This is a genomic window from Paenibacillus agri (assembly GCF_013359945.1).
Lineage (GTDB): Bacteria > Bacillota > Bacilli > Paenibacillales > Paenibacillaceae > Paenibacillus_AQ > Paenibacillus_AQ agri.
Map to the genome: position 1 here is coordinate 1 of NZ_JABWCS010000190.1, position 57,671 is coordinate 57,671.

Consider the following 57,671-nt stretch of genomic DNA (forward strand, 5'->3'; position numbering starts at 1 on the left):
AGGGGCTAGGCGCGGGGGATACTCTGGGGTAACTAGTTGTGCTATAAAGGGGCTAGACGCGGGGATACTCTGGGGTAACTAGTTGTGCTAAAAAGGGGCTAGACGCGGCGATACTCTGGGGTAACTAGTTGTGCTAAAAAAGGGCTAGACGCGGGGGATGCTCTGGGGTAACTAGTTGTGCTAAAAAGGGGCTAGGCGCGGGGGATACTCTGGGGTAACTAGTTGTGCTATAAAGGGGCTAGACGTTGGGGATACTCTTGGGTAACTAGTTGTGCTATAAAGGGGCCTGACGCGGCGATACTCTGGGGTAACTAGTTGTGCTATAAAGGGGCCTGTCGTTGAGGGCTACACCGCCAAAAAAGGGCCGGAAGCTTACGTCACACTGACCACACCGGGTGTGCCAAAAAAGAATCAGACACTAGTGCTACTCTGACCGCACCGGTGTGCCAAAAAAGCCTCGCCAATACTCTCTGGTTGACCTAATATGGGTTACCTCAAAAATGAACGGTCACCTTCAAGTAGGCAGTAGAATAAACTCTCATTACAGCAGCATTGATCCTAAACGGAGACGCTCCCCTTTCGGTAGACAAATATAATCATACACCTGCTAAGCCAGGATGAGCTTTATCATCTTACATAAGCCGAACAAATGAAGTAAACAAGAGCAAAGATGAGCGAACGGGGAAGTTTGGAACTTTAGGTGTAAAGCGCTCTGCTGAAAGATTTCCATAGGAAAGCTAGCACGGGACATAGACTGTCACAGATTTCAACCAATAGAAGCGGTATGCTCCCCTTCACCAGACATCTTAACAGTAAAAAAGAGGGACCACCTCCCAACTAACGGCATTTTTGTACCTTATTTTTCTTCATTATAAGCAAATGAGGGAAATAAGGGCATTTTTGTATCTTATTTTCCGAAATAGTACGCAGTATGGGGTATTCTGGAAGATTTAAGGTACAATATTGCACTTAATCTCCTCTAACCCTCAGCTGCAGAGAATTTAAGGTACAAAAATGCCGTTAATTACACTTCGGTAATCCAAAAGGTTGATGCAGTAGAGCAGGCTCCATCTCAAACGCAGGATCTGAAGCTCAGGAATTAGTATCTTAGAAATTAACGGGAGTGGTTCCCGTTATTATTTGGAAACCCTCCATTTTCGAAAATTAACAGGAGTATTTCCAGTTGTTTAAAGACTGGTGACATCCACTTCTACTTTACCAGATTCGCATGCACGTTGAAGGCAAGTGGCTTTGGGCCTGCTTATCTCTTGAACGTCTCTTACCTATCTCTCGCCTGCACCTTGCCTGTCTTTCGCCGATCTCTTGCCTGTCTTTTGCCTGCACCTTGCCGGTCTCTTGCCCGTCTCTTGCCCGTCTCTTGCCTATCTCTTGCCTGTCTCTTGTCTGTCTCTTGCCCGTGTCCTCCCTATCCCTTGCTCCAAAAAGGAGGGCCGTCCATCACAAATAAAAACATGGCGGGTTCAGGAATCCTCCTGAGCGCCGCCATGTTCTATTTTTCGCATTATTTTTAAGCAGATGGGCTTACTTCTCGTCAAGGAATATAACTATTTTGGGACAGTCTCTTAGTATTCTTATCCTCCCAAGTGGCTTACGCCTGCCAAACATCCATCAGCAGTTCGCGCAACTCCAGCATATCCGCTGGCCATGGGTCGCTGATCGCAAGCTCTTCCCCGGTCCAGGGGTGCCGGAAGGCCAGTAGCTCCCCGTGCAGCGCCTGACGGCCTGCTAATGAGCTGCTCCCCGGCGCCGCGCTGTCCCGCTTCCAGGCAGGCCCGCCATACAGGGCATCCCCAAACAGCGGATGCCCGGCATGGCTGAGATGGATGCGAATCTGGTGCGTCCGGCCAGTCTCCAGCTGCACACGCAGCACAGTGCCTCCGTGCAGCTGTTCTCGCCCGGTAATCAGCGTTACTGCAGGCTGACCGGTTGGCGAGACCCTTCTGCGTGCCGCATGATGCCGATCGCGCCCGATTGGGTCATCGATCACCTTAAGGCCAGGCGATACCTTGCCCTCAGCGATGGCAACATAATGCCGCGAGATCAACTTGTCGCGCATGTTGCTGTCAAGGACGAGCTGGGCAAATTCATTCTTGGCATATAATACGGGACCCGTCGTGTCTTTATCCAGCCGGTGGATATGACGAACAGCAACCCCGCCCCCGGAAGCAGCATAATGCCCTGCAACCAGATGGTCCAGCGTAACCTCATTGCTGCTACCGTCAGGATGCACCGCCATGCCTGCTGGTTTGTGCACAACGAGGCAAAAATCATCCTCGAAGAGGACATCAAGAGGCTGCCACGCAGCTTCAATTCCTGCCTCACGGAAGGGAAAAAGGGCCAGCCGCAGCCGGCCCCCTTTTATCAGGATACCCTTCTCATGGCGCAGCCGCATATGCAGCTTCTGAGGCATGCCCACCGTAGTCAGTAGCCAATTGTCAATGGCGGCCTCCTTATCCTCCGCGCCTGTCAGGACCCGGCCCGGCATAGCTTCCAACCACTCCCCGCGCTTAACCCAGGAACCGCCGCCGGTAATCCCCCCGTTCACCGCTGTCACAAAGCCTTCAGGGCATTGTAATGGCACTCGATGGTGTCATCAATATCCTGCTCACTGTGCGCTGCTGATACGAACATGCCCTCAAACTGCGACGGCGCCACATTAATGCCACGAGTGAGCATTTCGCCGAAATAACGACGGAACGTGTCGAGGCTGCTAGCTTTGGCCGTGTCATAATTGACAACCGGACCTTCAGTGAAGAATGGACACACCATGGAACCTACCCGGTTGATCGTTAGCGGGATGCCGGCTTCTTCGGCATTGCGTTTCATTCCTGCTTCCAGCCTAGCCCCCATTTTCTCCAGATGATCATATACTTCCGGGGTCAACAGCTTCAGCGTGGTAAATCCTGCTGCCATGGCCAGTGGATTACCACTGAGCGTACCAGCTTGATAGATCGGTCCGGATGGAGCCATCTGCTCCATGATCTCTCTTTTGCCGCCATAAGCGCCAACTGGAAGACCGCCGCCAATGACTTTGCCGAAACAGGTCAGATCAGGTGTAATGCCGAAAAGACCTTGTGCACAGCTACGATTGACCCGGAAGCCAGTCATAACCTCATCAAAGATCAGCAACGCTCCATAGTTAGTCGTCACTTCACGCAGACCTTCCAGGAAGCCCGGCTGAGGCAAAACAACCCCCATATTACCCGCAATCGGCTCCACAATAATCGCAGCAATCTCTTCGCCAAACCGTTCAAAAGCCACTCTCACAGATTCCAGATCATTATAAGGAACGGTAATCGTATTCGCTGCCACTCCTTCCGGGACCCCAGGGCTATCTGGCAGTCCGAGTGTCGCTACACCGGAACCCGCTTTGATTAACAGACTGTCGGCGTGACCGTGGTACGAGCCTTCGAACTTCAAAATTTTACTGCGTCCGGTATAACCGCGGGCCAAACGAATGGCACTCATCGTCGCTTCTGTACCAGAGTTGACCATACGCACAATGTCTACAGACGGCACACGTTCAACTACGGTTTTAGCCATTTCTGTCTCCAATAAAGTAGGCGCACCGAAGCTGGTTCCTTTAGCCGCCGTCTCTTGCAGAGCCTGTACCACTTCAGGATGGGCATGACCCATAATCAGCGGTCCCCACGAACAGACATAGTCAATAAATGTGTTGCCGTCGATATCATAAATACGCGAACCTGCTGCACGATCAACATAGACCGGCGTCAGTCCTACCGATTTAAAAGCCCGCACAGGGCTGTTCACCCCACCGGGGATATACTGCTTCGCTTCATCAAAAGCCTTCCGGGAAGCCTCTTCCCGGCGCGCCAGTGGCACATTACCCATTCTATCTTCACTCCTGTTCATGAATATGTTTACACCCGGCAGACGCCAGATGTTCTTAGCACTTCGTTGCTTAGCATTTCATTGCTCACCCATACAGCTATTAACCATGCAGCCAGGGAGCCTAGACAAAAAGATGTTCATTGCTTCACTCGCTGCATCAGTATAGGCTATTAATCGCACAACTAGCGACTCTAGACAAGCAGATGTCCTTTGCTTGTTGCATCAGTACAGCCTTTTAACCGCGCAACCAGCGGGCGGCATCCTTTGCAAAATAAGTAATGATAATGTCCGCACCCGCGCGTTTCATACCAGTCAGCATTTCCAGCACTACGGCCTGCTCGTCAATCCAGCCTTGCTGGGCTGCTGCTTTGACCATCGAATATTCACCACTCACATTGTAAGCAACCAGCGGCAGATCGAACTGGTCACGAATCGTACGGATCACATCCAGATAAGCCAGCGCAGGTTTTACCATCAGCATATCCGCACCTTCCAGTACGTCCGAATCCGCCTCACGGATCGCTTCGCGCAAGTTGGCCGGGTCCATCTGGTAGGTTTTGCGATTACCGAACTGCGGTGCAGAGTCAGCAGCCTCGCGGAACGGGCCATAGAACGCCGAAGCATATTTGACCGAATAAGACATAATCGGCACATGCTCAAAACCGTTCTCGTCCAGCCCGGCGCGAATCGCCTGCACAAAGCCATCCATCATATTGGACGGAGCAATTATATCCGCACCAGCTTTCGCCTGGGATACCGCCGTACGAGTCAGCAGCTCCAGTGAGGCATCATTCAGCACGTCTCCATGCACCACACCATTAACAGTATGGGTATGGACCATACCGCAGTGTCCGTGGTCTGTGAATTCGCACAAACATGTATCAGCAACGACCAGCAGCTCAGGGTACCACTGCTTAATCAGACGAGTTGCCTCCTGTACAATACCATCCTCTGCGAACCCGGAAGAACCGATCGCATCCTTGGTTTCAGGAATCCCGAACAGCAGAACCGCCGGAATTCCCAGCGCTGCGATCTCATCAACCTCTTCCTTCAAAGTATCCAATGAAAAATGATAAACCCCTGGCATGGAGCTAATCTCATTTTTCACACCAGTCCCGTATGTCACAAAAATCGGCTGTATAAAGTCCAGCACATTCAATACCGTCTCGCGCACCATACCGCGAATCCCAGCGGTGCCACGCAGACGACGGTGCCGCATAATTGGAAAACTCATATCGATCCCTCCGAAATAGGTTAGTTGTGTTTTGTGTCGTGTGTTCTGTTGTGTTGTGTTTTGTTTTGTTTTGTTTCGTGTTTCGTGTTTCGTGTGTCGTGTGTCGTGTGTCGTGTGTTCTGTTGTGTGTTTTGTGCGTTATATGTTTTGTTGTGTGTTGTTTTGTGTTTTGCGTTAAAAGTTGTATGCAGAGCGCCTTAAAGTAGGCTTACTCGCTTAGTATGGTTATCCTCAACAGACTAATTTGCTAAATCACAGCTAACAAAACTAAATCACAGCCAGAGTAGCTGTATCTCATACAGAGTGGCTAAATCACAGCCAGAGTAGCTATATCACAGTCAGAGTAACTATATCTCATACAGAGTAACTATATCTCATACAGAGTAGCTATATCACAGCCAGAGTAGCTGTATCTCATCAGAGTAGCTGTATCTCATCAGAGTAGCTATATCACAACCAGAGTAACTATATCTCATACAGAGTAGCTAGATCTCAGCCAGAGTGGCTATATCTCATACAGAGTAACTAAACACAGCCAGGGTAGCTATATCTCATACAGAGTAGCTGTATCTCATACAAAGGTAGTCGGATGAAAATAAAGGCAAAAATGCACCTTATTTTTAGCTAAATCATGTACTTCTGGAGATTAAGAGCAAAAATGCACCTTAATTCACCATATTAGCAGTTCTCAAACGCCAATCTAAGAAATTAAGCGACATTTTTGCCGTTAAATGCTGAATAAGCCTAACTTCAATCAAATTAAGGTACAGATTTGCACTTATTTTCCCAAAGCTATATAGACTGAAGCTCTGTCCGAGTCTCTGCATTCCAGCGGCATAGCTCCTGCACCAGCGCTTCCAGCGTCGATTCTTCCGCCAGAAGCCCCGGGGTTAATCCAGCTTCAATCGCGGTTTTTTGGGTTAGCGGACCTATGCAGGCTACCTTAACATTTGCTAATAATGGTAGTGGGTCCTGCACACCCATCCGTTTCAGGATGGTCAGGAAATTACGTACTGTGGACGAACTGGTGAAGGTAACGGCATGTATGCGGCCTTCCTCCAGCAGCTTGAGCAGCTCATCATCGTCCTCGCCGGTGACCACCGTCTCGTACGTGTCGGCTTCCGTCACTTGTAGGCCCAGCTCCTTCAGCTTGTCCGGCAGCCAGTCGCGCGCCAGATCGCCGCGCGGCAGCAGCACCTTCTGGCCCGGCTGCAGCTCCGCGCCGAACTTCTCGACCAGCCCTTCCGCCTGGAACCGCTCCGGAAGGGCTTCGCTCACCAGGCCGCGCTGCGCCAGCGCCCTGGCCGTCGCCGGCCCCACCGCCGCAATCCGCGCGCGGTACAGCCGCCGGATGTCCGCCCCCAGCTCCTCCAGGTGGCGGAAAAAGAACTCCACGCCGTTCACACTCGTGAAGAAGACCCAATCATACGCCTCCAGCGCGCTCAGCGCTTCGGCGATGATGGCCTTCTTCTCATCGCCCTCCGGCATGATCGTCTCGATCACCGGGAACTCGTACGGCTCCCCGCCGAGTTCCTCGATGCGGTCCACCAGCTCGCTAGCCTGGCTGCGCGAGCGGGTGACCAGGATGCGCTTGCCGAACAACGGCAGCGCCTCCGCCCACATCAGCTCCTCGCGCTGCAGCACGACATCGCCAACAACAATCACCGCCGGCGGCTGAAAATCTGCCGCCCGCACCTTGGCCTCAATATCGGCCAGCGTGCCAACGAGCGTCTCCTGCTCGGCACGAGTGCCCCAGCGCACGAGGGCCACCGGTGTCTCCGGCGGGCGGCCATGTTTGATCAATTGATTGCTGATATATCCGATTTTGGCCACACCCATCAGGAAGACAAGTGTACCCGTTGCATTTGTTACTTTATCCCAATGAATGGAATGATCCAGCTTATCCGGGCTTTCATGGCCCGTGATGATCGACAGGGAAGAAGCATGATCCCGGTGCGTCACAGGAATGCCAGCGTAAGCCGGAACACTGATTGCCGAGGTAATGCCAGGGATGATCTCATAAGGAATGCCATGCTGACGCAGCAGTCCCGCTTCCTCACCCACCCGGCCAAAAATCGTCGGATCGCCGCCCTTGAGCCGCACCACCGTCTTTCCTTGTAACGCAAGATCTACCAGCAGCTGGTTGATTTCTTCCTGCTTCATCGTGTGGCGGTCAGGCAGCTTGCCTACATAGACCTTGTCTCCGCCCGGCTTCATCTTCTTCAGCAACCTTGGACTAGCCAGCCTGTCGTACACCAGCACGTCCGCTTTTTGGATACATTCGAGTCCTTTAACCGTGATCAGCTTCGCATCTCCGGGTCCTGCACCTACCAGATAGACCTTCCCCGTCATTTCCCCTCATCCCCTTGCTTCAGCCAGAATCTTCTCCGCTCCCTTAGCAATCAGCCGCTGCGCAACCTCTTTCCCAACCTGCACCGGGTCATCCCCTGTACAAGTCTCCTTCAGGATCGTCGAGCCGTCCGGTGTTCCCACCATTCCTGTCAACGATATCACGGGCCGGCCCTGATCCGCTGTGCGTTCAACAACATTTTGCTGCTCTTCCCCAAATTCGTTCAGAATGGCAAAAGCACCGATCGGCACCTGACAGCCGCCGTTCAGCACGCCGAGAAAAGTACGCTCCGCCGTCACCGTCACAGCGGTGTGAGGATCGTTATACAAGTCCAGAAGCTGCCGCAGCTCGGCATCATCCTCACGACACTCAATGCCCAGCGCGCCTTGCCCGACAGCGGGCAGACACACTTCCGGCGGCAAATACGCGCTGACCCGGTCCTGCCAGCCCATCCGCGCAAGTCCAGCCGCCGCCAAAAGGATCGCGTCATACTCCCCGCTCTCCAGCTTACGCAGCCGCGAGTCAATATTCCCGCGGACCGGCTCAATGACCAGATCCGGCCGCAGCCCCGCGAGCTGGCTTGCGCGCCGCAGGCTGCTCGTCCCGACGCGTGCGCCTGGCGGCAGACTCTCCAGGCCCGCGCCATCCCCGGTGATCAGGCAGTCGCGCGGGTCCTGGCGCTGCGGTACAGCGCCATTGATCAAGCCTTCCGGAAGCACGGCAGGCATGTCCTTCATGCTGTGCACAGCCATGTCGATTTCTTTTTCCAGCATAGCCTGTTCAATCTCTTTGACGAAGAGACCCTTGCCGCCCACCTTGGATAGTGTAACATCGAGAATTTGATCGCCTTTGGTGACGATTTTCTTCACTTCAAACGTAAATTCCAGTCCATGCTCCTCGCTCAGCCGCTCCAGATCGGCAATGACCTGCCCGGTTTGTGTCAGTGCCAGTGCACTTTGTCTGCTGCCCACAATAATCTTTCGCATTCTTTATTCCTCCCGGTTGTCGGCAATCCAGGTGTCTATGACCTCCGGACTCCACTCTATAAAGGTTCCCTGTCTCATCTGATCCAACACATCAAGCCCTTCCAGCCTGCGGAGAAGCTGCCTGCGAACCGACGAAGATGGCTCCCTGCGCTTAATCTCTCCTCGCATCCGGTACAGAAAATCCAGATAGGGCTCGTATTCATCACCCAGTAACTCCTCCAGCTGTTCCCTGATCTTTGTGACCGCTCCGGGACCCGCTCCCGATGCGGATACGGCAACGGTTAACCTCCCCCGCCGAAGAACAGCAGGTGTAATAAAAGTTCCGGCCTCCCCATGACTGACCACATTCACGGGAACCCCCTGCACTCTGGCCTCATGAGCCACTTCCCCATTCACCTGCTCATCATTGCTAGCCGCATATACGAGAAAGGCTCCGCGGGTATCACCGGGAGCATAGTGGCGGCTTAACCAGATCAAGCGACCTGTTTCAGCGAGTACGGTCAATGCCGCTGTCAATTCAGGACTGATCACCGTGACTACCGCACCGGCTTCCAGCAGACCAAGCACCCTGCGCTCCGCTACAGCTCCGCCGCCGATCACAACACAGTGTTGTCCTGAACAGTCGAGCATTATCGGCAAATAGAGTGGCATGTGATCTCACTCCCCGCCCCAGCGGTGGAAATTCGACCAGGAGTTCAGCAGGAAGTTGAGGATAATGAATCCATATCCTGAGATCGCCCAACGGGCCATCAACACTCCGCTATTCTGGCCAGACCGCTTTAATATAAGATAAGCTATGTAAATCCCCAGGCCGATCAATGTGGTCAGCACTTTTAAATCCTGAAACAACATCAGACGTCCTTCTACGACAATTGAAAGTCCTGCCATTACTAGCGAAAAGACCAGTAACGGGGTTCCAGTCAGAACCGAATAATAAGTGTATTTATCAAGCACCTCAAGGCTTGGCAGACGGCGAATTCTGTCACTCCACTTCTTGTTCTTCAAGCGGGAATGCAGGAACAAATACATGATCGCAAACGCCGTCCCCAATGTCAGTGCCGCAAAGCTCAAATTCGCCAAAATAATATGCACGGCCAGCCAGCCGTGTACCGCACTCCAGCTCTGTAGCGTATGATCCTCGGCCGTTAGCCAGACCCGGTTGAGCAGGAATACGCTAAATCCCGCCACGCTGAGCAAAAGAATCGTAAACTCCGATCTTCGTGTCAATGCTATCCCAAGTGAGGTCAACACAATACTGAACGAGAACCAGAACAAGAAATCATACGGGGTAAAAATCGGCAGCCCTCCCTCCTCAGAGAAGCGGATACCGAGGCCCGTAAGCTGAAGCAGGCCGACAACAACAAGAAGCCCTGTGCCCAGCCGTTTTTCACTCGGACTCCGCCGAAGGCAATCCGAGAAAACAAACAGCAGGCTCAAGGCATACACCAGCAGAGCGGCATCATATATTCCGTTCAACAGCATCTGCTCACCTGCCCAGCAGGCCAGCCGAAGCAAGCGTTGTTCCTGGCAGTACTACATTGGCAGCTGCGCCTGTTACTTGTTTACCATGGGCCGGATTGGTAGATGGGGAGCCTCCAGCCTGCGGGCCTTCATCGATATGATCCTGCAGCGCGAAGATTTTAGAGAAATAATCCAAGGCTTCACTTCCCTGCTTGCCCCCGGACATCTCCTTGATCACATTAATCGGATCATGCATCATCTGGTTCACGATGCTCTTCGTCAAACGGCGGATTACCTTGCGCTGATGATCATCCAGCTCCGGCAGCTTGTTGAACAAGCTCTCCATCGTCTCTTCATGAATCGCATTCGATTTATCCTGGAGCGCACGGATCACCGGACGAACACCCAGCGTCTTGAGCCAGAGCTGAAACTCGTCCATTTCCTCACCAATCATGACCTCGATCTTGGCAGCTTCGCTGCGGCGCATCTCCAGATTGTTCTCTACAATGCCCTCCAGATCGTCAATATCATACAGGAACACACCGGATACATTGGCCGCCTCGGGATCAATATCCCGCGGAACCGCAATATCAATCATGAACAGCGGCCGCGAAGGGCGGCGCTTCATGCCTTCCGCTACCTGCTGGGCCGTAAGCACATACCCTGCTGCCCCCGTAGAGCTGATCACAATATCCACCTCATCGAGATGCTTCAGCGCGTCCTCAATCGTGCTCGGCTTGCCAGAGAACTTCTCGGCCAGTTCTGCCGCCCGCGACAGTGTGCGGTTAGCTACAATCACCTCGGCAGCACCGCTGCTATAGAGGTGCTTCACGGTTAGTTCGCTCATTTTGCCGGCGCCAAGAATGAGTACTCTTTTACCAGTGAACATGCCAAAAATACGCTTGCCCAGCTCCACAGCCGCATAACTGACCGACACTGCGCTCTCGCCGATCGAAGTCTCACTATGAGCCCGCTTGCCGAGCGTAACCGCCTGCTTGAACAGCTTATTGAACCACGTTCCAGTAGCCCCTTCCGCCTGTGCAGTCAAAAAAGCGCTGCGCACCTGTCCCAGGATTTGCGTCTCGCCAATCACCATTGAATCCAGACCGCAAGTCACACGGAACAAATGTGCCATCGCCTGCTCGTCTTCATATATATACATATGCTGCGTAAATTGCTCACTTCTTACCCCGAACCACTGTTCCATGAAGCCGCGGATGAAATATCCGCACATTTGGAGACGGTCCACGACCACGTATATCTCAGTCCGGTTGCAGGTGGCAACTACGACACCCTCCAGAACACTCTTCGTTCCCATTAATTGGTGAAGCGCTTCCGGTAAGTCTTGTTCCGCAAAAGCGAACTGCTCCCTCACCTCTACGGGCGCCGTACGATAATTCAGTCCAACGACGACGATGTGCATCGCAAGTTCACCATCCTAGTCTCATTTATTGCTGTAATTACTGCTGCATCACGATCTCATACTTATATCTGAATGACAACTCTTTCACATCATCATCAAACGCTGTGTTAAGTATATCACACGAAATTACGACTTTTTACATATTTTTTGAACGGTTTATGAACTCCAGATAATAATTATTATAAATAAAAATCAATGGAAACTCCATGGTTAGGATGGGGAAAATTTGTTTTTTTATTAGTGATTCACCAAACTGCCTCAAACTAATCTGTCTAACAAATTTCTGCAAAAAAACGGCGAAACAGAAGTTGCTTGCTTCTGTCCGCCGCTTGCCATAAGCCGGAACTTAGATATTAAGAAATGAGGTTCCGATTATTCTTTGGCCTCTTCCGGTGTATATACTACCGTTTTTTCAACCGTTGTAAACTTACCGTATTTGTTAGTAACCTTGAAGATAAAGCTGTTACTGCCTTCCTTAAGCGTGACCATCTTGTTGAAAGAGCCATAGCTGCCTACCAGTTGATCATTAAGATAAATTTTCGGAGAGCTGTCATTGGCATCTGTAGTATTACCGCTTAACGTAATCTGTCCATTACTGGTCGTCTCAGGAATGTAGTCTAATTGAAGCTCTGGCGCAGCAATTGTGAATACTACAATCTTTTTGATCGTTGCTGAGCTTTTGCCAAGATTATTTGTTGCCTTGAAGGTAAACACATTCTCGCCTTCCTTAAGCGTAACTGTCTTGTTGAAGGAGCCGTAGCTGCCTACCAGTTGATCATTCATATAGATCTTCGGAGAACTGTCATTCTTATCTGTTGCCGTCCCGCTCAGGGTGATGGTGGCATCATTGCTGGTTTCCGGTACCAAATCCAGAACAAGCTCCGGTCCGCCCACAGAGAAGATAATCTTTTTGGTAATCGTTTCTGAGATTTTGCCAAGACTATTCGTTGCCTTGAAGATAAACACGTTCTCGCCTTCCTTAAGCGTAACTGTCTTGTTGAAGGAGCCGTAGCTGCCTACCAGTTGATCATTCATATAGATCTTCGGAGAGCTGTCATTGTTATCTGTCGCCGTCCCGCTCAGGGTGATGGTAGCATCATTGCTGGTTTCTGGTACCAGATCCAGAACAAGCTGCGGTCGGTACGACAAGAAGGTAATCTTCTTGGTGATCGTTGGCGAGCTTTTGTCAATATTATTCGTTGCCTTAAAGGTAAACACATTCTCGCCTTCGTTAAGCGTAACTGTCTTGTTGAAGGAACCGTAGCTGCCTACCAGCTGGTCATTCATATAGATCTTCGGGGAATTGTCGTTCTTATCCGTTGCCGTACCGCTAAGCGTAATGGTGTTTTTATTCGTCTTTTCAGGAGTAGCATCAATTACCAGATTCGGTCCAGCCAGTGAGAACGTGATTTGCTTCTCCACCACTGCTGTTTTACCGTACTTATTCTTGGCAGTCACAACGATCTTGTTGACTCCTTCTTTCAGGAGAATATCCGCACTCCACTCACCGTTATAAGACACATGTACACCCTTATCGTTGATCCATACTGTCGCAGGCGAATCACTACTGTCTCTAACCGTACCGCTGATTTTCGCGGATGGCTGATTGGTCGTATCAGGCGCTTGAACGGTCAGCTTCGGTCCCGTTGTCTCGAAGGTAACCTGTTTCTTTACGATTTTGGAGCGTCCGTTAGGGAGTACAGCCTTGAACACAAACTCGTATACTTTCTCCCCTTCATCCAAACTGTAGGCTTCCGCAAAAGAACCGTTGTTGTTCTCCACTTCATCCTCATTAATGTACACCTTGGCGTCCGCATTGACTTTGCCCGTAATCTTGATCGTCGCTTCGGATACGTTAGCAGGCACCTGAACATCCAATTGTACATCTTTGCTCGCATTGGTGTAAGAGGACTTCAGCACCCGATACAGCAGCGTAGCCACAGAGGCTCTATTAATTGGAGCGTTCGGCTTGAAGCTTCCATCCGGGAAGCCTTGAATCAGCTTCTTGTCCACAGCTACGGCAACCTCTTGGGCAAGCTGCGGAGAAATATCACCATAGTCATTGAACTTCCAGCGCAGTGCGCTGTCCGCTTCCACACCTTCAGTAGCCAGTCCCATAGCCCGCACTAGCGCTACCGCCACATCTTCACGGGTAGCCTTCGCTTGCGGATCAAAGAACGGCTTGCCCTTCATAGGGAAGTAACCTGTCAGGTAGTCCTTGGAGGACTCCACATATTTATAGGCCCAGGAAGAGGGGGACACATCAGAGAACGTCTGCTCCTCAGCTTCCACCAAATCCAGACCAAACGTCAACGTAATCAGCTTCGCCAGCTGCTCACGTGTAATCGGCGCTTCAGGCTTAAACGTACCATCCGGGTTCCCGGTAATAATTCCCTGACTAGCCATACTCTCAATCGCTTCATTCGCCCAGTATGTAGTCTTCACATCAACAAAAACATATGAGCTGCTCTGCTGCACAACCGTAGCTGCATTAGCAACCCCGCCAAACAACAGACTGAGCAGCATCAACCAGACTGCCGCATAACGAATACTTTTCCCCTTCACTACCCCATCGCCTCCACTATCTTCATCCATTGTTCTTCTACTCTCAGTATCTATCATCTATCAAGAGCAGAGAAGGATTTCCAAGGAATTATTATACAGGAAGTGGGTCATATGTAATAGGTGTAAGGACACAAAAGACCCGATCCCGGAGAAATCTCACCGAAACCAGGCCTTGATCTGATTAAGCACATCCTTCGCTTCTGGACCGTTATATCCAAAGGCATTCCCGATCATCTTCACATATTCATTAAATGTCGTCTCACGACTGTAGCGATCTCCCCACCAACGCCTGGCGTGGTAACCAGAATCGGAGCCGATATACGTAAGCTCAATTCCCGACTTCTTATACACACGATCAAAAAGGATCTTCACTCTCCGCATGTGAAAGTCAGAGGAAACCACAATCGCAGAGGTAAAACCGTGCTCCTTCATTATGGGAAGGGTGAACTCGGCGTTCTGGTATGTGCTTCTCGCTTCGTTCTCGGTTAGAATGGCTTCTTGCGGAATACCTAAGGCTAGAGCATTCTTAAACATATCACCGGCGGCGCTGGCTGATTCTTTGGCGTTTGACAGAATCATGTATGGGGCATAGCCTGCCTTGTATAACCTGGCTGCCTCCTCCAGCCGGCCGGAGCCACCACTGAGGACGACGATGACCTCGGTTTGTTTGGCTGGTTGGGTGAGGGTTAGAAAGCGGCCGGCGGTTAGGAAGGCTGTGAGCAGCAACAACAGAGACAAGTATGCAAGTACTCTTCTTTTGGACAACCTGCCTCTGTTTGTCTTATTAGCTCTTTTTTTCATATATTATTTGTTAGCTTCATTTCGAAGGATTTGTTCCCACCAATCAGTATTATCAATGTACCATTGGATAGTCTGCGCAATTCCTGTTTCAAACGTATAGGTTGGCTGCCAACCCAATTGTTCCAGTTTCGTAGGGTCAATGGCATAACGTTTATCATGTCCCAACCGATCTGTTACGAACTCTATTAAGTCCTCGGATTTTCCTAGAGTGTTTATGATAGTTTTAACAACCTCAAGGTTGGTGCGCTCATTATGTCCACCTACATTATAGACTTCCCCTTCTACACCCTGGTGCAACACAAGATCAATGGCAGCACAGTGATCCCATACATGGAGCCAATCACGAATATTTTTACCGTCTCCATATACCGGAACCTTCTCATCATTCAGCAACTTAGAAATCGTCAACGGAATTAGCTTCTCGGGAAAATGATACGGCCCATAATTATTGGAACAACGAGTAATATTCATAGGAAATCCGTAGGTTTCATAGTAAGCGCGAACTAGTAAATCAGATGCTGCCTTGCTTGCACTGTACGGACTGTTTGGCTGCAAGGGAGTGTCCTCGGTGAAAAATGATGTCGGATCAAAGTCCAACTCTCCGTATACTTCATCTGTGGACACATGAACGAATTTAGTAATTCCAAACTTCCTGGCCGCATCCAGCAACACCTGTGTCCCCATTACATTCGTTCGCACAAAAACTGCAGGGTCAGTGATAGAACGATCAACATGGCTTTCTGCAGCAAAATGTACAACATAAGAAAACTTCTCTTGCTCAAAAAGATTCGAAATTAATTCCCGCTCTGCAATATCTGCTTGTACAAACCGATAATTTGCTTTGCTCTCCATTTGGTGATGCTTCGTTAAATCCCCTGCGTAGGTTAGCAAGTCCAGATTCACAATATCATAATTCGGATACTTATCAACCATATATTGAACGAAGTTGCCACCGATAAATCCGGCACCACCTGTAACCAGCACTTTTGGTTTACTCATTAAATGCACCTCAGATCTATACTATAAATATTAAAGTTCATATGTGAAATTCAAATTAGCATCTTTTAACAAAGGAGCCTTCTCATCTTTAGCAGAGAGAACCGGTGTAACTTCAATAGGCCATTCGATGCCGATAGCAGGGTCATTCCACAGAATGCCACCATCACATTCCGGGGCATATAACTCATCGCATTTATATTGAACTTCAACATCCTCAGTCAACGTCATAAATCCATGGGCAAACCCTTTAGGAATCAGTAATTGCTTCTTATTCTCCGCACTGAGTTCAATTCCAAACCATTTGCTATAAGTTGGACTTCCCTTACGAATGTCTACAACTACATCAAAAATAACACCCCGTGTACAACGTACCAGCTTCGTCTGTGCTTTAGGATGTAATTGATAGTGCAAACCGCGTAGTGTACCCTTAGTCGCAGAGTAGGATTGGTTATCTTGTACAAAATCCAGTTCAATACCATGCTCTTTAAATTTTGCAGTACTATAGGTTTCCGTAAACCACCCTCGGTGATCTCCGAATACGGTCGGTTCGACGACCATTACCCCTTGTAAAAAAGTCTCAGTTATTTTCATAGCCACCACACTTTCTGTTGTTAGTATTGTATCTTACCCGTTGCGACTTTCATCAAGTACTGACCATAACCAGTCTTACTCAATTTCTCCCCGCAATCCCACAAATGCTCTTTCGTAATCCATCCGTTAATATAGGCAATTTCTTCAGGAGCCGCTATCTTGATTCCTTGATGATCCTCAATAGTCCGCACAAAGTTAGTAGCATCGACCAGACTTTGATGAGTTCCTGTATCCAACCATGTGAAGCCACGTCCCAATAGTTCTACATCAAGCTCACCAAGATTTAAATATGCCTCATTTATTGAAGTAATCTCCAATTCCCCACGTGAAGAGACCTTAACATTCTTAGCAATCTCAATAACTCTATTATCATAAAAATATAGACCAGTAATTGCGTAGTTAGACTTCGGTTGAGCCGGTTTTTCTTCTACGCTCAGCACCTTGCCCTCTTCATTAAATTCTACAACTCCGAACCGTTCTGGATCTTGCACATGATAGCCGAATACTGTAGCCCCATGTATTTTAGAAGAAGCACGCTGCAATATCTTCCGCATTCCATTTCCATAGTAGATATTATCTCCAAGAATCATGGCAACCGAATCATCACCAATAAAACTCTCACCTAAAATAAAAGCCTGAGCTAAGCCGTCAGGACTTGGTTGTACTATGTATTGTAAGGAGATGCCGAATTGAGATCCGTCACCTAAAAGACTTTCGAATCTCGGCGTATCTTCTGGGGTAGAGATAATGAGAATGTCTTTTATACCTGCGAGCATTAAAGTGGATAGCGGATAATAGATCATTGGTTTGTCGTAAACAGGAAGCAGTTGTTTACTCGTAACCATGGTTAATGGATATAGGCGAGTGCCGCTACCGCCGGCTAGGATGATGCCTTTCATGTTAATCTCATCTCTTTCTATTATTAAATTTTATAATATTCCACATACCAATCAGTAAATTTCTGCAACCCTTCCTCTATGGAAGTCTTCGGCTTAAATCCTACAGCTTGTTGTAATAAGGCTGTAGAAGCATACGTAGCAGGTACATCTCCTGGTTTAATTGGCTCAAATACTTTATTAAACGTCACCGTTCTACCAATAGACTTACTTAAACACTTCTCTAGTGTTTCAATAAACACCATCAACTTCTCAGGACTGTTATTTCCGATATTGAAGACCTTATGGGGAACTGTATCCGAAGGTGCTTTACTTAAAAGCCTCTCGATACCCTCAATAATGTCGTCTACGTATGTAAAGTCTCGATACAGATCATTCTGAAAATCACCGTTATTAAATATCTTAATAGATTCACCAGCAAAATATTTCTGAGTAAATCCGAAATAAGCCATATCCGGTCGACCCAGTGGTCCATAAACAGTGAAGAAGCGTAGACCAGTAGCCGGTATCTTGTAAAGATGGCTATAGGTATGCGCCATTAATTCATTCGACTTTTTGGTAGCTGCATAGAGTGATTCCGGGTGATCTACAACATCTGATTCTTCAAATGGTACCTTTTTGTTAGAACCATAAACAGAACTAGATGAAGCATATACGAGATGATCAACAGGGTAATTTCTACACGCTTCAAGAATGTTATAAAAACCAATAATATTGCTCTGAATATAAACATCGGGATTCTCTATGGAGTATCGCACCCCCGCTTGAGCTGCTAGATTCACAACTATGCTCGGCCTATAATCTTCAAAGACCTTTGTAATCATATCTTTATCTGATATGTCAGCTTTAAAAAATTCATATCGGCTAAAGGATTGAAGTTGCTCTAATCGGTAATGTTTGAGTTTAATATCATAATAATCATTAATATTATCAACGCCAATCACCCGACAGCCTTGCTCCAATAACCTTTTCGATAAGTAAAATCCGATAAAGCCTGCTGCTCCAGTAATTAGATATGTTTTCGAGGTATCCATAGGTAGATCGTTCAACAAGCTATCTCCTCCATTATCTTCCGATTGAATAATACTCCACGCCAGCTTCCCTCATATCTTGAACCCCATACAAATTTCTACCGTCATATACCAGCGGTGTTCTCATTAGTTCTTTATAAACTTCCGGCGTTGTTTCTCGAATCTCTCCCCACTCGGTAAAAATAAAGCACACATTAGCACCTTCAAGAGCTTCTTTTATGTTTTCAACATATTTGATGCTTCCATTGCCGTTGCGACCTTCTGGATATTTCTTAGAAAAGTTAGATTTTCCTACAGGATCAAAAGCATAGATTTCTGCACCATGATCTAGCAATAAAGGAACATTCTCAAGAGAAGCTGCTTCTCTTAAATCATCGGTCCCAGGCTTAAACGTCAACCCTAACACCGCTACCTTTAGACCATTAAATGTAATAAGTCTTTTGGATGCTTTCCTATAGAGAACTATCTTTTGGTCGGTATTTACATCAATAGCTGCCTTAACTGTTTTTAGCTCATAACCATTTTGTCTAGCCAAGTATTCCAGTGCCTTGGTATCCTTAGGGAAACAGCTGCCTCCGTAACCAATACCTGCATTTAAGAACTTGCTTCCGATTCGTTCATCAAAGGACATCCCTCTAGCTACATCGCCAATATCTGCTCCTACCAATTCACAAAGATTTGCAATATCGTTCATATAAGAAATTTTAAGAGCAAGGAAATCATTTGAAGCATACTTAATCATCTCCGCGGATCTTCTTTGGACAGATACAATCGGAATGTTGAACGGCTCATAGATCTTCATAAGGATATCTTCGGCCCATTTGCTTTCAGTTCCAATAATGATTCTTGCTGCTTGGAGAGTATCTCTAACTGCGGTACCTTGTGCTAAGAACTCTGGATTAGATGCTACTTCAACTCTGATGTTTCTTCCTACTCCATCACCGTTACCAGTAAGTTTTTCTCCTTCACGAGGTAAAAAATCATGAATAAACTGCTCTACCTTATCATTTGTTCCTACTGGAACAGTAGATTTAACAACAACAAGGCAATCTTTTTCTATAGTTTCTGCTATTTGTCTTGCTACTGTAGCTATGTATGAAAGATTAGCAGATCCATCAGGCTGCTCTGGGGTTCCAACACCTATAAAAATTGCATCTGCCTCATGATATGCCGATTTATAATCAGTTGTATATTCAAGTCGACCTGCTGCATAGTTTTTTTGCATGAGTTCTTCTAAACCGGCTTCGTAGATTGGTGAAATACCGGATTTCATAAGTTCAACTTTGTTTTCATCAATATCCACGCAAGTTACTTGATGGCCTACCTCGGCGAAACAAACGCCGGCCACAAGGCCGACGTAGCCAGTTCCTGCTACTGCTATTTTAGCCACTTTAATCCTCACTTCTTTCATTGGAAATCTAGAACTGAACAAGGGAATAATAGTATTTAAGGTGTTTTACGAAAATGTTTTATCAACATATTTAACACTTCTTTTATAAGTGCTCTGTTAATAAAAGCTGAATAAGATAAAATTATTAGAAAAGCAATCATATGTAATAACTGATTCATTTGATAATATGAAATAAACAAAAACACTAGCATAAGTAAATTTGTTAATAATAAACTCTTTTCAAACCTAATATTAACGTATCTCTTAATATCAAAGTAGCGATAAATCATCATGCATCCGTACGCTATAACGGAGGATATAGATGCAGCATACAATCCAATACCCCTAACCATTATAATAAGAGCAAGAATATTAATTATTCCTGCAAAAGCAGCTGTCTTTGCCATTTTTTTAGTCATTTTTAGAGCAATATAAACCACACTATACGAGGCAAGCAACATATTTAATAGGGCTGCCAACATATATATTGGTATTTGATAATATGCTGATTCAAATTTTTCATTAATCAAAAAAGGGAACAAAAACGGCATGACTGCTATAATACAAAAGCAAACTGATGTAAATAATCTTAAAACTGTAGAAATAGTATTGGAAAAAAACTCATCTCTATCCTTATCTCGGATGTGGAGAGTAGCCGATTCCATCCAAGTTAAATTAAATATATTATAAAAAGATATATAAATTGAAGAAAACTTACTCGATACTGCAAGTATTCCATTAGCAGCTACTCCTAAGAAAATTGAAACAACGATTCTATCAGAAGCATTAAGTATCCACCAGGATAAAGAATTAGGTATTAAAGGGAAAGAATATTGTAATAGTTCTCTTACTTTCTTTATTTTCACACTCCTTAATTCAATATAGGAGTACACTTTTTTCCTAAAAAAAATAAAACTGATACAGAATAAATTGGCTAAAAAAATCGCCTGGAACATCCCAACCGCACCAAGTTTTAATACAACAATAAATAAAATATTTAATAACATGGTTGAAAGGGCTGTTATAAAACTTCCCAATGCATAAGTCTTATTATCACCAAGTCCTCTAGCAAGTTGAAGCATTATTTCAGAAAAAATATAAACAATAACATTTGTAAAGAGAAAGTACTTATACTCATTATGAATAAAATTTTGAACAATAAAGAAAATAATGGAGTAAAGGCTAATTTGAAAAATTGCAAATCCAATAACAGTTGAAATTAATATTTTTTTTTCATATTCATTATCTCTTGCATCAATTAAATTTCTAAACAACGCCTGCTCCATCTGAAAAGTTATGAGTGGAATGAGTAGCATAATATAAGTACTAAATAGATCTACTATTCCATATTCTTCAGCAGACAATAATGCAGTATATAGAGGAAACAAAAAAAAACTCATAAACTGCGTACAAATTTTACCTAATGCAATAATAGCCGTATTTTTTGCAAGCTGCTTACTTCTACTCATTAATTCCATCACTCACTTTGCATAGTACACAAATTTAAATTGATTTTGATTATATCCTATTTCAAAAACTATATTCTGTTTAGTCTTAAAGCAAACCCAATATAGATCCATAGAAAAGGTGATATATTAACATAATCAAAAGTGTTGCTTCCAAAGGATTGCATTAAGAAACCAAACAGTATTGCTGTTGTCAAAGCATAAAAACTACTTTTTTCATCGCTTGACTTAACAATTAATTGAAATAAAGAGTGAAACATCAATATTAAAAAACCACTAAACAAAACTAAACCAATAATACCAGTCTCCGCTATAATTTTTATATAATAACCATCAACAACATTTACACCTAGCTTTTGAGCCAACTCCGGATAATACGAGAGATTTATGCTAGCTATGCCTAATCCTAAGCCAAATATATTATTTGATACAGCTTTTAACACTTCCATCCAATTATCACTTCTACCATAAGAAGATTCATTTGAAAAATCAAAGATACTTTTTAATCTTGATAAAAGGTATTCATCTAATCCTCTATTTACAAATGGCATAACTAAAAAGATTAATATAATTGCAACTAAAGATAACATTGCAAATTCAACTTGTCTTTTGCTGAATTTATTTCTACTTAGAACCAATAAAAGAAAGATGCCTCCAATGGCAAAGGCCCATGCTCCTCTTGAAAAAGATAAGATAAGGCAAACGCTAAATAGAACTAGTAACCCCATCGCAACAATGTTTCGTATTTTATTAGTCAGTGCTTGATGAATTGTTAATAGCAACGAGATTGCCATATATGATCCAAAAACATTTGGCGATAAAAACGTGCTAACCATACGTGAATAATTTAGTACTTGCAAATAATTTGATTCATCTTGTTGTGAGAAAATTAAAAGTAGTTGTCCAAATATACCTGGTTTTATTAGATAAAAAAATATTCCAACAACAGAAACAATTAGGCCTATAAATATTGATGATTTAATAAATTTAGCAATAACCTTCTCATTGATATAGGTGCTATTACAAATAATGTACACTAATAATATAGGAATTATATTTAAATGCACACCTTTAATAGCTAATAACATATAACCATTCGCTAATGAGATAACAAAACCAACTATATAATTAACTAATAGCAAATTAATTCCAAACATTAAATTTTTATCAATTCTATTTCTTGTAGTCATAATTTTCTGATTACTTTGTTTTATCAAAAATATGAGGAAACAAACTATAACTACAAAATCTCTAATGTAATTTACATAAAAACTTAGTGTTTCTATACCTTTTAACTGTAGAAATGCTCTTAGTAGAGCATAAAACGGCAAATATATCGTTAAAAAAAATATAGCGAATGTAGCCGTATCTTTCGTATGATTGACTAACATATTTACAAATATAATGATCACTATAAATATAAGCATATTGATTTCTATATCAAAAAAAATCCCTATACAAGCTAATAAAATACAAAAAAAACAAAATAGTATATCCTTTATTTTCACCATTTAAGAGCAATTCTCCAATCAATTAATAAACTTGTTAATTTCATCAATTCTAGAACGCCAAGTATTTTTTTTAGCAAATTCTATTCTCTTTTCATAAAATTGAGAATTGTTTTCTTCAAGGGCTTCTTGGAGCTTTTTTGAGAAATCTTCTTGATTTTGAGCAAAGTAGACGTATTCTTGAAATTCCAAAATTTCATCGTACTGAGGAACTACTACTGGTTTCCCCATTGAAAGATACTCATATAACTTTATAGGATTAACATCTTTGATTAATTCATTTACTACAAATGGCATGATACACACATCAAAATGATATAGATATTTGGCAAGTTCGTTATAAATTTTAGGGCCAATGAATATTATATTTTCTATGTTTGATGCTTTAGCGACAATATTCACGTCACTTAAAGGTCCAATTATCACAAAATCACATTCTTTATGTTTTTGAGCCGTATAAACCAATGTATCAATATCAAACCAGTTGCTAATTCCACCGAAATATCCCACAATTTTTTTCCCTTTATTTAATTCAACGGGTTTTTCCTTCAAACTAGAAGAAGCAAAATAATTATAAAAATATGTAAAATCCGCAGCATTTTTAATAGTTTCAACTTGAGTTTTGACGGAAATCAAAGAGATTTTCTCCTTTAATCCGTAGCTGCTGGTTATTACAAGATCTGATTTATTGACCAACTTTTTTTCTTGTTGATTTATCCTAGTTTTTTTATCATTATCTCTATAAAATTGTGAGTAATTATCCATACAATCATATATTATTTTCCCTTGAAAGTTTTGTGGAATAAGATTGTAATGATCTGGATGTGTGAGCCACAATATATCTGGTTGATACTTTTTAATATTATTTTCTACAGCTAGTTTGTAAAAAAAATCATTTATAACTGATATAGCCCGGTATTTATTAAGTGGTAGATACTTTATTCTTTCTATATGTAAAGTATCACTGATGTCAAAATAATTATGAATTTCTTCATTTTGATCATGCTTTTTTATATGTTTAGTTCTCCAAGATGCTCGGCATAAATATCTCACTTCATTTTTTTCACTTAAAAGTTCTGCTATGTGTTGAGGCCTCTGTTTTGTAAAATACCAATCAAGCAACGATATATATAGTATCTTTTTCATATAAATAATTCTCCATAGTTATTTTTATTTTAATAATATCTGCCTAAAGCGTTTGAATAAAAAAAGACCTATTAAATGAATTAAATGCATAAGATAAATTACCCCTGGCCATATAACTAATTTATTTTTACGCATTACATAGTAGTAATTTTTTTTACTTTTAAGCATTTTCTTGAAACTAACTTTGCTATTAATTGAAGATTGACCATGAAGATGATAAATTTGTTCTTTATCATAAACAAAATTTCTACAACCTAACGAAAAAAACCTAGCGCAAATATCGAGATCTTCAGCATACATAAAAATACTAGAATCGAACCCATTTACTTCTTTGAATAATTCTTTTTTGCAGATGAAAAAGCATCCGGAAACCCAATCCCTCTCAATTAAACCTTTGTTTTTATATTTCCGATATCTAATTTTTTTCATAAATTTATAATTCCAAAATAATGCATTCAGCTTAAAATCATTCCAAAGTGAAGGGAAATTAAAACCTAGAGTTTGTATTGAGCCATTTGGATAAAGAATTTTACAACTAAGCGCTCCTATATTTTTTTGCTCTTCGAAGCAGGTAATAAGATTTTTAAAATTAAAACTTTCAACATATGTATCACTATTTGCAAAAGCAATATAATTTCCTTTTGCTACTTTAACACCTATATTATTAGCTAAGCCAAATCCCAAATTTTTCTCATTCAAAATTATTCTTATATTCTCTCTTTGGGAATATTTCTCTTGTAGATAAATGCTACTTCCATCGGTAGAAGCATTATCAACAATAATAATTTCAACATCATTATCATCAACTCGATTGTATAGAAAGGAATCTACGCAACGAGATGTTATTTCTTTTGTATTATAATTCACAATAACAATTGAAATACTCATATATCACCTTTTTGCTTTCTCAACATAATAATTTTCTAATTCAGTATGAAATATAGAGCTAGATTTTTCATCAATTTTGTTATAAAATAATTCCTTATTATCATTAAAAAAATCAAAATCAACTTTCTTAAAATCAATTGTTTTCAAGATATTAATTGTATTTTCATCAAATCGATATTTTATTATTCTTGCAGGGTTTCCACCAACTACAGAATATGCAGGAACATCAGAGGTTACAATGCTCCCCGCTGCTATAACAGCCCCCTGTCCAATTCTTACTCCAGACAGAACAAGTGAATTCATTCCGATCCAAACGTCATCTTCCACTATTATTTGACCCTTTGTGTATGATTCATTGTTCTCTCCTAATAATTTAACTTTATACGGGAAAGTTGATATGTTATCCATCCTGTGATTACCACCCAAAATAAACTTAACGTCAGAGGAAATAGAAACAAAATCACCAATAATCAGTCTCTCATTCTCAGCTCCATAATCATATATATTTAAAGCTCCATAAGTAAATCTACCCACATCGACTATTCGTTCATCAAAATACCTTTTAGGTATTGTTGAATTGTGTTTATTCTTGCTTCTCCACTTCCTTCTAAACAAATACAATTTTAGGTACCTTATTATAATATTCATATTCATCTCCTTAGATTAACTTGAGATAATTTTGTAATAGAAGTCCTCTAACCATTTGGTGTTAAATTTAACATTATAACCACTAGACTCAATTTCCTTTGTCATATCTTTACGGTGTGATTTATCTTTGGTCCTTAAGATAAATTCAGCCCATTCATCGGGCTTTTTATTTAGAGATAATGCTTGTATTAGTTTGGTAATATGTGCTTCTAATGGTATATTATCAGAAATTATACATGGCAAACCGGAAGCTTGTGCCTCAATAACCGATATCCCCAACCCTTCAAATTTTGAAGGAAACACGAATGTGTCCATACATTGAAGCAATTCAGAAACATCTGATCTGCTACCCAAAAACATAACAGAATGACTTATTTTCTTTTTATGCACTATACTTTTTATTTCATCTAATAATTCACCGTCTCCAATTAAGAGCAATAGTGAATTGTTATCAGTATTGTAAATACTCTCAAAAATCTCAACTAAATACTCATGGTTTTTTGCAGAACAAAATCTACCAACATGCCCTATTACGAATTTCCCATCGATCCCAAGCTCTTTTCTCAATATTTCTCTTTTCATTATATTAAATATATATTTATCGCTCTCAATTGCATTCTTCACAATGAAAGAATTACTTTTTCTAAATTGTTTTTTTCCGAACAACCATTCTCCAGCCTTCTGAGAACAGGCAAATAGATAATCTGAGTTATAACGAATTGAATATTGCATTATATCTTTAACTATTGCTGAAACCCCAAACCCGTTTGAAGTACTATGGCTATGAGCTATAGTTTTCACCCCGAAACTTTTCGCTAATTCTAAGTATATAGACGCAGTACTTCTCATATGACCATGAATAATCTTATACTCAGGATGTTGTGCAAAAAAGTTTTTCCACGCACTTTTATATGTGAAGTAATTTTTACCTGTAAACCTTGGTATAGAGTAGATCTTTCCTCCAAGAGATAATATTTCTTCTGTATAATCACACTTTTCACTAGAATGAATAACAAAATCAAATTGAATTTTTTCCCTATCTATATTACGGTATAAATTCATTATCATCGTCTCAGCCCCCCCTCTGTTCAAGGTACCTAAGACATGAAGGATACGCTTTGCTTGTGATGCGTCAAATAAAGTATCCAATATTATATCCCCATTCTAATTAAGTTAAATAGAGACCAAATAAAACTATTTTAAATTCGATATATTGCTAATCTCATTCAAATAAGTTGTCACCACAATTTGTCTATCGAATTTCCCTTCCACTTTAGCCCTACCGTTTAAACCCATTTTTTTCTTTGTTTTATAATCTAAACTTATAAACTTCTCAATTTTCTCAATTAAATCTTTACTATTCTGTTCTAAGACTACGAATCCATTTTCTCCATCATCTACAACTTCACGACAACCAGCTCTATTGGTAGTTATAATCGCTCTAGCGCAAGCAGCACTTTCTAGTAAAACATTCGATAAACCTTCTGGATAATACGTTGGATGAACAGTACAATGAATACCAGCTAATATAGTACGAATATCTCGTACCATTCCATGATACTTAATAATCCCCTTTTCTTGCATGATTTTTAATTTTTCTTCGTATGCTTCTTCGCAAAATCCACAAATATGAAATCTTGTAAATGCATATTTATTACTTATATATTCAGCAGCTTCTAAGTACTGATCTATTCCTTTTTCTTTCATTATTCTTGAAATAAACACAAACTCAATTGTTTTATCTGATGGATACTCTAATGGCTGAAAATGATTTAAATTGACACCTGACCCTGGGATTAAATGATGTTTACCCAAAGCAATTCTATTTTCAGAGAAAAACCTCATATTTTCTTCATTCTGAAAAAAAACAGTGTTTATTTTCTTAAATGCCATTCTATATAACAAAATAGAAATTTTTTGCATAACACCTGCATGTTCTACAGCAGTTCCCAAACCAGTAATGTTCGCTATAAAAGGTATTTTAGCTAAACTAGAAGCCATTCCTCCATAAATATTCGGTTTAATAGTATAAGAAAGCACAACATCTGGCTGGATTCTTTTAATAATACTTCTATAATAAGAAATTAACTTTATCTCTTCAATTATGTTGGTTCCGTGACGTTGGATAGTAGCCTCAATGTATTTACATCCCATGAAAATCAAATCATCTATACGTTCGCCATAAGGTGAGGATATATAAACTTCATACCCCTCATCTAAAAGACGTTCAACAAGTTCTCGTCTAAAATTATAAATAACCACATCATGATTAACCAATATAAGAACTTTTTTCATGTTTATAATTTCTCCGCTTCTGTTTCTTCAATCGATTCTTTCAAATCTCTAACTCTGTAATTATCTTTATAATTAGACATACTTTGCTCATACACCAAATTACCGAAGGCCTTATTTATTGTGCCTACATAATCTCCTATAAATCTAAGTAATGGATTAAAGGCTTTTGTAAATCTTATATTTTTCTCATAAACTACTGAGATCAGCCTAACCATTTCGGCTGTTTTTACATATTCAGTATTTTGAGGAAAAAATAAACCATGCTCATTATTACTAATTATGAGCCGAATAAACTCACAAAGATTATCTATATGAAGCATACTTCTTTCATTTTCAATGTCAGGAAATACTGGGAGTTTACGCGCAAAGCTTGCCAATCTCGGATAATTCCCTTTAGAGCCCTTACCATATATCATCGGCGGTCTTATTATGACCACCTTAAAATCGTCACTCTCTAACAAAGTGATCCCTTCTTCAGCTTGCAGCTTGCTGTTTCCATAGAAATTTGAAGGTTGGGGTATTGTGCTTCTATCAATAACCCTTTTCTTATTGATATGGCTGCTATCCCCGTAGACGATAATACTGCTCGTAAAAATAAACTGCTTAACGTCTTCCTTTTTTGCCTTTTCAGCAACCTCAATTGCCAAATCACGATTAACTTTATAGTACTGTTGTTCCATCTTAGGATCAGTTGAAACATGTGCTATTCCCGCAACATGAAGAACTGCATCATATTTTGAAAAATCATGTCCCTTCCAATCCTCACCTCTTACGGATAACTCCGTAACCTCATATTGATCAGGCCATTGTTGTAACCATGTAATAAAACTTGTACCTACATAGCTTCCTCTACCTGTAATTAATATCTTTCGTTTGCTCATTTTATAAGGTTACTCCTTTGGTATTAGAAGCCACTTCTTGCTCGACAGTTGCCCCTTCCTTCACACCATCAGATTTCAATACACTAAAAATCGTCATAATAAAAACTTTGATATCAAAAAACAAAGATATATTCGCTACATAATGACCATCCAGCTTCGCTTTTAGTTCAGTAGCAATCTCATCCCGCCCATTAATCTGCGCCCAGCCTGTCAATCCAGGCTTAATTTCATTTGCTCTATACTTATCACGTTCAGCGATCAAATCATATTGATTCCAAAGTGCCGGCCTTGGCCCAATAATGCTCATATCGCCTTTAAGAATATTGATGATTTGAGGCAACTCATCCAGGCTAGTTTTCCGCAGGAACTTCCCAATCTTAGTTATGTAATACTCAGGATCTTTCAGCAAATGCGTGGGCATATCCTTGGGAGCATCTGTCCGCATTGTTCGGAACTTTAGGATATAGAACTCACGTTTATTCTTCCCTAACCGCTTTTGCTTGAAGAATACAGGACCCTTAGAACTTAATTTGATTGCCAGGGCAATGATCAAGAAAAAAGGCCATAACAGGAGCATCCCGATTAAAGCCAGTACAAAATCAATTATTGGTTTTATAAAAGTATAGGGTCGCATTCCTTCACCTGATCCTTATTTCTTTGTCTTTATTCTGTCCCCTACCAACTTCTAAAGAGCTGCAGGGGACAGCCTTTATTCCATCTGTTTAGATTAACCCGCCAATCCTTCCGCCAATGCCATTCCTCGTTTTAAAGTCTCTTCAAAAGCGCTTCTATAGTCGCTGATAATAGCCGTGCTATAGCCGTTCGCGTTCAGTTTTTGTTCAGCATCTGCAATTATGCTATTGAAGGTTGCTCGGAAAGAATTAAGTTGCTGCAAGCCCTTTGCCTTGATGTCCTTTTTCTTCTCGGCATCATCTTTAGCTGCGATGTACTCCATAGCCGTACTGAATAATGCAGATTCACTCTCAGCTTTGAGCGCATTCAGTTTTGCTTCCGTTGCGCTAGTAATAGATTCATAGGAAACTTTATCGCTTCCTGTTCCTCCGCCACCTGTACCGCCGCTACCGCCTGCATTACCTGCTGCTGCGCCTGTTGGAGCTGGTGTTGCAGATGGTGCAGTAGTCGCTGTAGGGGATTTGGTGCTAGCAGGCTGATTGGAGCCTGGGTTGTTCTTGCCCTCTTGTTCGTTGACGGCTGAAGATACCGCGGTAATTGTCTTTGTTTTCTGATCCCAGCTAATAGATTTACCGACAGATTCCGATAAAAAACGTAGTGGTACATATACGGAGCCATTCAGGATATAGCTGGATTGGCCCGCAGGTAATTTCTTGGCTGAACCGCCAAATACATAACTTGCATCGATGCTATTTAATGTAATATTTTTTGCAGCTGCGGAACTGGCTTGATTGCCAGATGCATTCATCAAGAATTCCTTGATCACAACCAACTCTGAACTGCTAGGCTCAGCTACGGTCACCTTCAAGTTCTTAGCATCCCAGCTCACCGATTTTTGCAGTGCATAGGACATGAAGCGAAGTGGTACATAGGTAGAATTGTTGTACATAAATACATGTTGTCCTGCTGGCGGCTGCAGGGATACGCCGTCAAACATCATTTTCACATCAACAGTCTGTACTTTAATGGAACTAGTCTTGGTTGTTGTGGATGCCGCAGCTACCGAAGCCGGAGCGGATACAGATAATGGCGCGACATTGATTAATACTGCCAGGCTCAACATAACGGCTGAAACTTTTAATTTACTCACTCTTGGTCACGTCCTTCTCTTCTTCGATGACTTGATCACGGGTTTTACCTTGGCTAACCCCGTATTTCTTGGCGATTTTCGACAGCTCATTGTATTGTTCTTCGCTTACCTTGCCAAGAATAATGCTGCGCGCTTCCTTCTTCTTTTCGACGGTTAAGCCGCCTTGTGCAAGCTCTTGCAGCCTTTTAATATCTGAGGCACTGAGCTGACCGAGAACAATAGATACGACATCTGCTTTATCTTTCACAGTGATACTCTGTTGAATTTCCTTAGCCTTGTCTTTGGAGACTTCTGCGGTATATCCATCTTTAGATGTTCCAGTAGTAGCTTTGTCTCCAGCTGAACCTGTCCCTGAAGCACCTTCAGCAGGCTTCTTCGTTGGCGCAGTTCCATTTCCTCCCTCGGAAGGGCTTGCATTAGAAGAGTCTGTTTCCTGTGCTGGAACGCTAGTGTTAGTAGAGTCAGGCACATCTGGTGATTTATCGTTACCTGATCCATCAGCTACAACCGGGTCTTCTGCATCCAGATCAAATCCATCTGCCATGGAATTCATAAGCTTGTCAACGGCATAATTAGCTGCGAATGCGCCACCAACACCTAGTACAATGATTATGGAGAGAGTCCAGAATACAATTTTCTTCCACTTCTTTTTCTTTACCATTATGGGGTTCCCCCTGCTATAAGTTAGATTAGTCAACTAATCGCGGCTTGTGCGACCGGCTGCATGGGGACAATCTGGTTAATGACTTCCCGAATGGCTTCTGGCTCCTCGGGCAGTACACGCTCCAGCCGCTTGAATTCAAGCTCAAGCTGGTTCTGGTTCATAATCTCCGGTTTCCCTATGAAAATCCGGTTATGCTGGGTCGCACCCAAGTTCTCTTCATCAGTCAGGAGTTCTTCGTACAGCTTTTCGCCTTCACGAATCCCTGAGAACTTAATCTCAATATCTACATACGGCTCGTACCCGGATAGCGTAATTAAATCTTCAGCCAAATTAAGAATCTTAACCGGTTCTCCCATATCCAAGACAAACACTTCTCCACCTTTGGCAAAAGCCCCGGATTGGATGACGAGCTGTACAGCCTCCGGAATGGTCATGAAATAACGTACCATCTCGGGATGCGTTACCGTTACCGGTCCACCTGCTGCAATCTGCTGCTTGAATGCCGGAATTACGCTGCCTCGGCTACCTAATACGTTACCAAAACGCACTGCCGAGAACTTGGTCTGGCTCGTCGCGCTCAGGCTCTGCACATACATCTCGGCAATCCGCTTGGTCGCTCCCATTACACTGGTTGGGTTCACGGCTTTGTCTGAAGAGATCATCACGAATCGCTGAGCGCCATATCTGTCGGCACAATCTGCTACATTGCGTGTGCCGAACACGTTATTCTTGATCGCTTCAGAAGGATTCCGCTCCATCAAGGGAACGTGTTTATGTGCTGCTGCATGAAAGACCACTTGCGGTCTATGACTGCGGAAGACATCCATCATCCGGGTCCGGTCCTGTACATCCGCAATGATTGTAATGATCTGAGCATCTGGGAAGCTCTTGCGAAGCTCCATCTCAATGGTATAGATACTGTTCTCTCCGTGCCCTAGCAATAGCAGCTTGTCCGGTGAGAAAGGCAGGATCTGCCGGCAAAGCTCCGAACCAATCGACCCGCCTGCTCCGGTAACTAATACGGTTCTGCCATAGACATACCCCAGAATACCGTTCATATCTGCGACAATCGGCTCCCGCCCCAGCAAATCCTCTACACTGACATCACGCAGCTTCTTGACCGATATTTTGCCGGCGATGAGATCGTTGAGTGCAGGGATAATCTTCAGCTTCGCGCCCGTCTTCTTGGCAATATTAATGATTTCGGAAATCTCCGTGCGAGAGACGGAAGGCATAGCAATGATAATCTCATGAATATTGCGATCCTTCACAATGCTAGGAATAGAATAACGATTGCCCAGGACAGGAATCCCCAATATCGACATATGATATTTATTCATACTGTCGTCAATGAATCCTACTACTTTGCTGTGAGCAAACATTGGGCCCATCATTTCCCGGGCTATAAGTGTACCGCAGTCTCCTGCTCCTACAATGAGGGTATGTGTCTGTGTATCCTTATAGTTGATTCGTTCTCTATGAAACATCCTCCATAAGAAACGCACACCGCCTACCAGAACCAAAATGGTCTCCACCGAACGAACTTCTACGCCAAATGGCACACGTTCCGGTAAAATGATGAAGGCTATGCCGTAAGAGAGCAGCGCTCCTACCAGAATAGCCTTGATGACTGATATGATTTCTCCGATGCTGGCATACTGCCACATTCGCCGATATAAGCCAAAGTAAATCAGGCTCCCGCCGAAGGTTACGGTAGAGATCAGCCCGTATTGATACATTTGAATGTAATATTCCCTAGGCATATCATCATAAAAACGGAACAGATAGGATGTCACAATACTGAACCAGATGATGGCAAGGTCTACGAGGAATAATACAACTATTCTAGTTTTCGCTGTCATTTTCAGTGCCTCCAAAAATAACATTTTCCCTACGACTCTGGTTAATTTCCGTAATAGTAATAGTAATAACCCTCGCTGGCCTTGCGTTTGACGTTATTCAACACGACGCCCAGCATTTTCGCCCCTACCCGATCCAGGCCGGACTTGGCTTTCATCGCAATATCTCGTTTAACCTTGCCGTAGCTAACTACCATGATTACGCCATCGCTCTTCGAAGCCACAATCTGCGCATCGGTCACTGCCAGTAGTGGAGGCGTATCGATAATCACAATATCAAATACTTCACGCATTTCCTGAAGCACGGTGGTCATGCGGTTGGAGGCCATCATCTCAGCCGGGTTCGGCGGAAGTGGTCCTGATGTGATTAGGGATAGGTTAGGTACACCTGACTCCTGCACTACCTCCTCCAGATCAGCTTGCTTGGACAGTAGAGATGATAGTCCATAGCGATTGCTGAGCTTAAATGTCTTATGGGCGGTAGGCTTGCGCAAATCGCCATCAATTAACAGCACTTTCTTGTCAGACTGCGCATATGCGGCAGCCAGGTTGGCGGAAACAGTGGACTTACCTTCTTCCGGACCAGAGGAGGTAATCATAATGATCTGGATCTTCTCATCCACCGAAGAAAAATCAATATTCGTACGCAGCGCGCGGAATGCTTCCGAAATAGGCGAGCGCGGGTTGGTAACGGTAATGAGGTGACGTTGTTGATTATTTGGTGACTGTGACATGTTCAAGGTCCCCTGCCTTTCCAGAAGTTTGGACTTGAGCCTGTCTTGAAGTGGGCTTGGCACCATTCTCTTGTCCCACTCTTGTAATCATTGCAATTGTAGGCAGACCCAGATATTTCTCAATATCCGCTTCCGTCTTGATGGTATCGTCCATGTATTCGAGTAGGAAGGCGATGCCTAATCCAATCATCAACGACACTACAAAAGCGATGGCGATATTCAACAACACATTGGGTTCGACCGGTCCAGGTTCAACTGGAGGATTCACTTTAGCTTCATTCAAGATCGATACGTTCTGAACATTGAATAGCGATGGAATTTCCTGCTTGAACACAAGCGAAATGGCGTTCACGATTTCTGCGGCTTGTGTGTAGGAATTATCTCGAACGACAAGTGTCATCACCTGCGTATTGTTGACGGAGCTGACATTAACCTTTTTTAGAAGCTCTTCGGTAGTAATGTTGAACTGCGGATAATTCTTGATAACGGTATCCAGAATAGCCGGTGTTTTGATAATTTCTTTATACGTATTAATCAGTTGAATATTGGTATTGATCTGATTAAGATCAAGCTGCGTCATCGCCGACTGGGTCGGAGTCTGGTTGACGATAATTTTGGTGGATGCTTCATACACCGGTTTCTTGATATACAAGCTGTACACCCCGGCAAGAGCACACACGATTACAACAATACTGACGATCATCCACAGTCTCTTCCTGACGATCCGGAAATAATCGCGAAGATCCAATTCTTGTGATGACAAGTGAAATTACCTCCAAGTTGTTTCTAGAATATCCCAGAGAAGGACCTCCTCTCATCTGCATGAAAGGAGGTTCTCCAATTTACTATATTATTTGAAGTTAATAGTGCGGTAGATAATTACAGCTGCTTCAGCACGAGTAGCTGAATTGTTAGGGTTGAATTTACCAGCATTGCCGATGACCAGATCATGGCTTGCTGCAAAAGCAACGCCTTCCTTCAGAGTAGAACTGATCTTGGCAGCATCACTGAATGCGCTCAGAGCCGACAGCGAAGCTGTGTCCTTGATGTCCTTCACAGATTTCAGCGCACGGGAGATCATGGTTGCCATCTCAGCACGGGTAATCGTTGCATTCGGATCGAACTTGTTATCGCCACGACCATTGATAATGCCCTTCTCAGCAGCAACTGCTACATAAGGTGCGAACCAGTCGTTAGCTCTTACATCGCTGAAAGATTGGGTAGCAGAGCTGTTCTCCAGATTCAAGCCACGGATAAGCATCTTCGCGAATTCAGCGCGAGTCACGTTGCTCTTCGGAGCAAATTTTCCGTCGCCTACGCCTTCAATCGCGCCCTTGGCAGCTACAACTTGAATTTGTCTTCCAGCCCATGCCTGAACACTTGCAATATCGCTGAAGGAGACTTTGTTCTCAAGTACTGCATAAGAAGAGAACGTATCACGCGGTTCTACAATGTAATCTCCGTCAAGTACCCCACCTTGGAATTGGAGACTGTTATATACCAGCTTGGTTACGGAAAGAAGCTCTTTGTCCAGACCTTCAGTATTTTTCAATGGCAGCTTCAGTGTAATCGGTTGTTTGAAAGTAGTTACGGCTTTACCGTCTACAGTCAATCCGAATTCATATACGCTGGAAGCCAGTTTCAGTTTGGTTACGGAAGTTACGACTGCATCGTCAGCATTGGAAACTGTCAGCGCAATTGCAGCATCGAATTGTCCTACAGGAATCGTCACAGTCAGACCGTTGAACGTTACTGCAATGTTAGCGATACCTTTAGCTTTTGCTGCATCGATGATCGCTTTGGACAGCGGCACTTCTACAGTCTTAGCATTCACAGTACCCAGATCCAGGGTCAGTGTCAGATCTTTAGCTTCTTTACCTGCGGCCTTAGCTGCTGCAACAAGTGCGTCAAAGGCTTTCAGTACATCAGCGTCAACCAGCTTCAGCGTAGCTTTACCGTCAACAATGGATACCAGCTTGGACACATCGTAGACACCGCCGTCTTTAACAACAACTGTAACAGCAGGTGTGCCAGGGGAGCTGTCTCCACCACCAGGGTTAGTTCCAGGAGTTCCTGGAGTTCCAGGATCAACAGGTCCACCATTACCTAGTCCAAATGCGCGAATATATGCCAATACTAGTGATTGTACTGCAGGTTTAGCAGATTTAATCTCTGTATTGAAAGTCTTCAAAGTTGCTTTAACATCAGCAGAAGTAATATTAAGGTTGTAAACAACTTGACTTACTGTTGCTGCACCGGTAGAGCCAGTTCTAGTGTTCAGGACTTTAGCAATAGCTTCGTTAAAGAGTTCTTCCTGTCCAGCAGGATTCGTTGCAATCGCAATCAATTCCTCTTTGGTTTTGCTGCTTACGAGGCTACGAAGTGTCGCTTCCACACCGTTCTCACCAAAGATGAAATCTACTACATCGTCAAAAGTTAAATCGGCAACATCTGCTTTAGCTGCAATTTCTTTCAGCAACTTGATGTTATCGGCATTCGTGCGAATCTCTTTAAGTTTGCTATAATCGCCATCATATACATCGTAGACAACGCTGGATACACCAACAAATGCTGTATACAAAGTGTCTTTGTTGTCTGCGCTCAGGCCCAGTTTCTCATTGTTAAGGAATGCAGAGAAGATATTTTCAAATTGAGTTGTAGTAATTTTGCTTGCTTCGTCTTGGTAAGCGAGCAAGTTTTTTCTTCCTGCCTCATCAAGCTCGGCATAAAGTTTCTTGATCTTATCCTTCACAGTATCCTGGGTAACTGCTGAAGCCGCCGCTACTCCTGTAAATCCAAACTGCTTAGCCAGCCCCTCGCTGCTAAACGGAATTCCTGCAAAAGACGCTGCAGCCAAGCTGACTGCCAAAGTCGATACTGCCAGTTTCTTTTTCAAAGTCACTGTTCATCCACCTCTTCTTATGTATTTTTTTAATTGGTACAACTGGAAAAATCATGGTGTCTGCAACCCAATAAAAACCATTCTACCATCATTCCAGCAATTGGTCAGCCCTTTCGGGAAAAAAAAGCGAACAATTTCTGACGCTTTGTTCGTATTTTTACAAAATGCTGTTGAAATACCTGCTCATTCATGACAATTTTCTGCGTATTTTCACGGAAATAGTCACAGACCTCCACACCCATTTCTGCCTCCAGTTTCCTGTATGCCTCACTGAGGCCGAATGGTCGGTGCACGCTGTCATGGGCATCGGAGGCGATCATATGCACAGCCCCCATACGGCATAGCTCTAGCGACAGCTTTTGCAGCTTGCTCCCAAAGGTACCCGCGAGACTCTGCGCAGTCAATTGGCCCAGCACACCTATTTCAGTCAGTTTTTGCAGTTTGGCTGGCTCTGCCGCAACCTCGGCATTGCGCTCCGGATGTGCAATAATCGGAACGATTCCCTGAATGATCAGTTCATGGCAGACTTCCTCCATGTTGCGGGGGATACGTGAGGATGGCATCTCCAACAAAAGATAACGGGAACCTGCCAAAGTTAATAGCTCTCCCTGCTCCAGATCAGCCAGAAGATCACCATAGACACGGACTTCCTGGCCCGGAAGAACGTTAAGCGGGTTCCCGGCCCGCCGCAGTCTCTCATTCAGCTCCTCCACAGCTAGCATTGTATGGCTTGCAGGGTTCATATATTGTCCGTTGGCATGATGTGGTGTGGCGACTACACTGGTGATTCCATCCGCCAGGGCATCACTCGCCATCGCTAGCGCAGCATCCCAGTCACTAGCTCCGTCATCCAGGAAGGGTAAGATGTGGCAATGTATATCTATCATAAGTTCTCTATCGGTCCTTTCTTCCTATATCTTTAGTTTTTCGACAAAAAAATACAACCATTTCGCTTGGAAATGATTGTACCTTTCAGTAACACTTTCATTAGGCTTCCAATTGGAAAAACCTTGCGGCAGCAGCGCTCAATTCACCATCAATCTCTGCAATCCGGGACAACGATCCCGCGTCATTGCGTGCATCCAGCAGCCTATCCACTTGCCGCCTGAGGCTAGCAATCTCCTCTTCTACGAGGTTGGAATGATACATTTTCAGCATTTCCGCAGCCGTATGCTTGTGCTGGTAGATCAGCTTGCTGCCACTAGACGTAATTTCCGAAATTTGGCGGACAGAGCCAGCCACATAGTAATACATCATCGTGAAGCCCTTGTATATTCGGTTCACCGTTCCTGTTCCCTTGTAGGTCACGAACAGCTTGCGGACCGCATTATTCAAATGGGGGTTGACCACCCTGCAGGATAACTTGCAGACATAAATGCTACCTTTGCGTTCAAAGGACAAATGAACTTCCTCTCCACCAGCTTCCTCCAGCACAATCTCCTGTTCTCCGCCGCCGAGCACTTTCACACGGTGACTGATATAACTGGTATCTGCCGAGAGTAGGAACTGATTCATCTGAAATTCCGTCATTTGCAAAGTCGCATTCACATATTCCGTAGCCAGACGCTGAGCCATCTTGATCCCTCAATTCTTGGTAACACTGTTTAGCAAGATTATACAATGAACACGAGCTTCATTCCACATCTACTCTGCACGCTCTACGCTTCGGAAGCTTCACCAGCATCCGGCTCTTGACCGGCAGCTTCATCCTCTACCACTTCTTGCTCAGTAGACTGGATATACTCGGCGACCAATGCCCACAGCTCCTCACGGCCCAGTCCGATTTCCGATGAAAATGGAATGAACAGATCACCAGGCAGTACGCCCAGTTCCTGCTTCATGATCTTGACATGCTTCGGCCAGCGGGTCTTCGGAATTTTGTCCGCCTTGGTAGCTACCACACAAAGTGGAATGTCATAGTGCTTCAGCCAGTCGAACATCATCTTGTCATTGCTCGTAGGCGGGTGACGAAGATCCACGACGAGCAGAACAAGCTTCAGCGTGTCCCGTTCGGCCAAATATTTTTCCACCATTTTACCCCAGGTCGCACGCTGGGTCTTGGACACCTTGGCATACCCGTATCCTGGAAAGTCCACAAAATACATGTTCTCATTAACAAGGTAATAGTTCATATGCTGCGTCTTACCCGGGGTAGAGCTGGTCCGGGCCAGATTCTTGCGGTTAATCATACGATTGATCAAAGAGGACTTTCCTACATTGGAGCGCCCTGCCAGAGCAATCTCCGGCAAGGCGTCATCAGGGTATTGATCAGGGCCGACGGCACTGATAATAAATTCGGCATTGTTAACTTTCATAGGACTTCCTTTCTAATGCACACTACTTCGTGGCTCACTGCTGATTTTCAGGTCTGATGCTCGACAAGCGCATGATGCAGCACCTGGTCCATATGGGACACCGGCACGAACTCTACATCTTTTTTGACGCTGTCGGGAATTTCTTTCAAGTCGCGTTCATTGTCCTTAGGCAGCAGAATTTTCTTGTACCCGGCACGATGAGCCGCAAGCGATTTCTCCTTCAATCCACCGATCGGCAGGACACGGCCGCGGAGCGTAATCTCACCAGTCATGGCGACATCCTTCGAGACATAACGTTTGGTCAACGCAGAGATTAGCGCCGTGGCGATCGTGATACCTGCCGATGGTCCATCCTTCGGAATGGCACCTTCCGGGATGTGGATGTGAATATCATTTTTCTCGTAAAAATCAGGCTCCAGCCCCAGCTCCACCGCTTTCGAACGGGTGTAGCTGAAAGCAGCTTGCGCCGATTCCTTCATGACATCCCCTAGCTGTCCGGTCAGGATCAGCTTGCCCGCGCCCGGAACTACCGTCACCTCAATCAGCAGCGTATCTCCGCCAACCTCGGTCCAGGCCAGACCTGTAACCGTTCCGATCTGGTCCTCTAGCTCAGCCATGCCATAACGGTATTTGGAGGTCCCCAAGTAATCCTTGAGGTCTTCCTCAAGAATAACTACAACTTCCTTCTCTGCCGAGACCAGCTGCTTCGCAGCTTTGCGGCACAAGGCGGCAATCTGCTGCTCCAGGTTACGCACCCCGGATTCCCGCGTATATTCACGGATAATCTTAAGCAGGGTCTCCTCCGGTATGCTCAGCTGTTCTTCTTCCAGCCCATGGTTCTTCTTCTGCTTCGGCATGAGATAACGACTGGCAATCTGCAGCTTCTCCAGTTCGGTATATCCCGGAATAAACAGCATCTCCATCCGGTCCAGAAGCGGACGCGGGATGTTGTGCACCGCATTAGCTGTTGTGACGAACATGACGTTGGACAGGTCAAATGGCAGCTCGACAAAATGGTCGCTGAACGTATTGTTCTGCTCCGGGTCTAGAACCTCCAGCAGCGCGGCTGAAGGATCGCCGCGGAAATCCGCAGCCATCTTATCAATTTCATCCAGCAGGAAGACCGGATTCGTACTGCCAGCTGTCTTCATGCCTTGAATGATACGACCTGGCATGGCACCGACATACGTGCGGCGGTGGCCGCGAATCTCGGCTTCATCCCGCACACCGCCGAGCGAGATGCGGACGAATTTGCGATTCAGAGAACGGGCAATCGAGCGCGCCAGTGATGTTTTGCCGACACCCGGAGGCCCTACAAGACAAAGAATCGGTCCCTTGAGCTTCTTAACGAGCTGTTGAACCGCCAGATATTCCAGCACCCGCTCCTTCGGCTTCTCCAGACCATAATGGTCGGCATCCAGCACCTCTTCAGCCTTCACGATATCGAGATCATCCTCGGTCCAGTCATTCCATGGGAGGCTAAGCAGCCAATCCACATAGTTGCGGATTACGCCACCTTCTGCGGAACTGGCTGGCATTTTCTCCAGACGGTCGATCTCCTTCTCGATCTTCTCTTTGACACGTTCCGGAAGATCCTTCTCTTCCATCTGGGCCCGCAGCTCTTCCGCTTCCCCTGCCCGGCCTTCCTTCTCGCCAAGCTCTTTCTGGATCGCTTTCATTTGCTCGCGCAGGTAATACTCCTTCTGCGTCTTCTCCATCTGCTTCTTCACACGCTGGTTGATCTTGCGCTCCAGCTCTAGCACTTCACGCTCATTGTTGAGAATATCGAGCAGCTTCTCCAGACGTTTGCGGACATCAATGGTCTCCAGGATCTCCTGTTTATCCTTGATCTTCAGCGCCAAATGACTGGTGATCACGTCAGCCAAACGCCCCGGCTCCTCAATATCGGACACCGCAGCAAGCGTCTCTGGCGTAACTTTCTTGGAAAGTGTGATATAGTGCTCGAACTGATTCAGAACGGTGCGCATCAGAGCATCGCTCTCCTGATCGGCTCCCTCTTCCTCTGGCAGCTCGCGCGCCATTACTTCATAATACTCCTCATTATCCGTATAATGAATGATTTCGGCCCGTTCCACACCTTCTACCAGCACACGGATTGTGCCGTTTGGCAGCTTCAGCATCTGCCTTACGTTGGCGACGGTACCCACCCGAAAAATATCTTCCTGACCCGGTTCCTCAATATTCACTTCTGATTGAGAACAAAGGAGGATTAAATTATCTTCAACCATAGCCTTCTCCAGCGCTTTGACTGACTTCTCGCGGCCCACGTCCAGGTGAAGCACCATGCTTGGGTACACAAGAAGGCCTCTAAGCGGCAATAAAGGAAAACGACGACCTTTCGATTTGTTCTGTATCATCGCTTTCACACCCCCAATGGCTCTCAAGTAATGTCATATGCATTCATTTTAACAAAAGCAGCATCAAAACACCAACGGGCCGCTTTTATGCGGCCTGCCGGTGTTTGCTATGTTTGTACTGCAATCTATTTTGCAAGCTACTGGCGGTGATATTGGATCTGCAAAATAAAAAAATCTACAGATTGGCGCTTTCGCCGGAAGCATCGGCTTTGAGCAGCGAGGGCGCTCCCGAGAATGTTTCCCCGGATACGGCCGGCAGTCTCACATCGGCGATATGTGCGCCGAAGAGGTGACGGAACACTTCCTCCACGGTCTCCACGGGAATGACCCGCAGTGGCGAGAGATCCTCGAACAGGGATTGCCAGTTGTCCTTGGGAATCAAAACCGTGGTGGCTCCAGCCTGGAAGGCGGCTTCCACTTTGGCAATAACGCCACCGACCGGCTTCACGCGGCCATGAATCCCAATCTCTCCGGTAATCGCCACCGTGTTGTCCACGGGAAGCCCCCGGATAGCCGAGACAATCGCCACAGCCATTGCCACTCCGGCGGAAGGTCCGTCGATGGGTGTACCACCCGGGAAATTAACGTGCAGGTCATAACGATCCGGCTCCAGGTTCATCGTGCGCAGCACGGTCAGGACATTCTCCACCGAGCCCTTAGCCATACTCTTACGCCGGATCGTCCGGGAGCCGCCGCGCGTCTCTTCTTCATCGACAACACCGGTGATGTTGAGCCGGCCCTGTCCAGCCGTAGCAGGTGCTGCCGAAACTTCGATTTCCAGCAGCGTGCCCATGCCCGGCCCGTAGACGGCCAGCCCGTTGACCAATCCCACCTGCGGAGCTGTGGGAATCTTGCGCTCGGTGCGCAGCGGGAGCTGGCTGCTGCTCGCTACCCACTCTACATCACCCGCGCTAAGGGTTTCGCGCTGCTCCGTCAGCGCAAGACCAGCCGCCAACTGGATCATGTTGACGGCTTCCCGCCCGTTGGTAGCATATTGCTGTACAACGGTAACCGCCTCGGGACTCGGCTTCAGCCCGATTTTCTGAATAGCATCACGGGCAATGACGGCAATCTCCTCCGGCAGCAGCGGCCGGAAATAGATCTCCATGCAGCGCGAGCGAAGCGCAGGCGGAATTTCCTCTGGCGAGCGCGTCGTTGCGCCTACCAGACGGAAATCGGCCGGCAGGCCATTTTGAAAAATATCATGAATATACGCAGGCGTATTGCTGTCCTCCGAATTGTAATATGCGCTCTCTAGCAGCACCTTCCGGTCCTCCAGCACTTTGAGCAGCTTGTTCATCTGGATGGGATGTAGCTCTCCAATCTCGTCGAGAAACAAAATCCCCCCATGCGCCTTTGTAACTGCACCGGGCTTGGGCTGAGGCACTCCGGCCACGCCCATGGCTCCTGCACCCTGATAGATAGGATCATGCACGGAGCCGATCAGCGGATCGGCAATCCCCCGTTCATCAAAGCGGGCCGTAGTAGCATCAATCTCTGTGAATTTGGCATCATTTTTAAACGGGGAGAGCACGTTCTTCTTCGCCTCTTCCATCACTACACGCGCTGCGGCCGTCTTGCCAACACCCGGTGGCCCGTAAATGATGACATGCTGCGGGTTCGCACTGCACAGCGCGGCCTTCAAGGCCCGCAGGCCATCCTTCTGCCCGACAATATCTCCGATAGAGGCCGGACGTGTCTTTTCCGATAACGGCTTGGTCAGCGAGACCATCCGCATTTTGCGCAGCTTATCCAGCTCTTTTCGCGATTCCCGGTCTACCGCCGTCTTATTGGTCTTCTGTCCCCGCAGCAGATTCCAAAAATAAACGCCGATAACCAGCGCGAAAAAGAGCTGCACGATCATCAGCAATATACTTAATTCCATAGGTCATCCTCCTGTTCGTTCTGAATACCTCTCTTGTACCCTTGGCTACTACTAGGTAGTATAGCCGTTTCGGTCATTCATAAACGCTCGGAGGCGATGATTTCTGTATTAGCGTTCTACTTTTCCAACTCTCTCTCATCAATCCCAGTAATGCAGAACCTCACGGCCTAGTTCATACTGTACATTCCGCATTCCATCACCTCTTTTAACAGGTACCAGCCAACCCTTCTCACACAATCCCGACAGCAGCATACGTACCCTTCTTGGGTTCAAGGCAAAAAAATCGGCCACATCCTTCGGACGGATGCTTCCAGCTTGCCCTACGACAAAACGCATGACTTCTTTTTCCATGAGCTGAACTCTGCCATCTGGCGCCTTAATCGTCTGGTGCCGGCTGAGCGCAAGTCTTAGTAGGGTTATACACAAATCTGGACGTTGTTCCACGTCATCGTAAGCGAAGGAAAGTACCTGATAACCCATACCATAGAGAAAAGTTTCTCTGTTAAGCTCATTACTGTACTTCTGTCTGTCCATGTCTCTAACATGCGCTGCATACCCTTTGATCTCGAACAACAGTTTGAGGGGGCCCGGCAAATACGCGAAATCTGCAAAGTACGAACGTCCTCGCCAATCCAGCACTTCATACTCCGGATGCAAGTCAGCAAAATCCCCCCGAAGCGGCCACCATACATTGTGTAAAAATAGTTGTTCAGCATGCCCGTGTCCTCTTTTCAGCCGCCCCTGCCTCTCTCCCGACCTGGCGATCAGATGGCGCTCTAGAAAGGCTTCATGTGCTTGTTCATAATTGATAATTTTCTCCTCCTTCAATAAAAAAATATAAAAAAACGCCCTGCTCTCGCCGCCGGATAAACCGGAGCGTTCGCAGGGCGTTCTTCGCCACAACTTAGAAGTATGAATTATGCCTCTTCCTCCCCACAGCTTGAAGGCTGGGACAAATTAAGGGCAAAATCGTATCTTAATCACACTGATAATTAGGGATATTTAGAAATAAGGGTATTTTAGTACCTTAATTCCAAGGTTATTCACCTAAACCCTAACATTTGCTAAATTTAAGGTGCAGAAATGCACTTATATTGGTTTTTTCCTCACTTGGCGCGTATATAAGGTGCAAAAATGCCTCTATTTTCGAAATAGGCCCCGGCGCGAGCTGCACAGTATGAGTATACTAGCATCAGTTGCTCAGCACGAGCCACCAGTATCAGTTACCATCACCAGCTTCTCCGCACGCGCTTCCCACCAGTATCAGTTTACCAACACCAGATTCTCCGCACGCGCTTCCCACCAGTATCAGTTTACCAACACCAGATTCTCCGCACGAGCTGCACAGTATGAGTATACTATCACCAGTTTCTCAGCACGAGCGGTTCAGTATCAGTTTATCAGCACCAGCTTCTCCGCATGAGCTACACAGTATCAGTTTACCATTACCAGTCCTTCAGCACGAGCTGTCCAGTATCAGTTTTTCAACACCAGCTTCTCCGCATGAGCTACACAGTATCAGTTTACCATTGCCAGTCTCTCAGCGCGAGCGGTTCAGTATCAGTTTATCAGCACCAGCTTCTCCGCATGAGCTACACAGTATCAGTTTACCATTACCAGTCCTTCAGCGCGAGCTATCCAGTATCAGTTACCATCACCAGTTACTCAGCACGAGCGATGTGAAGCTACTTCCAACCCATAAATAGTTGAATAAAATAATCGGATTATGCCGTTTCAATCGGCCCTAATTGAGCATGCTTGCGGCCGGGAATTTCCCCGGTTCTTTCAAAATGCTCGACGATGACATCAATCTCTTTTTTCAATTCGGAGACGAGATCGGCTTCAGGCACTTTGCGGATCATCCGGCCATAGCGGAACAGCAGACCTTCTCCACGCGCCCCGGCAATTCCGATATCAGCCTCACGCGCTTCCCCTGGACCGTTGACGGCACAGCCCAGCACGGATACTTTAATCGGCACCTTAAGCTTGGAAATGTATTCTTCCACTTCGTTAGCAATCGAGAACAGGTCGATATCCAACCGTCCGCAAGTCGGGCAGGATATCAGCGTGGCCGCGTTGGAGATCAGACCGAAGGTCTTCAGCAGCTCACGCGCCACCTTGACTTCTTCCACCGGGTCGGCGCTCAGTGAAATCCGCACGGTGCTGCCAATACCCATGGAGAGCAACGCGCCGATGCCGGCGGAGCTCTTCACTGTACCAGCAAACAACGTGCCGGATTCAGTAATACCAAGGTGCAGCGGGTAAGGGATGACTTCTGCCGCCTGGCGATAGGCTTCAATGGCCATCGGCACATCAGACGCCTTAAGCGATACGATAATATCGTGGAAATCCAGCTCTTCCAGAATCCCGATATGATACAAAGCGCTCTCGACCATGGCTTCCGGCGTTGGATAGCCGTACTTCTCGAGCAGGTGATTCTCCAGCGAGCCGGCGTTTACACCAATCCGGATCGGAATCCCTTTTTCCTTACAAGCCTTAACTACCGCTTCAACCTTCTCGCGGCGGCCGATGTTACCCGGGTTAATCCGCACCTTGTCAATGCCGTTCTCAATCGCCATGAGTGCCAGCTTATAGTTAAAATGAATATCTGCTACAAGCGGAATATGAATCTGTTTCTTGATTTCCTTGATGGCCTCAGCAGCTTCTTCATTGTTAACGGTGACGCGCACCAGCTGACATCCGGCTTCCTCAAGCCGCAGAATTTCCGCTACAGTAGCTTCTACATCCGCAGTTTTGGTAGTACACATGCTTTGAATCGCAACCTCGTTATTACCGCCAATAATGACTCCGCCTACATTGACGGGACGGGTCTGGTGTCTCAAGAACATGATTTCTCCCCCATAACGCCAAAGCTCCACCCCTTCGCTCCCGCCAGTGAAGCGGGATAAGCGGAAGAAAGGTGGAGACGATGGCATGTATTGTTAAGGACGCAACATAAGCTGGACTTAAGAATTAGGTGTTGCGAATCGACCAAAACCCTGTCCCCACAGGGGGTTATCGATTCAAAACGTCGATTCTTAAGTTCACTCTATATGTTACGCGCTTTCCTCTTGTTTCTTGTCTTTCTTAACGTTCAATTCCGGCAGAGCCTTCTCTTGAACTACCTGCTCGGTAATGACACAATCCTTGATGTCATCGCGAGAAGGTACTTCGTACATCACGTCAAGCATAATGCTCTCGATGATGGCACGCAGGCCGCGGGCACCAGTATTGCGTTTGATAGCTTCCTTCGCGATCGCTTCAAGCGCTTGTGGCTCGAACTTCAGCGCAACGTTATCCATCTCCAGCAATTTGATGTATTGCTTCGTGAGTGCATTCTTCGGTTCGGACAGAATCCGTACCAAAGTCTTCTCATCCAGCGGCTCTAGCGTCGAGATGACCGGCAAACGGCCTACGAACTCAGGAATCAGACCGAATTTGAGTAGGTCTTCCGGCAATACCATGGACAGGTATTCTCCAGGTTTCAGATCTTTTTGACCTTCAGCTGCAGCGTTGAAGCCGATGACCTTCTTGCCGATACGGCGCTTGATCATTTGCTCCAGGCCATCAAAGGCACCACCAACGATGAACAGGATGTTCGTAGTGTCGATTTGGATGAATTCTTGATGTGGATGCTTGCGTCCGCCTTGCGGTGGAACAGAAGCTACTGTGCCTTCAAGAATTTTCAGCAGGGCCTGCTGTACACCTTCACCCGAAACGTCACGGGTAATGGACGGATTCTCGGATTTACGTGCCACTTTATCAATTTCATCAATATAGATAATACCGCGTTCGGCTTTTTCCACATCATAATCGGCCGCCTGGATCAGCTTCAGGAGAATATTCTCCACGTCCTCACCAACATAACCAGCTTCGGTCAAAGAAGTCGCATCGGCGATGGCGAAAGGTACGTTAAGAATCTTCGCCATAGTCTGTGCCAAGAGCGTCTTACCGGAACCTGTCGGACCAAGCAATAGAATATTACTCTTCGTCAGCTCGACATCTTCCACCTTGCTCTGACTGTTCACACGTTTATAGTGATTGTATACCGCTACCGACAGGGATTTCTTAGCTTGCTCCTGACCGATAACATATTGATCAAGAATATCGCGAATTTCCTTCGGTTTCGGAATATCCTTCAGATCCAGCTCTTCTTCATGACCGAGCTCTTCTTCCACGATCTCCGTGCACAGCTCGATACATTCGTCGCATATATAAACGCCAGGTCCGGCTACTAGTTTGCGTACCTGTTCTTGCGATTTACCGCAAAAAGAACATTTCAATTGTCCTTTTTCATCATTAAACTTAAACATCTAACCACCCCTTTAAGATTTGATCGGTGAAGTGAGGACCTGGTCAATAAGCCCGTATTCCTTTGCTTCTTCCGCGCTCATGAAGTTATCGCGGTCGGTATCCCGTTCGATTTTTTCAAGGGGCTGACCTGTGCGATCTACATAAATTTGATTCAGCTTCTGTCTGGTCTTAAGAATCCAGTCTGTGTGAATCCAGATATCGGAAGCCTGGCCTTGAACGCCGCCCAGCGGTTGGTGAATCATAACCTCGCTGTTAGCAAGCGCAAAACGTTTACCCGGCGCACCCGCCGTCAAGAGCAGCGACCCCATACTTGCGGCCATGCCCACACAAATCGTTGAAACATCCGGTTTGATGTGCTGCATCGTATCATATATACCCATGCCGGCTGTTACAGAACCACCGGGTGAATTGATGTACAGGTGTATGTCTTTTTCGGGGTCATCCGCAGCCAGAAACAGCAACTGGGCGATAACCAGATTGGCGACATCATCGTCAATCGCATTGCTCAGGAAAATGATGCGGTCCTTAAGCAACCTGGAATAGATATCGTATGAGCGTTCGCCCCGACTTGTAGATTCCACAACCATTGGTACCAGACTCATGTCACCAACCTCTTTTCTCTGTATAGATTAGTCTTTCCGTTTCAGAAATATTTTAACACGTTCAAGGCGCGATGTCATTTTTTCACTGCCGTCGTCCATTACAATGCTTAAGTGTATGACATTACCTCGCAATTATATCCGTATTGACAGGGTTTCATAACCGCATCCCGAAGCTTCTGAGAATTATAATCTCTGACAGGCAGTGAAAAACATGTCATATGTAAAAAATAAGGCACGTAGCTAAATATACGTGCCTTATCTTCTGTGTATGAAGGCCTGCTAACAGGCCATTATAGGTAGATCAGTCCGCGCAGGAATTACTCAGCGCTTTTATCTTCAGCTGCTTCTTCAGTAGCTTCTACTTCTACGCTGCTCTCAACAAGCAAATCAATGGTTTTGCGCAGGGAGAGCTCTTCGCTCAGGCTGCCCAGGGAACCGTTCGCTGCAAGAATGCTGCGGATTTCCTCAGGAGTACGTTTGAAGGATTCAGCCATAGTAGCCAGCTCTTGGTTAACTTCTTCTTCGGACACTTCAATGTTCTCTTGCTTCGCGATAACTTCCAGAACCAGGTTGTTGCGAACGCGTTTTTCAGCATCGCCCTTCATTTGGTTTTGCAGGTCTTCACGAGTTTGGCCGGAGAAGCTCAGGAACATGTCCATGTTCATTCCTTGTTGACGAAGACGGTTGTCGAAATCGCGAACCATGTTCTCAACTTCGCTAGCGATCATCGCATCTGGAATTTCAACTTCAGCGTTAGCTGCAGCTTTATCAACAACAGCGTTCTCACGAGCGCCTTTCAGTTCATCCGCTTTACGGGATTCCAGTTGTTTCTTCAGATCTGCTTTGTACTCATCCAATGTATCGAATTCACTTACATCTTTAGCGAACTCATCATCCAGAGCTGGAAGCTGTTTGCGTTTGATTTCGTGCAGCTTCACTTTGAATACAGCAGCTTTACCTGCAAGGTTCTCAGCATGGTAAGCTTCAGGGAAAGTTACTTCAACATCTTTGAAGTCTCCAGTGCCCATGCCTACAACTTGCTCTTCAAAACCTGGAATGAAGGAATTGCTTCCCAGTTCCAAGGAATGACGCTCAGCTTGTCCGCCTTCGAATTGTACGCCATCAACAGAACCGTCGAAATCAATCACGGCGATGTCGCCCAGAGCTGCTGTTTCGTCTTCAACGACAACCAGCTCGGCATGACGCTCTTGCAGACGAGTCAATTCTGCATTCAGCTCATCTTCTGTAACTTCAGCTTTTTGAGCTGGAACTTCCAGACCTTTATATTGACCAAGGACTACTTCTGGTTTCACAGTGATTTTCGCTTTGAAAATGAAGGATTGACCTTTAGCGAATTGCTCGATGTCCACTTCAGGACGGTCTACAGGGAAGATATCGGTTTGTTCAACCGCTTCACCGTATGCTTCAGGAAGAAGGATGTCAATTGCATCCTGGTACAGGCTTTCTACGCCAAAACGGGATTCGAAAATCGGCCGTGGCACTTTACCTTTACGGAATCCAGGCACGTTTGCCTTCTTAACTACTTTATTAAAAGCTTTGTCGAGTGCTGCAGCTACACGGTCTGCTCCGACTTCGACTTCAAGAACGCCAAGGTTCTTCTCTATCTTTTCCCAAGTTGCTTTCATGTTATACTTTCCCCTCCAAAAATAGGTTCACAAGTTTACTCAAATATTCACGCAGTTCACGCACAGAATAACCATTATATTATATACAACATCACTTCATTTATCAAGTAGAGAAGTCTTTACAAATCCTTTCAGAGTACGGTACGCACCTTCAAATTGAAAGCGCATGCTGTCTGTAATCCCGTACATGGCCCGGGTTTCCTCTTCCTGCCGAGCGCCATTCAGACTCTCGGAGACCATCTGGTGCAGCGCCCCGGCCCATATGTCCAGCATGGCGTACTCCCCTTCCAGCAGCGTCCGGTAATCTCTGGAGCCATAGATAGACATCACGAACTGTCCCCAGAGCTCCTGGGCAAAATAATATAGCGTAGGCTCATGTACCTCTGCCTGCTCAGCCACTCGTTCCAGAACCTGACTTATCTGCGGCGGGAATTCCTCGTTCTGTAGCGGCACACTCTCGATCTCGACAACGGCCGTCTCCTGGCCCCGGACCAGATGAATACTTCCCTGGGCGCCGCGTCGGCGCAGCGTCTGCAGCGTGCGGAATTGCAGGAGTGGATGGACATTGTTCTCCTGAAGCCAATGACTCAGTGCCTCATCGATTCCTTCCCCTTCCAGATAGGAGAGCTGTTCCAGCGCCAGAATTGTCGATTCGGACAGTGGTTCTTCCATAATCTTTCTCAGTAGCTTGATGGGGTAGTCAGCATCTTCCTCCAGCTTGGATCTCGCCAGCACCCGGGCCATATCCTCTTCCTGGAGCTCTTCCTCTTCTTGCCGGGAACTGCTGTCCGATTCTCCGCTGCCGGAGGCATAAGGAAAAGCGGCCACCAGCCAGTCGAGCAGGGACTGCCATTCCTCATAGTGCCGCTCTTCCTGTCCCTGGCACTGCAGCAAAAACCGCAGCAGCTCCATCGCTTCCCCGTAACGCTCACTCTCCAGCATGACTGTCAGCTGAATCTGGTAATAATCCAGCGTGCGCGGAAATAACACGATATTGTCTTTGGCAGGGGAATTTGATTGTTTAATGAGGGCACCTCCTTTTTTTTCAAAACGATATCTTGGTTGATTATAGCATATCCTTGGCCACGTTTAAAAAAACCGCTTGAAAAACACTCTTATGTATGATAACATAATTTTTGCTTGCTTTTCACTCATTTGCCGTGTCCCGGTAGCTCAGCTGGATAGAGCATGCGCCTTCTAAGCGCACGGTCGGGGGTTCGAATCCCTTCCGGGACGTCATGCAGAAGCCTTCCTTTACGGAAGGCTTTTTTGCGTTCTCATAAGGTGTCATAAGAACTACAATAATGAGTTTTAAGACATCTGTAGTTATATCTTATCCATGAAAAAATGCCCGGGTTGCCCCGGGCATTACTAATAGATCTGCTATTGTACCAACGTTGTACCAACCGCCTAAAACAACAGGTCTTGTGAATAATTCTCGCCTTCCAGAATATCGTACTCCACAAGCCGATAATCCTCTAAAAGCGCCTTCTGCTGCTCGCTCAGATCCTTGATGGGATCGGAAGAACCGATGAGCACACTTTTACTCAGGCCCGGAATCTCTGCCTGCACCTCTCGCAGAAGCTTATAGAATACCGGCATCTCCTGACCCGACAACTGAAATACCGTGGGCCCGATGAACGCAGGGCTCATCGTCCCCGCCGATTCTTTTCCAATATCAAAATTAGCTAAGTAGATTAGCTTCGTCTCATGCTTCAACCGTGGATCATTGTCCCATCCCGCCTGGGTGTAAATATCAGCCGACAGCGCCGGCAGATGATCGCCCCAGAAGGCAACGATTGTCGGACGCTGGATTGTCTTTAACTCCTTGGCCAGATAAGCCACCGCCTCATCCGTCAGCTTCGTGTCATGGACATAGGTCTCCAGTTCGTCCTTCCAGGCCGGCTGTGTGCCGCCTACACTAATGGTATTCTCTCCATTTAATCCTTTAATAAAAGGAAAGTGATTCTGCATGGTTACAAGATGCAGGAAGGTCGGCTGCTTGGCTGCCTTCAACTTATCCACGGCCTCCTGAACGGCAGACATATCGGAAATATAGCCGTTCGGCGTAATCCGGTTGGCGTTCTCCATCTCCTTCTCACTGGTGAATTCGTCGAAGCCCAGGATCGGATAGACCCGGTTTCGGTTATAGAAGGTATCGTCAAAAGGGTGAACGGCAAGCGCCTGATAGCCTCTGTCCTTGAGTATGCTAACAATGGAAGGCATCCCTGACATTTTGACAATCTTCTGCTGGTAAGGGATCGAGCCGTCTTTCAGAAAATACATCGACAAGCCGGTCAGCGCCTCAAATTCGACATTGGCCGTGTTCCCGCCAAACTCTGGCGAGAGCAGGTAACCGGACGGCGTGTTCTGCCCCTCCTGATGAATGTACGCCAGCGGGTCTTCACTGAAGGTGAAGCCCGGCAGACGTGTCACATCAAAGAACGCTTCATCCATCATATACATGATGTTAGGGCGCTCCGCCAGCGCAGCAGTCTTATCTTTATCAGCCGGTAAAGCACCGTATTTCTTAGCAATCCGGGCAATGGACTCCTGGCTGTAGTCATCCGGCTTCTCGATCAGCTTCTGCTTGAGATTGCCCGTGAAGGCAAACACAAAACCGTTCTGGCTATAATTGACCTTCTGGTTCCAGTAAATATTCTGGTACTGAATAGAAGTAGCCAGCGCATGCTGACCACTAACCATCCAGATGAATCCGGCGATCATAGCAGCGGAGAGAACCGTGCAGGCTGCGCGCAGTGAGAAGCGAATCTTCACTTTAGGCAGCTTCCAGATTAAATAAACTGCTACGACTAGCAGGACGACTGCCAGTACCACCGCGAGCGGGGAGATCATCCCTGATGTGATTTTGCTCATCTCACGAGCGTTTTTAAGCTGCATTAAGTCCCAGGGGAACAGTGGCTCCCCAGTAGTGGACAGCTTCTTGTAATCCGCTATGCCAATCAGAAGGCAACCTGCGAACGCCAGCAGCGTTCCGGCATAAATATTAGGGATGATTACAGCGAAGCAGAGCAAAACAAAGAAAAAGAATAAGCTACCAAATATATAAAGCCAGTAATATTGCGAAATCCAGGCCAAAGCACTGCCGGCATTCATTCCAAGCGAAGCGGTCTGCATGAAGAAATTGAGCAGAAATCCGCCGGGCAGCAGCAGTAAAAGTAGCATATTCAGTCCTTTGGAAGACGTAAAACGGCGCATACATATCCTCCTCTATCTTTTCTAAACGAACAGTATACGCCATTTTGATTAAATAAACCTTAAATTTGCAGCTGCGCTTCTGTGACGGGGAATCCTCCACTCTTCCGCAGAACGCCGAATTCCTTGCGAACCATCCACGCCGTCCACAGTACGACAATGGCATCAATCGCCAGCGTCCCCCAATACACCCCGGAAACTCCCATGATTCTTGGCAGCACAAGCATCACCGGAACGTAGAACACAAGCTGTCTGGCAATCCCGATGATCGCAGCCGGTTTTCCTTTATCAATTGACGGGAAGAAGGTCATCGCCATAAAAATCATCGACAATAGCGGCAGGACCGCCATGTTGATTCGGAAATACATCAGCTCCGGCCCGCTGAAGGTCTGATCAGGTAGCATAAGCCCCAGAATCATCTGCGGATTCCACATGGCGATTATCCAGAATGGCAGGGTCAGCACCATCGAAGCTAATGTGAATATTTTGTAGGATTGAATGACTCGCTCGTATTTCTCAGCCCCGAAGTTAATCCCAATGACCGGCTGGAGTGCACGCATAAGACCGAAGATCGGTGTGAGCAAGAACGTGAACACCCGGAAAACAACTCCGTAGAAGGCCACATCGGCAATGGTTCCGTATTTGGACAGGGCATTGAACACGATTAAAGCCTGCACCAGATTCATAAAATTCATAATGAAGGAGGACATGCCCAGGCTGAAAATGGATTTTAGCGTGGCTCTATCCCGATAAATCGCAAAGGCTCTTGTCTTGAAGGAAGACCATCCTCTGCCGAAATAAATCCAGCCCAGCAGTGTATAGACGAACATACCGATATTGGTTGCCCAGGCGGCACCCTCCACCCCAAGCTGCAGGACGGCCACCAGCAAATAATTGCATAGAACGTCCGCTACCAAGCCAATGCCCATCACTACTGCTGCAGATTTCATCTTGCCCTCAGCTCTGACAATCATATTCGCAGCTAAACCGTAGATCCAGAAGAAAGACCCCCAGACGGTAATTCTGAAGTAGCTGTTACCCAGCGTCAGCGTTTGCCCCTCTCCTCCCATGATTGACACCAATTGGGTTGAAAATAATAGGCCCAGCACCATGTAGACTACGGTCACAATGACCGTCAGGTAATTCACATTACCCATCAATCGCTGCTGGGTGTGCTGATCCTGCCTTCCAATGGCAATGCTCAGCGCTGCACCCGCCCCAACTCCGATCAGGGAGCCTAACCCCAGGCTGATCTGTGTCAATGGATAGGCTACGGAAACACCGGCTAAGGCTGTCTCACCTACATAGCGGCCTACAAATACAGCGGCGATCACCGCGTTTAACCCGTACAACACCATGGCGATGATAGCTGGCCAAGAGAGCCGGTACATTATTTTCCACAGATTCTCGTTCAAGATTAGAAGCTTCTGCTTCTCTTTCCCATCTGTGGTTTGTTGTATCGTTGACATAGAAGGAAACCTCTTTCTTTAAAAGGATAGAAATCGTGATTCTGAGCCAGACTTAAAGCCCATCTCGACTTCTATATAAGTTTAGAAGGTGAAGAGTGCCCTTCACTACCCGTAGACGGAGTCTTATAGCCCGAAAAAGGATTATTGTATCTCTACTAAAGCGCAACGCAAAAAGCCGCCCCCAGGCAGTATGAAAACTACCGGAGACAGCTTTAGATTGAGGTAATAAGTTATAGCACTATTGAATAGAAGTCTTCACTTCAACTGGGATCAGCGTCCCTGACGGCGGTTGTTCAGCCACAGCGGGAAGCGGAAGGCCAGGTTGATGAGCAGGACGACAATAACCAACACAGCTGCTGATCGGTCGGCTATCTGACGTGCATCCTCGACGATCGCTTCGGATTGGACGTACCACAAATGCACCGCTAGCGTCTCGCCCGGCGAGAACAGGTTAAAGTCCCACATTTCGCCCGAGGTACTCAGACCGGCAGTCAGGATAATAACCGCAGACTCCCCGAAGGCACGACCCGCAACGAGACAGATTCCTGTCACGATAGACCGCAGAGCAACCGGGAGCACGACCGTACGAATGACATGGTATTTAGTCATACCAAGTGCATAGCCCGCTTCACGGATATCGCCAGGAACGGCACGTACCGCTTCTTCTGTAACACGGGCCAGCATCGGCAAGTTCAACAGCGCCAAGCTGACGCCCCCGCCCAGAATCGTAAGTCCAATACCGAAGTATTCAGCGAAGATCGCTAGACCGAGCATACCGAATACAATGGAAGGAACCGAGGACAAAGCTTCTACGCAAATCCGCAATCCACCGGTAAACTTGTTATCCGGCGCGTATTCTGCCATGTAAATCCCCGCACCCAGTCCAATTGGAACCGAGATGATAAGTGAGATGAACAGAATATAGAAAGAGTTGAATAGTACAGGACCAATACCGCCGCCAACATCCATTTCCTCTGGCTGCTTAATCAGGAAGTCCAGACTCAGGGATGGCAAGCCTTTGCTCATAATCGAGATCAGCAGCCAGAAGATCAGCAGCAGAATCAGGCCGCCCAGCGTATAAAATCCGTATGTAGCCAGTTTATCGCGCCGCTGAGCCCGCGCCGTATGGCGTGTCCGTGTGAAGCTGGTCATGCTGCATCCCTCCGCTTTCTTCCGAGAATCCGAATGATCAGAATCAGCACGAACGAGATCACGAGCAGCAAGAAGGCCATCATGTGCAGCGCATAGTTCCAGGTCGAGTCAAATTCCACATTAGAAATTTGCATTACGATGTTACTTGTCAGCACCGATGAAGGTGTGAACAGTGTTTTGGCCAATTGGGCTGTATTCCCGATGACCATAACCACAGCCATTGTCTCACCAACAGCACGGGTCATCCCGAGAATGACCGCAGAAATAATCCCCCGGCCTGCCGCAGGCAGGACTACACGCATAATCACTTGCAGACGGGTAGAACCAAGAGCATAAGCGGCATCACGGTATTTGCGCGGCACAGCCACAATGGCATCATCGCTGATCCGGCAAATGGTTGGTAGTACCATCAGAGACAGGACAAGTGCCGCGGCCAGTATTCCGTCACCGAGACCCTGACCACTAACGTCACGCAGGAAGGGAAGCAATACGGTAAGGCCCAGATATCCATAAACAATGGAAGGAATCCCAACCAGCAGGTCAAGCACTGGGCGAATAAAGGTCTTCAGCCAGTTCGGGGCGATCTCGGCGATAAGCACCGCCATCCCTACCGAAACGGGAACTGCGATGACCATCGTAAGCGCAGTTAGCGAAAGTGTATTCACAATAAAAGCGGCTGCCCCGAAAGCATCCTCTTCCGGACTCCAATTAAAAGAGAAGAAGAAGTCAGCCAATGAGACCTGGCCGAACATTAGCATCGCCGTTTTGCCGATAAATAAGATAACCATGCCCAGTACAAAGCAAAGCGCCAGAATACTGAACAAAAAATAATACCGGAATATTGAATTGCTTAGCAAATGCCTGCCATGACGTTTTGCATTAGCGCTGACCTTAACTGAGCTTTGTTTCAGCCTGGATTCCAGGTTGTGGACTGGTGCCCCCATACGTTCCCTCCTGTAAGCGGCCAGCCCCCGCTGATTCTCCAGGAGCTGGCCGCTGTTACCGTTCAATATAATCTTTGGATATTACTATTATTTCATCGAAGCGATTGGAATAAATTTAAGCTTTTTCAGGGAACCTTGTTGGAACTTCTTGCTTTGTACGTAATCGATAAATTCTTTAGTTGCGCCAGTAGGTTGGCCTTTAGTCATGAAGTAACCGTAAGCCCAAATCTTGTAAGAACCGTTGATTACGTTATCTGTAGTAGCTTCAACGCCGTTGAATTTAACAGCCTTCACATCACCACTTACATACACCAAGTCAATGTAACCGATAGCGTTAGGAGTTGTTGCTACAGCCGTTTTCATGTCACCGCTGGAACCTGTTTCTTTGTAGTTCTTTTCTTTCTTCACGATGTCGCCACCAGCCAAAGCTTTAGCTTGATAGTTAACGCGTGTACCGGAACCGAAAGCACGAGTGATTACAACGATATCAGCATCCGAACCGCCAACTTCTTTCCAGTTCGTGATTTTACCGGAGAAAATACCTTTAAGTTGATCAGTAGTCAGGTTGTCTACACCGACATTTTTGTTAACGATTGTAGCAAATGGAATAACAGCTACTTTGTTAGCTACTTGGCCGTCAAAAGCTTTGAAGCCTGGAACGTCAATGCTGGCATCCCAGTCGCAAGCGCCGATGTCAGCGATGCCTTTTTTTACAGCTTGCGGTCCAGTAACGGAACCTTTACCGGAAGCAGCGATTTTCACTTTAGGGTGCAGTTTTTGGAATTCCTTAGCTGCTTGCAGCGTTAGTGGAAGCAATGCTGTGGAACCATTAACCGTAATTTTACCGGAAAGATTGCTGGCTGCAGAAGCAATTCCTGCAAAAGCTGTTGTTACAGCAAGAACTGCTGTAAGTGCAGTTACTGTGAATTTTTTAAAAACTTTCATGAATTATTTCTCCTCTCGGCTACTCGCCGTTAAATTAGTAAGGACTATGAAGTGCAAGCGAATTAATATTATTTAGTCAGTTCGAGAGCCTTGCCACCTTTGATGACAACCACTTTACCATCGCTGATGATTGCCAGCTTGCTGCCATCTTTAGATACAGCCACTTCAGATACATCTTCTGTGGAACGGTACAATTCAGTTTTGGCTCCGCTAGCATTGATAGAGTACACCACTGTAGCGCCATCAGCTGTCGTACCGGATACCACCAGACCATCGTTCACACTGCTTACCCATGTAGGTTCAACATCAAGAGCGATGTTCGTACTAGTTCCGTCTGCTTTCACACTCTTCAGTGTGTTCGCAGCCTTACCGTCAGCATCTGCACTCAGGTAAGCTACATTGCCATCAGCAAGAATTTCAGGGTACAGCTT

At 45.8% G+C, this 57,671-nt stretch carries 48 protein-coding genes and 1 tRNA gene (1 of these 49 running past the window's edge); 2 read left to right on the forward strand and 47 right to left on the reverse strand.

What is annotated here, in order from left to right; translation table 11 throughout:
• Positions 1–1,609: 1,609 nt before the first annotated feature.
• The 36 genes from HPT30_RS04455 to HPT30_RS04630 all read right to left on the reverse strand — a co-directional run bounded on the left by HPT30_RS04455 (position 1,610) and on the right by HPT30_RS04630 (position 43,609).
• Positions 1,610–2,554, reverse strand: a complete 945-nt coding sequence (locus tag HPT30_RS04455) for an RluA family pseudouridine synthase (protein ID WP_175370324.1) — start codon at positions 2,552–2,554, stop codon at positions 1,610–1,612.
• Between the two features lie 17 nt (positions 2,555–2,571).
• Complete coding sequence (hemL, locus tag HPT30_RS04460) at positions 2,572–3,873, reverse strand: glutamate-1-semialdehyde 2,1-aminomutase (RefSeq protein ID WP_175370278.1); 1,302 nt, start codon at positions 3,871–3,873, stop codon at positions 2,572–2,574.
• 235 nt (positions 3,874–4,108) lie between these two features.
• A complete protein-coding gene (gene hemB, locus HPT30_RS04465) occupies positions 4,109–5,107 on the reverse strand; it encodes a porphobilinogen synthase (RefSeq protein ID WP_175370279.1) in 999 nt (332 codons plus the stop codon).
• Positions 5,108–5,899: 792 nt separating this feature from the next.
• Positions 5,900–7,459 carry a uroporphyrinogen-III C-methyltransferase gene (cobA, locus tag HPT30_RS04470; protein WP_175370280.1) on the reverse strand — a complete coding sequence of 520 codons (1,560 nt, stop codon included), beginning with the start codon at positions 7,457–7,459 and terminating at the stop codon, positions 5,900–5,902.
• A 6-nt stretch (positions 7,460–7,465) separates the two neighbouring features.
• Entirely contained in the window at positions 7,466–8,443 is a 978-nt protein-coding gene (hemC, locus tag HPT30_RS04475; RefSeq protein WP_175370281.1) for a hydroxymethylbilane synthase, read from the reverse strand.
• A 3-nt stretch (positions 8,444–8,446) separates the two neighbouring features.
• Positions 8,447–9,094 carry a precorrin-2 dehydrogenase/sirohydrochlorin ferrochelatase family protein gene (locus HPT30_RS04480; RefSeq protein WP_175370282.1) on the reverse strand — a complete coding sequence of 216 codons (648 nt, stop codon included), beginning with the start codon at positions 9,092–9,094 and terminating at the stop codon, positions 8,447–8,449.
• Positions 9,095–9,100: 6 nt separating this feature from the next.
• Positions 9,101–9,925, reverse strand: coding sequence for a cytochrome c biogenesis protein CcsA (gene ccsA, locus HPT30_RS04485; protein WP_175370283.1), 825 nt, complete (start codon positions 9,923–9,925; stop codon positions 9,101–9,103).
• Between the two features lie 4 nt (positions 9,926–9,929).
• Positions 9,930–11,327, reverse strand: coding sequence for a glutamyl-tRNA reductase (gene hemA / locus HPT30_RS04490; protein WP_175370284.1), 1,398 nt, complete (start codon positions 11,325–11,327; stop codon positions 9,930–9,932).
• A 372-nt stretch (positions 11,328–11,699) separates the two neighbouring features.
• Positions 11,700–13,922 (reverse strand): S-layer homology domain-containing protein, encoded by a 2,223-nt coding sequence (locus tag HPT30_RS04495; RefSeq protein WP_175370285.1) that lies wholly within the window; start codon positions 13,920–13,922, stop codon positions 11,700–11,702.
• A gap of 126 nt (positions 13,923–14,048) precedes the next feature.
• Entirely contained in the window at positions 14,049–14,657 is a 609-nt protein-coding gene (locus HPT30_RS04500) for a YdcF family protein (protein WP_175370286.1), read from the reverse strand.
• A gap of 39 nt (positions 14,658–14,696) precedes the next feature.
• Entirely contained in the window at positions 14,697–15,692 is a 996-nt protein-coding gene (gene rfbB / locus HPT30_RS04505; RefSeq protein WP_175370287.1) for a dTDP-glucose 4,6-dehydratase, read from the reverse strand.
• A gap of 30 nt (positions 15,693–15,722) precedes the next feature.
• Complete coding sequence (gene rfbC / locus HPT30_RS04510; protein WP_175370288.1) at positions 15,723–16,283, reverse strand: dTDP-4-dehydrorhamnose 3,5-epimerase; 561 nt, start codon at positions 16,281–16,283, stop codon at positions 15,723–15,725.
• Positions 16,284–16,303: 20 nt separating this feature from the next.
• Positions 16,304–17,182, reverse strand: coding sequence for a glucose-1-phosphate thymidylyltransferase RfbA (gene rfbA, locus HPT30_RS04515; protein WP_175370289.1), 879 nt, complete (start codon positions 17,180–17,182; stop codon positions 16,304–16,306).
• 23 nt (positions 17,183–17,205) lie between these two features.
• Entirely contained in the window at positions 17,206–18,213 is a 1,008-nt protein-coding gene (locus tag HPT30_RS04520) for a GDP-mannose 4,6-dehydratase (RefSeq protein WP_175370325.1), read from the reverse strand.
• 31 nt (positions 18,214–18,244) lie between these two features.
• Entirely contained in the window at positions 18,245–19,600 is a 1,356-nt protein-coding gene (locus HPT30_RS04525; protein ID WP_312876293.1) for a UDP-glucose dehydrogenase family protein, read from the reverse strand.
• 56 nt (positions 19,601–19,656) lie between these two features.
• On the reverse strand, positions 19,657–21,069 hold the full coding sequence (locus tag HPT30_RS04530) for a lipopolysaccharide biosynthesis protein (protein ID WP_175370291.1): 1,413 nt from the start codon (positions 21,067–21,069) through the stop codon (positions 19,657–19,659).
• A 68-nt stretch (positions 21,070–21,137) separates the two neighbouring features.
• Positions 21,138–22,577: an O-antigen ligase family protein gene (locus HPT30_RS04535; RefSeq protein ID WP_175370292.1), complete on the reverse strand. Its 1,440-nt coding sequence runs from the start codon at positions 22,575–22,577 to the stop codon at positions 21,138–21,140.
• An 18-nt stretch (positions 22,578–22,595) separates the two neighbouring features.
• Positions 22,596–23,720 carry a glycosyltransferase gene (locus HPT30_RS04540; RefSeq protein WP_175370293.1) on the reverse strand — a complete coding sequence of 375 codons (1,125 nt, stop codon included), beginning with the start codon at positions 23,718–23,720 and terminating at the stop codon, positions 22,596–22,598.
• Between the two features lie 24 nt (positions 23,721–23,744).
• Positions 23,745–24,608, reverse strand: coding sequence for a glycosyltransferase family 2 protein (locus tag HPT30_RS04545; RefSeq protein WP_175370294.1), 864 nt, complete (start codon positions 24,606–24,608; stop codon positions 23,745–23,747).
• 3 nt (positions 24,609–24,611) lie between these two features.
• Entirely contained in the window at positions 24,612–25,256 is a 645-nt protein-coding gene (locus HPT30_RS04550; protein ID WP_217622250.1) for a CatB-related O-acetyltransferase, read from the reverse strand.
• 15 nt (positions 25,257–25,271) lie between these two features.
• Entirely contained in the window at positions 25,272–26,405 is a 1,134-nt protein-coding gene (locus HPT30_RS04555) for a glycosyltransferase family 1 protein (protein ID WP_246316931.1), read from the reverse strand.
• Between the two features lie 45 nt (positions 26,406–26,450).
• Complete coding sequence (locus HPT30_RS04560; protein WP_175370296.1) at positions 26,451–27,551, reverse strand: glycosyltransferase family 4 protein; 1,101 nt, start codon at positions 27,549–27,551, stop codon at positions 26,451–26,453.
• A gap of 2 nt (positions 27,552–27,553) precedes the next feature.
• The gene (locus tag HPT30_RS04565; RefSeq protein ID WP_175370297.1) at positions 27,554–28,432 is read right to left on the reverse strand and encodes an NAD-dependent epimerase/dehydratase family protein; all 879 of its coding nucleotides are present in this window, start codon (positions 28,430–28,432) and stop codon (positions 27,554–27,556) included.
• Position 28,433: 1 nt separating this feature from the next.
• A complete protein-coding gene (locus HPT30_RS04570) occupies positions 28,434–29,066 on the reverse strand; it encodes a sugar transferase (RefSeq protein WP_175370298.1) in 633 nt (210 codons plus the stop codon).
• Positions 29,067–29,159: 93 nt separating this feature from the next.
• Positions 29,160–30,215 carry a stalk domain-containing protein gene (locus tag HPT30_RS04575; RefSeq protein WP_175370299.1) on the reverse strand — a complete coding sequence of 352 codons (1,056 nt, stop codon included), beginning with the start codon at positions 30,213–30,215 and terminating at the stop codon, positions 29,160–29,162.
• Positions 30,208–30,876, reverse strand: coding sequence for a hypothetical protein (locus tag HPT30_RS04580; protein ID WP_175370300.1), 669 nt, complete (start codon positions 30,874–30,876; stop codon positions 30,208–30,210). The genes HPT30_RS04575 and HPT30_RS04580 overlap by 8 nt, the downstream gene beginning before the upstream one ends.
• Before the next feature lie 32 nt (positions 30,877–30,908).
• Complete coding sequence (locus HPT30_RS04585; protein ID WP_175370301.1) at positions 30,909–32,741, reverse strand: polysaccharide biosynthesis protein; 1,833 nt, start codon at positions 32,739–32,741, stop codon at positions 30,909–30,911.
• A gap of 41 nt (positions 32,742–32,782) precedes the next feature.
• Positions 32,783–33,472 (reverse strand): CpsD/CapB family tyrosine-protein kinase, encoded by a 690-nt coding sequence (locus HPT30_RS04590; protein ID WP_175370302.1) that lies wholly within the window; start codon positions 33,470–33,472, stop codon positions 32,783–32,785.
• Entirely contained in the window at positions 33,453–34,235 is a 783-nt protein-coding gene (locus tag HPT30_RS04595; protein WP_175370303.1) for a YveK family protein, read from the reverse strand. The genes HPT30_RS04590 and HPT30_RS04595 overlap by 20 nt, the downstream gene beginning before the upstream one ends.
• An 87-nt stretch (positions 34,236–34,322) precedes the next feature.
• Positions 34,323–36,374 carry an S-layer homology domain-containing protein gene (locus HPT30_RS04600; protein WP_175370304.1) on the reverse strand — a complete coding sequence of 684 codons (2,052 nt, stop codon included), beginning with the start codon at positions 36,372–36,374 and terminating at the stop codon, positions 34,323–34,325.
• A 104-nt stretch (positions 36,375–36,478) separates the two neighbouring features.
• Complete coding sequence (locus HPT30_RS04605) at positions 36,479–37,261, reverse strand: tyrosine-protein phosphatase (RefSeq protein WP_175370305.1); 783 nt, start codon at positions 37,259–37,261, stop codon at positions 36,479–36,481.
• Between the two features lie 100 nt (positions 37,262–37,361).
• Positions 37,362–37,949 carry a non-ribosomal peptide synthetase module gene (locus HPT30_RS04610; protein WP_175370306.1) on the reverse strand — a complete coding sequence of 196 codons (588 nt, stop codon included), beginning with the start codon at positions 37,947–37,949 and terminating at the stop codon, positions 37,362–37,364.
• A gap of 83 nt (positions 37,950–38,032) precedes the next feature.
• Complete coding sequence (gene yihA, locus HPT30_RS04615) at positions 38,033–38,689, reverse strand: ribosome biogenesis GTP-binding protein YihA/YsxC (RefSeq protein WP_175370307.1); 657 nt, start codon at positions 38,687–38,689, stop codon at positions 38,033–38,035.
• 47 nt (positions 38,690–38,736) lie between these two features.
• Positions 38,737–41,067 (reverse strand): endopeptidase La, encoded by a 2,331-nt coding sequence (lon, locus tag HPT30_RS04620; RefSeq protein ID WP_175370308.1) that lies wholly within the window; start codon positions 41,065–41,067, stop codon positions 38,737–38,739.
• Positions 41,068–41,242: 175 nt separating this feature from the next.
• Positions 41,243–42,952: an ATP-dependent protease LonB gene (lonB, locus tag HPT30_RS04625; RefSeq protein ID WP_175370309.1), complete on the reverse strand. Its 1,710-nt coding sequence runs from the start codon at positions 42,950–42,952 to the stop codon at positions 41,243–41,245.
• Positions 42,953–43,090: 138 nt separating this feature from the next.
• Positions 43,091–43,609 carry a hypothetical protein gene (locus tag HPT30_RS04630; protein WP_312876294.1) on the reverse strand — a complete coding sequence of 173 codons (519 nt, stop codon included), beginning with the start codon at positions 43,607–43,609 and terminating at the stop codon, positions 43,091–43,093.
• Between the two features lie 520 nt (positions 43,610–44,129).
• Between HPT30_RS04630 and HPT30_RS04635 the strand changes: the two genes are divergently transcribed.
• The gene (locus tag HPT30_RS04635) at positions 44,130–44,375 is read left to right on the forward strand and encodes a hypothetical protein (protein ID WP_175370310.1); all 246 of its coding nucleotides are present in this window, start codon (positions 44,130–44,132) and stop codon (positions 44,373–44,375) included.
• Between the two features lie 301 nt (positions 44,376–44,676).
• Here HPT30_RS04635 and ispG read toward each other — a convergent pair whose 3' ends face one another.
• From ispG to HPT30_RS04660, 5 genes are all read right to left on the reverse strand, one after another.
• Positions 44,677–45,801 carry a flavodoxin-dependent (E)-4-hydroxy-3-methylbut-2-enyl-diphosphate synthase gene (ispG, locus tag HPT30_RS04640; protein ID WP_175370311.1) on the reverse strand — a complete coding sequence of 375 codons (1,125 nt, stop codon included), beginning with the start codon at positions 45,799–45,801 and terminating at the stop codon, positions 44,677–44,679.
• Positions 45,802–46,008: 207 nt separating this feature from the next.
• Positions 46,009–47,265, reverse strand: coding sequence for an ATP-dependent protease ATP-binding subunit ClpX (gene clpX, locus HPT30_RS04645; protein WP_175370312.1), 1,257 nt, complete (start codon positions 47,263–47,265; stop codon positions 46,009–46,011).
• A gap of 12 nt (positions 47,266–47,277) precedes the next feature.
• A complete protein-coding gene (clpP, locus tag HPT30_RS04650; protein ID WP_066376827.1) occupies positions 47,278–47,868 on the reverse strand; it encodes an ATP-dependent Clp endopeptidase proteolytic subunit ClpP in 591 nt (196 codons plus the stop codon).
• A gap of 317 nt (positions 47,869–48,185) precedes the next feature.
• Positions 48,186–49,514, reverse strand: coding sequence for a trigger factor (gene tig, locus HPT30_RS04655; RefSeq protein WP_175370313.1), 1,329 nt, complete (start codon positions 49,512–49,514; stop codon positions 48,186–48,188).
• A gap of 96 nt (positions 49,515–49,610) precedes the next feature.
• On the reverse strand, positions 49,611–50,504 hold the full coding sequence (locus HPT30_RS04660; RefSeq protein ID WP_175370314.1) for a hypothetical protein: 894 nt from the start codon (positions 50,502–50,504) through the stop codon (positions 49,611–49,613).
• A 172-nt stretch (positions 50,505–50,676) separates the two neighbouring features.
• Here HPT30_RS04660 and HPT30_RS04665 point away from each other — a divergent pair.
• Positions 50,677–50,750: transfer RNA gene (locus HPT30_RS04665), tRNA-Arg, on the forward strand.
• A 174-nt stretch (positions 50,751–50,924) separates the two neighbouring features.
• On the opposite strand, the gene HPT30_RS04670 is transcribed toward HPT30_RS04665, so the two are convergent.
• From HPT30_RS04670 to HPT30_RS04695, 6 genes are all read right to left on the reverse strand, one after another.
• A complete protein-coding gene (locus HPT30_RS04670; RefSeq protein WP_175370315.1) occupies positions 50,925–52,733 on the reverse strand; it encodes an LTA synthase family protein in 1,809 nt (602 codons plus the stop codon).
• Positions 52,734–52,792: 59 nt separating this feature from the next.
• Complete coding sequence (locus HPT30_RS04675; protein ID WP_175370316.1) at positions 52,793–54,199, reverse strand: MATE family efflux transporter; 1,407 nt, start codon at positions 54,197–54,199, stop codon at positions 52,793–52,795.
• Between the two features lie 270 nt (positions 54,200–54,469).
• Positions 54,470–55,351, reverse strand: a complete 882-nt coding sequence (gene pstA / locus HPT30_RS04680; protein WP_175370317.1) for a phosphate ABC transporter permease PstA — start codon at positions 55,349–55,351, stop codon at positions 54,470–54,472.
• The gene (pstC, locus tag HPT30_RS04685) at positions 55,348–56,295 is read right to left on the reverse strand and encodes a phosphate ABC transporter permease subunit PstC (RefSeq protein WP_175370318.1); all 948 of its coding nucleotides are present in this window, start codon (positions 56,293–56,295) and stop codon (positions 55,348–55,350) included. Before pstC ends, pstA begins: the two co-directional genes overlap by 4 nt.
• An 87-nt stretch (positions 56,296–56,382) precedes the next feature.
• Entirely contained in the window at positions 56,383–57,240 is an 858-nt protein-coding gene (locus HPT30_RS04690) for a phosphate ABC transporter substrate-binding protein (protein WP_175370319.1), read from the reverse strand.
• A 68-nt stretch (positions 57,241–57,308) separates the two neighbouring features.
• A protein-coding gene (locus HPT30_RS04695; RefSeq protein WP_175370320.1) for a TolB family protein crosses the window boundary here: on the reverse strand, positions 57,309–57,671 show its 3' end. The gene runs 1,074 nt beyond the window's last position; 363 of the gene's 1,437 nt are visible here — the last part of the coding sequence; its start codon lies off the right edge, out of view — the gene reads right to left on this strand; it ends in the stop codon at positions 57,309–57,311.

Bases quoted from the DNA above. Each gene is read 5' to 3' on its own strand.
- hemL (WP_175370278.1), bottom strand. From the start codon at position 3,873: ATGGGTAATGTGCCACTGGCGCGCCGGGAAGAGGCTTCCCGGAAGGCT.
- hemB (WP_175370279.1), bottom strand. From the start codon at position 5,107: ATGAGTTTTCCAATTATGCGGCACCGTCGTCTGCGTGGCACCGCTGGG.
- cobA (WP_175370280.1), bottom strand. From the start codon at position 7,459: ATGACGGGGAAGGTCTATCTGGTAGGTGCAGGACCCGGAGATGCGAAG.
- hemC (WP_175370281.1), bottom strand. From the start codon at position 8,443: ATGCGAAAGATTATTGTGGGCAGCAGACAAAGTGCACTGGCACTGACA.
- HPT30_RS04480 (WP_175370282.1), bottom strand. From the start codon at position 9,094: ATGCCACTCTATTTGCCGATAATGCTCGACTGTTCAGGACAACACTGT.
- ccsA (WP_175370283.1), bottom strand. From the start codon at position 9,925: ATGCTGTTGAACGGAATATATGATGCCGCTCTGCTGGTGTATGCCTTG.
- hemA (WP_175370284.1), bottom strand. From the start codon at position 11,327: ATGCACATCGTCGTCGTTGGACTGAATTATCGTACGGCGCCCGTAGAG.
- HPT30_RS04495 (WP_175370285.1), bottom strand. From the start codon at position 13,922: ATGGATGAAGATAGTGGAGGCGATGGGGTAGTGAAGGGGAAAAGTATT.
- rfbB (WP_175370287.1), bottom strand. From the start codon at position 15,692: ATGAGTAAACCAAAAGTGCTGGTTACAGGTGGTGCCGGATTTATCGGT.
- rfbC (WP_175370288.1), bottom strand. From the start codon at position 16,283: ATGAAAATAACTGAGACTTTTTTACAAGGGGTAATGGTCGTCGAACCG.
- rfbA (WP_175370289.1), bottom strand. From the start codon at position 17,182: ATGAAAGGCATCATCCTAGCCGGCGGTAGCGGCACTCGCCTATATCCA.
- HPT30_RS04520 (WP_175370325.1), bottom strand. From the start codon at position 18,213: ATGGATACCTCGAAAACATATCTAATTACTGGAGCAGCAGGCTTTATC.
- HPT30_RS04530 (WP_175370291.1), bottom strand. From the start codon at position 21,069: ATGAGTAGAAGTAAGCAGCTTGCAAAAAATACGGCTATTATTGCATTA.
- HPT30_RS04535 (WP_175370292.1), bottom strand. From the start codon at position 22,577: ATGGTGAAAATAAAGGATATACTATTTTGTTTTTTTTGTATTTTATTA.
- HPT30_RS04540 (WP_175370293.1), bottom strand. From the start codon at position 23,720: ATGAAAAAGATACTATATATATCGTTGCTTGATTGGTATTTTACAAAA.
- HPT30_RS04545 (WP_175370294.1), bottom strand. From the start codon at position 24,608: ATGAGTATTTCAATTGTTATTGTGAATTATAATACAAAAGAAATAACA.
- HPT30_RS04550 (WP_217622250.1), bottom strand. From the start codon at position 25,256: ATGAATATTATAATAAGGTACCTAAAATTGTATTTGTTTAGAAGGAAG.
- HPT30_RS04560 (WP_175370296.1), bottom strand. From the start codon at position 27,551: ATGAAAAAAGTTCTTATATTGGTTAATCATGATGTGGTTATTTATAAT.
- HPT30_RS04565 (WP_175370297.1), bottom strand. From the start codon at position 28,432: ATGAGCAAACGAAAGATATTAATTACAGGTAGAGGAAGCTATGTAGGT.
- HPT30_RS04570 (WP_175370298.1), bottom strand. From the start codon at position 29,066: ATGCGACCCTATACTTTTATAAAACCAATAATTGATTTTGTACTGGCT.
- HPT30_RS04580 (WP_175370300.1), bottom strand. From the start codon at position 30,876: ATGGTAAAGAAAAAGAAGTGGAAGAAAATTGTATTCTGGACTCTCTCC.
- HPT30_RS04585 (WP_175370301.1), bottom strand. From the start codon at position 32,741: ATGACAGCGAAAACTAGAATAGTTGTATTATTCCTCGTAGACCTTGCC.
- HPT30_RS04590 (WP_175370302.1), bottom strand. From the start codon at position 33,472: ATGTCACAGTCACCAAATAATCAACAACGTCACCTCATTACCGTTACC.
- HPT30_RS04605 (WP_175370305.1), bottom strand. From the start codon at position 37,261: ATGATAGATATACATTGCCACATCTTACCCTTCCTGGATGACGGAGCT.
- HPT30_RS04610 (WP_175370306.1), bottom strand. From the start codon at position 37,949: ATGGCTCAGCGTCTGGCTACGGAATATGTGAATGCGACTTTGCAAATG.
- yihA (WP_175370307.1), bottom strand. From the start codon at position 38,689: ATGAAAGTTAACAATGCCGAATTTATTATCAGTGCCGTCGGCCCTGAT.
- lon (WP_175370308.1), bottom strand. From the start codon at position 41,067: ATGATACAGAACAAATCGAAAGGTCGTCGTTTTCCTTTATTGCCGCTT.
- lonB (WP_175370309.1), bottom strand. From the start codon at position 42,952: ATGGAATTAAGTATATTGCTGATGATCGTGCAGCTCTTTTTCGCGCTG.
- HPT30_RS04635 (WP_175370310.1), top strand. From the start codon at position 44,130: ATGAGTATACTAGCATCAGTTGCTCAGCACGAGCCACCAGTATCAGTT.
- ispG (WP_175370311.1), bottom strand. From the start codon at position 45,801: ATGTTCTTGAGACACCAGACCCGTCCCGTCAATGTAGGCGGAGTCATT.
- clpX (WP_175370312.1), bottom strand. From the start codon at position 47,265: ATGTTTAAGTTTAATGATGAAAAAGGACAATTGAAATGTTCTTTTTGC.
- clpP (WP_066376827.1), bottom strand. From the start codon at position 47,868: ATGAGTCTGGTACCAATGGTTGTGGAATCTACAAGTCGGGGCGAACGC.
- tig (WP_175370313.1), bottom strand. From the start codon at position 49,514: ATGAAAGCAACTTGGGAAAAGATAGAGAAGAACCTTGGCGTTCTTGAA.
- HPT30_RS04670 (WP_175370315.1), bottom strand. From the start codon at position 52,733: ATGCGCCGTTTTACGTCTTCCAAAGGACTGAATATGCTACTTTTACTG.
- HPT30_RS04675 (WP_175370316.1), bottom strand. From the start codon at position 54,199: ATGTCAACGATACAACAAACCACAGATGGGAAAGAGAAGCAGAAGCTT.
- pstA (WP_175370317.1), bottom strand. From the start codon at position 55,351: ATGACCAGCTTCACACGGACACGCCATACGGCGCGGGCTCAGCGGCGC.
- pstC (WP_175370318.1), bottom strand. From the start codon at position 56,295: ATGGGGGCACCAGTCCACAACCTGGAATCCAGGCTGAAACAAAGCTCA.
- HPT30_RS04690 (WP_175370319.1), bottom strand. From the start codon at position 57,240: ATGAAAGTTTTTAAAAAATTCACAGTAACTGCACTTACAGCAGTTCTT.